This window comes from Enterococcus infantis, from assembly GCF_049166715.1.
GTDB classification, from domain to species: Bacteria; Bacillota; Bacilli; order Lactobacillales; family Enterococcaceae; genus Enterococcus_C; species Enterococcus_C leclercqii.
Genome location: NZ_JBMHFB010000002.1, coordinates 57,672 through 115,342 on the forward strand (window position 1 = coordinate 57,672; position 57,671 = coordinate 115,342).

The window sequence follows — 57,671 nt, forward strand, 5'->3', positions numbered from 1 at the left end:
AAAGAAGGTTTATCTTACCACAATATCAGCTCAACGGTTGCCTTTATTGGGGAGATGGATTGGCAATCAGGCAAGCTGATGGTGGCCAATTACCACGAGCTGGACTTTGGTTTGGACTTTTATGCGCCGCAAACAATGGAAGATGAACAAGGACGGCGGCTGATGGTAGCTTGGATGCAGATGTGGCATCGGACATTACCGACACACGATTTGGGCCATCATTGGGCAGGTTCCATGACGCTGCCACGAGAATTGCGAGTGAAAAAAGACCGCTTGATTCAAAAACCAGTCTCCACAGTTTACAGCAAGCTGGTTTACCAACAGGGATCGGAAAATATTCGCGTGACAGAGAGTCCTGTCGTTTTTCGCAATGTGATGGAAGACACCTGCTACTTGCATTTGGTAGCCGATCTTTCCCAAGCTGAGGCGTTCACCATCCAGCTGATGCGCAGCCAAAAAGAAGCGTTGCTGCTGAATTATGATGTATTTGCACAGACCTTTTGTCTAGATCGTCGTGGTTTTGGCCGCCCGTTGACTGGCAGTGAAGCGGAACCACTGAATGCCAGGAAAGTTCATGTGCCGTTGGTGAATGGACAGCTGGTTTTGGAAGTCTTCCGAGACACGAGTTCAGTAGAAATCTTCATCAATGGCTCTCAGGTGATGACCGCTACTTTTTATGAACTAGAAAAAGGCCGAGATATCCTCTTTAATTCCGTGGGAGAAACGATCGTGAATGCCTTTGAGACAGCTAAAGTCAGCAGCTAATCGGACTTTTGGATAAAAGAACAGCAATCCGCAAATTAAAGAAGTGAGCATTGGCGATTACAAAGAGGAGCGCCAATCACCAGATTTCTCAAAAGAGCAGTCAAAACAGATTTCGATGAGTTTCAGTTTTGACGTTATCAATTAGACACCAGGCTTCACCCTGTCGCCTTTGCCGGTGAAAACACGGTAGTATTTTTCGCAAAAGTTCAATATACTGGACGAAGAGCAGAAAGGTGAGGAATCAGGATGAAAGCAACTATGAAGGATGTCGCCAAACTGGCTGGTGTCGGCGTTGGGACTGTTTCCCGCGTCTTGAACAATGGATCAGTAAAAGCCGCCACTCGGCAGAAGGTAGAGGCCGCCATGCGAGAGCTGGCCTATCAGCCGGATTTTTATGCCCGGGGCTTGAAAATGAACCGCACCAATACCGTGGCATTGATTTTACCGAGTGTATGGCATCCCTATTTTGGCGAATTTGCCTTTCACGTAGAAACCGCTTTGGAGCGGCAACACTATAAATTGTATCTTTGTAATTCCAATGGTAACAGTGAAAAGGAACAGGAATATATCCAAATGGTGACCCAAAATAAAGTAGACGGCATTATCGGCATCACTTATTCGGATATTGATGAATACATTTCCAGCAATTTGCCTTTTGTCAGCATCGATCGTTATTTTACAGAAGAAGTTATTTACGTCACTGCTGACAATTCTGCCGGCGGGCGACTGGCGGCCAACGAGCTTTTTCGCCGTGGCTGTCGCAAAGTCGCTTATATCGGTGGCTATCAGGAAACCCCTAACGAAACCAAAAGTCGGCGCAAGTATTTCGAAATCGAATGTCGGGAACTGGGGTTACCCTGTGTAGTGCTGGATATGCTGGAGCCGTTGGAAAATGTGCCGGAACGAGTCGCTGAGTTTTTGCAGACTCATCCAGATATTGACGGAATCTTTACCATCAATGATTCCATGGCACTTGATGTTGTAGCGGTTGTTCAAAAATTAGGACGACAGGTGCCTGATGAAATCCAAGTGATTGGCTTTGATGGCCAACAGCTGCGAGAAGGCGGCGGTTACTTGGTTTCTACTATCGTTCAGCCGCTGCAATTGATGGCAGAAGAAGCGGTGGCTAAATTATTGGCGGTAATCAATGGTCAGCAGGTAGAAAAACGTACGGTTTTACCGGTTCATTTTGGTGCTGGCGGCACGACTAAACCTGTTTGAGAACTTGTGGGAGACCGAAGTGGCAGTTGCCGCGCAGGTTTCCCTTTTTTTGAAAGAAGCCACGGCTTCAAAAGAACCGCTATCTCTTAATTCAAAAGCAAGCACTAGGGAGATCTTGAATTTGGAAAGAAATGTAGGAGGAAAAGCAAGATGAGAAAGACCTGGTTTTGGGCACTACCGCTGGTTGCGGGGAGTCTTTTGGCCGGTGGGCTTTGGCTGAAAGAGGCGAGTACCGGTGAAAGGATCGTCAGTCGCTTTCCTCGCAATAGCGAAACATTTGTAGGAGATCCGATGCCCTATTTTGACGGTAAAAAAATGGCGATTTACTATTTGGAGGATCATCGAGATGCAGCGATAGGCTTTCATCCTTTCAGCCTGTTAACCACTGAAAATTTTCGTGAATACAATCATTTCAGCGAGGTGCTGCCTTATGTAAATGAGGTTCGTGATCCTGAGCGGGCACTGGGAACCGGGACAGTGATGCAAGACCAAGCGGGGGGCTACCATTGTTTCTATACTGCTCATAACGGGGAGTTGTCTCCAAAAGAGCGAATCATGCATGCAGTCAGCCGTGATGGCAAAACGTGGCAGAAGTTGCCAGAAGATACGTTTTTTGCCAGTGGGGACTATGAGGGCGATGATTTCAGAGACCCATTTGTAATGCAGGCACCGGATAGTGATGAGTATTGGATGTTGCTCACGACGCGCCAAAAGGGCACCGGCGTGATTGCTAAATATGTTTCCCGTGATCTGAAGAACTGGGAAGATCAGGGAGTCTTTTTTGTGAACGATTTTGGAAACGACTCCAATCTTGAGTGCCCGTCGTTGGTAAACTTTGAAGATCGGTGGTATCTGGCTTTTTCAGATCAATGGGACAAGCGAGTTGTCCACTATCGGGTGGCAAAAAAGGCAACTGGTCCATTTGAGCCCTTGGCTGAAGAGGTGGACCATGTGGATGGCGCCGGCTTTTATGCTGGGCGCCTGGTAACTATGAAGGAGCAATTGTATCTTGTGGGTTGGATTCCTACAAAAGAGCGCTCTGATGACAATTTTGCTTACAATTGGGTGGGAAATTTGGCGTGGCATCGCTTGAAAGTCAATGGGGCGGCAAACTTAGTAGCTTGCCCGGATTTAGATTCAACGAATGAAGTTGAGACACTAAAAGCAGGAGATGCCAGGTTAGTAACCAATGGCGCAGGAATCACGATTCCCGCTGAAAAGTCCGGCTCGTATGAGTTAGATTTAGTTGCTGGTGGAATCGAAAAGCTGATAATCAGCTTTGGCAAAAGTAATCATCTAGTAGTTGATAGCAAGTCCGGCCGGATGGCGTATTACAATACATTTGAAGACCAAATTGCCGATAGTAAAGCGATTACGGAGATGTTTTTGCCGCAAATCATAGAGCAAGAGTCGCCACTGACCATTGTTAAAGAAGGCGAAATCATACAACTATATTACCAGGGACGGGCTTTATCAAATCGGATTTACGCTGCTAAGACACAGCCGCTGGTGATCCGACGCAACAATTAGAAGGGAATGAAGACTATGTATTATGGTGGAATCGAAGCCGGAGGGACGAAATTTGTCTGCGGTGTCAGTGATAATGAGTTGAATTTAGTGGAGCGAATCAGTTTTCCCACCACCACTCCCACAGAGACAATGATACAAGTACTGACTTTTTTCAAAAAGTATCAGGAGGAGTTGGCAGGAATTGGCGTGGGTTCTTTTGGTCCCATTGATATTCAGACGGACTCTTTAACATATGGATATATCACCACCACACCAAAAGTGGCTTGGCAGAACTATGACTTTGTCGGCACTCTGAAAAAGGCGCTGGAAGTTCCTATTGCTTGGACCACAGATGTAAATGCGGCTTGCTTTGGCGAATATGTTGCCGGTCACGGTCAGGGACTTAAAAGTGTTGTCTACTATACGATTGGTACCGGTGTTGGCGGTGGGGCAGTATTAAATGGTCGCTTTGTGGAAGGCTTCAGTCACCCGGAGATGGGACATATGTTATTGCAGCGCCACCAAAAGGATGCGTATCTTGGCAACTGTCCTTTTCATGGCGAGTGTTTGGAAGGGCTGGCTGCTGGACCGGCAATCGAAAAACGGCTGGGAAAAAAGGCACAGAATCTGACTGCCAATGATCCTTTTTGGCAAATTGAAGCAGATTATATCGCCCAGTGTGTCTACAATACGACACTGCTGTATGCGCCGGAGATTATCATTTTAGGTGGAGGTGTTATGAAACAGCCACAATTATTGCCGTTGGTACGACAGGCTTTTGCTGATAAGCTGAAGGGTTATGTGGCAACCCCAGAGTTGTCTGCTTACTTGAAGACGCCGGCATTGGAAGATGATGCGGGTCTTACCGGCTGTCTGGCATTGGCTAAAGAGATTGTTGTTTGCCAAAAGTTGTAATCCTTACAGAAAAAAGTGAGTCTTTGCAGTAAAATTTAGATCCAAATTTAGATAAGAACAGCAAGACATTTAGTAGATAGGTAGTGATAAAAAAAGATCTTACCAATGATTTAAAAGATGAGTAGTACAGTTAGAATCAAAAAAGACCGACAAAAGTCAGCCAAGCCTATGACTTTCGTTGGTCTTTTAGTCATGTTTTAGTTTCCAAAAGGAGTTAGAGGAAAGTGGAAAAGTCCAAATAGTAGCGGTATTTTTTGCCGATATAATAACATTCGGTGTACTCTCGAAAAGATTCATTAGCAGCCGTAAAGCGAACTCGTTTCAAGATAGGCTCATCTTTTGTGATTTTTAAAATTTTCTGCAGCTCCTTTGTGGGCATCATCGCTTCAACGTACTCCTGCTGGTTAGTCATTAAAAGCCCATGGCGCTTTAACTGATTGTAAAAAGAGCCTAGATAGTCATTTGCCGAGAGGGAAAGAAACGGCCGATAAGGAACGAAGGTTTTAAACAGACCCACTAGTCCGTCCTCTGTACCTCGTAGGCGAGTTAATGCTAGGACTAGAGAGCCCAATGGTATCTGTAAATTTGCTGCTATTTGGGCGTTTGCCGGTACTTTTTCAACTGTCGCCCACAGTGTTTGGACGGTTTTTCCTTGTTCAAGAAGTTCCCGAGTGAAGCTTTTGGCCAACGTCGAGTATTCCGTAGTATCAGCAGAGTACTCGTTGACAAAAGTACCTTTTCCTCTGTGGCGCAAAAGTAGACGTTCGCGTACCAATTCATCGATAGCTTTACGGATAGTAATCCGACTGACATGGTAATCTTCACTCAATTTCAATTCAGCGGGAATTCGAGTTCCTTGAGGCCATTTTCCCAAGCGAATATTTTCGCGAAACAACTCAGCAATCTGTATATATAAGGGATGATGACTCATATTCTCAGTCATGCTTTTCTTCCTTCCTTGTGACAAAACAGCTGCAAAGGGCATTTTTTTGTCAGGCATCATTTCTTTTGCCGAATTCATCGATATCAAGTTTGAGTGTTTTTTTGATCGTATTAACAAAAAGAGCTCTCAAAAAGTAGAACAACGTCTAAAAATCCCGTCAGATCAGCTTCGAAAATAGACAGAAACTAGCGAACCATCGTGATATAGTTTGGATATCAATGACAGACGGAGGAACGACTATGGATTATCAATTTGCACCGACAGTTCGACTGCAGGGCAAGTATAATTTTTTTGAAGGCTACAGTGCCATTATAGCGGAGCTTAGCCGAGATGCAAAGTTTGCACCGGGGAAGGTTATCGCTTTTGAAACATATCCTGGCAGCGATGAAAAATTATTGCAGGCAGCATTACTGGATGCGTTCTCAGATGCGCTGGTTTTTTCCAGTGAAACGCTCTTTTTACCTCGATTAGCATACGAAAAAATGGTGGCACGTAATTTGACTGACGACCGGGTGTTTGGTGTCATGAGCAATCATCAGTTGAGAGAATTTATCGATCCGTCAGGTCAGAAGCAGCTTCAGAGGCAGCTTGCTGACGCTAATCAAAAGCTAGTAATTATTTATGGAATGGGAGCTAGCTTGGTGACGACTGCCGATCAGGTGGTCTATGTGGATGTACCTCGCTGGGAAATTCAATTAAAAATGCGCGCTGGGGAGGTAGCAAATTGGCGCTGTGACAATGCTGGAACAGACAGCGAGCAGCTTATCAAGCGTGGTTTTTATCTAGATTGGCCAATCGCAGATCGCTACAAAAAGGAACTGCTGTCCACAGTGGATTATGTTCTTGAGCTACATCGTAAACAGCCAGTTATGATGAGAGGGGAAGAGTACCGCTCTGCTATGAAAGAAGTAGTAAATCAGCCGTTTTCATTGGTGCCTTTCTTTGATCCTGGTGTCTGGGGTGGACATTGGATGCAGCAAACTTTCAATCATCGTCAGGAGGAAATTAATCTTGCATGGAGCTTCAATGGTGTTCCAGAAGAAAACAGTTTACTTTTAGAAGCTCAAAACCATACCTTCGAGACTCCAGGGACGAATCTGCTACTGCTAGCCGGCGAAGAACTTCTTGGTCCGCGAGTGTATGGACGATTCGGAGATTCTTTCCCTATTCGTTTCAACTTTCTTGATACGGTAGCAGGAGAAAATCTAAGCTTACAAGTACATCCAAAACTAAGTTATATCCAGAATGTTTTCGGTCTACCTTATACACAAGATGAAAGCTATTATATCTTGCATGCAGAACCGGAAGCTTCGGTCTATCTCGGGACAAAAAGCGGTGTGACTAAAGAAGAGCTGATGGCAGCGTTAAAAGCAGCTCAAGCCCCTGAGACAGGTTTTGATAGTGAAGCCTACATCTATCGACGACCAGCAGCTGCTCATGACCACTTTTTAATTCCCGCCGGAACGATTCATTCAAGCGGTAAGGGAATGGTGGTGTTGGAAATCAGTGCCACACCAAATCGCTTCACCTTTAAAATGTGGGACTGGGGCCGAGTTGATTTAAACGGACGCCCACGACCAGTCCATTTGGAACACGCTGAAAAAAATATCGACTTGCGATGCAATCAACATTTTGTAGAAAAAGAACTATGTAACCAGTTTGAGGTTTTGGCAACTGGAGACGGCTGGCGAGAAGAACGCACCGGACTTCATGAGCTGGAGTGGATTGAAACACGGCGACATCGCTTTACGGTACCTGTCATCCACGAGAACCCATATGGAGTCAATGTCTTGAATCTTGTGTCCGGTGAAAAAGCTATTATTGATAGTCCCGACGGTGAATTTGAGCCAATGACTATCACCTATGCACAAACGGTCATTATTCCAGCACAGATTATGCGATATCGAATCACGCCAATGGGAGATTGTGAAAGAACGCCGTGCATGACAGTCAAGGCTTTTATTCGCTGAATAAGTTGCGAGGTGAAAAAGATGGATGATTTGCTTTTTGATGTAGGCGGTACCAGAATAAAATGTAATATTTGGCGAAACGGCCAACGACTTTTGACTGAGGATCTGCAGTTTTCTGCTATTTCACAGTCAAATAAAGAAAACTTACTTGCTCACTTTTGTGAAATTGTTCAACAGGTGATGAGTTATTCACAAAAGACGGGTGGAACAGTTCGTGGTGTTGCCTTTGCTTTTCCGGGCCCTTTTAATTATGAGATGGGAATTAGTCAAATGCAGGGATTGGGCAAGTATGATGCCCTCTATGGTGTAGACCTAAAATCTTTTTTTCTGACGTGCCTGTCTAATCATGGAGTTCAAGAAGTGCCGATATTGTTTGAAAATGATGCCAGAGCCTTTGCTCTAGGAGAATACCAAGCCTCTACGCCAGTACAAAGGGGAATCTACCTGACTTTAGGTACTGGCTTAGGTTCGGCTTTTATTCAAGAGGGTGAATTCGTAACAGAACTTTCTGGAATCAATCGAGAAGGTATGATCTATGATATTCCGTTTCGTGGGGATATATTGGATAATTGGCTATCGGCAGCCGGTTTACAAAAACTTGCGGCTGCAGCAGGTTATCCAAAAGTAGAGGCCTTCGTATTGGCAAAAGCTGCTCGAAGCAAAGAGCCACAAGCGCAAGCAATCTTTGGTTCCTTTGGCGAATTATTGGGGGAAGCTTTGAAAGACTATTGTCGTAGTTTTCGACCAGATGAAATGGTCTTTGGGGGCCAAGTTAGTCGTAGTTTTCCACTCTTTGAGGGGCGGCTGCGGGAAGTGCTAGCGGAGGAGTGCCCTGCAACTCTACGGGTCAGCGGAGACTTAACTACTGCGGCATTACGAGGCTTGTATAAGCGATTGGAGGAAAGACGTGGGGTAAATCCGTAAAAACCAAAATAGATCCAATTTGAAATTGCATAAGGAGTTTATTTATCATGACTGTTAGAACTATCTATTTGATCCATCATTCCCATACGGATATTGGTTATACAGATCGCCAGGAAAAGATTAGCCGCTACCATGCAGCGTACATTCGTGACAGCCTTCGCTTCTTGAAAAAGATTGAAACCGGTGAGATGCCTCAGTGGAAAGGTTATCGATATACCTGCGAAAATTTTTGGCAGGTAGAACAATTTTTAAAGAGGGCAACTCCTGATGAGATTCGGACTTTTGAAACGTATGTTGCTGCCGGTACCATTGATCTGTCACTAACTTATTTAAATATGACTGAACTGGTGGATAACGAAATCTTGTTGCGAAAACTTACCGAAGCGAAGAACTACACAGAACGCTTTTCACGAAAGTTTGACTCAGCGATGACAGCAGATATCAACGGATTTTCTTGGGCGTATGCTGAAACGATGTATCAGGCGGGGATTCGGAATTTCTTTTCTTGTTTGCACACACATCATGGAATGTTCCCATTGTTCCATAAGCAGGTACCATTTTGGTGGGAGACAGCTACTGGCAATCGTCTATTGGTTTGGAATGGCGATCATTACCAGCTTGGCAATGATTTTTTGTTCAGCCCGAATACTGACCAAAGTCGTCAGTTTGATGTAGAAGGATTTACTGAGTCTGATTGGCAGGAGCAACTGAAGCTCACGGAGCAGCGAGTCAGCGAGTATTTGACAATACTGGATCAAGAAAGCTATCCCTTTGATTTCATTCCCGCCATGATTTCTGGAATCGTGACAGACAATTCACCAACCTCACCTAGGATGATGGAGGGAATTCGACGATGGAATCAGCGCTATCAGGAACAGGTAGTGGTCAAATTAGTGACGTTAAGTGAATTTTTTGAAGAGCTTCGCAATTCTGATTTGGATTTACCGGTCTATCGAGGCGATTGGCCTGACTGGTGGGGGGATGGTGTGGGTTCGACACCAGCGGCTACCAAGTTGTACCGAGATGCTCAGAGAAAACGACGATTAATTCGTAAACTAGATCCTCATGGAAAACTAGGAGATGCTGAACAGCTGCAAGAAGCAGAAAATCAAATGATGCTTTATGCCGAGCACACTTGGGGCTTTCATTCTTCCGTTGAGGAGCCCTGGGACAGCTTCGTGAATGTTCTAGGAATGCGCAAGATGTCTTATGCTGTCAATGGGCATCAACTAATTTCTGAAGAACTAGACGATGTGTTGGCAGCTTATGGAGAGACCACCAATCATCTGGAGGGGGAAAATGGGTATCGGATTATCAATCCCCATGATTTCCAGATAAAGACAATTGCTGACATCTACTTGCAACATTGGCAGACCGTCAACGGTTCATACTTTCCCTGGACCGGTGAAGCGATTGCTGAAGTTGTATCTCTTAGCGACAATCGGGTATTGCCTTCTCAGACGAGTCACAGTTCACGGGGCAAAAAAATATCATTTATGGTAGATTTGGCTCCTGGGGAAATGTTGGAGGTCGGTTTGCGACGAAAAAAAGTTTCCGCCCCATCTGTAAAGTTTTCCAATCGTGCGCATACTGGGACGGAGTTAGTCGCAGACATCGCGTCTTATGAAGGCTATTCTCATGATGTCTCTGCCTATGGTGTATTGACAAAAGATTTTCAACTGACTTTGGATGGCGAGGTTGGAATTCGCTCCTTACGGCATTTGCCAAGTGGTCGTGAACTGATACATCCGCAAGCTGAGGAAGCATTGTTTTCTGGAATCTATGAAGTAACACCATCAGATGGAGATCCTTGTGGAGTCAGACGAAAAATGGGACGTAATCGTAAATCGCCAGCTACCAGACGTAGTTTTTCTAGCTTAAAAGACTTGCGCTTATTGGAAAATGGCCCCGTATATGCCAAATTATTGTTATCTTACACACTGGTGGGCACCAAGATGTACGATGTAGAGCTGACTGTTTACAAAGAAATCCCCCGCATTGATAGTAAGATTAGGCTGCAAAAAGAGATTGAGTGGGCCCCAGAAAATCTGTATGTTGCATTGCCGTTGACTTTAGGAACACCGATTGAAACCACCTGCTATCTTGAAAAATCTGGAGGGATAATGCGGCCTGGAATCGATCAGCTACCAGGCACAAATACCAGCTTTTATTTAGTCGACAGCGGCGTTTATTACACCAACCAAGACCAACAGCTGTTTGTTGCAGTCAAAGATACGCCGTTAGTGACATTTGGTCCAATGACAAGTCAGCTAGTAGCTCTTTGCACACCAGAAAGCCACCTTCTCAACAGGAATGTGATGTATTCTTGGGTCATGAATAATTTTTGGGAAACCAACTTTAATGTAGATTTAGCAGGATTTTATGAGTTTGAATATGTGCTCTATCTGCCAGATGTCCAAAGTGAGGTTGCACCAGCTACTGCGATTGCCAAAGCTCAGGTTGAGGGGGTTCCAGTGATTGCTTTCAAACAAGATACAGAAAAGAAGGAGAATTGATGTGAAGAAAAAACTACACGTGGTTTTCAAAACTCATTTGGATATCGGCTTCACCGATTTGGCAGAAAATGTGATTAATCAGTATTTGGAGGATTTCATCCCGAGGGCCTTGGAGCTGGGAGAAGCACTTCCCGACAAGTTTATTTGGACAACAGGCTCGTGGCTGATAGATTTCTATCTGAAACATCCTTCTGTTTCGGCGACCGACAAAGAGAGAATGTGTCGCGGGATTGAAAAAGGAACAATCCGTTGGCACGGACTCCCCTTTACAATTCATACGGAATTGATGGATCGTGAACTGGCGGAATATGCCCTTTCAGTTTCTCAGCGGTTGGATCAAGCTTTTGGTCAGACGACTATTGCTGCTAAAATGACGGATATTCCTGGACATACGATTGCACTAGTTCCGCTACTAGAAAAAGCTGGAATACGCTATCTGCATATTGGGGTTAATGCCAGTTCAGCATTGCCGCAAGTACCAGAGCTATTCGTCTGGGAAGCACCGGATGGCTCTCGAGTGCTTTGCCATTATGCAAAAGACTACGGAGCGGTATTTGATCGTTCTGATTGGCCGGATGCTTTATATTTTGCTCATAGCCATGATAATGCCGGGCCGCCGAAGGATCAAGCGGAGATCCTTAATCTCTACGAAAAGCTTCATGAGGATTATCCTGACTATGAAATCGTTCCGTCGACATTAGATGAATTTGCTAAGGCAATCTTGCCTTATCAAGAAACTTTGCCAGTAATCAAAGAAGAAATTGGGGATACTTGGATCCATGGTGCGATGTCTGATCCAAAAAAAATGGGAACTTACCGTCATCTGCTGAATTTGCGGGAGCAGTGGTTAGCGAAGGGTAAACTGATAAAGGATTCCCCTGTATATCGCCGTTTTTCTTCCTGGTTGCTGATGGTGGCCGAACATACTTGGGGGGTGAACTGGAATGTTTATCTACCAGACTATAAAAATTTTTTGCCACAAGAGCTGCAAGTTGCTCGTCAAAAAGATCTGATTACTTTCAATCATAATCGCCAGACGATGGATTACGGAGATTTGATGGCTGTAGTCAGTACTGATATCGATTGGGAAGAAAAGAGTAATCAACGTCGATATAGTCTAGGCGAACAATCATGGCAAGAACAACGAGGATACCTAGAAAAAGCGGTTGCTGAATTGCCAGAAGCGCTACAAAAAGAGGTCGCTGAGTATCTTGAAAAGAAAGGTCAACTACCTTTGACTACCGGCGAAACGCCACTAACTCCTGGTGAAACCTATATTTTGGGTGATTGTCGGATTCGTTTTACTGTGAGCGGGGGTATTGATGATTTTCGGGTAAACGAGCACCAGCTAATCGGTGCAAATGGTCGCTTTGGAGAGCTTTCCTATCAGCGTTTCGATGCAGTTGATTATCAGAATTTTTTTAAAAGTTACAGTCGGTTGAATCACTGGACGGCTGGCTGGGCAATGGGGGACTTCGGTCGTCGCGGCATTGAAGCGATACCGCAAATCACAAGCGGGTTATTGAAACCAGTTATTCAGGAGGCTACTTTTACCAAAATGGGTGAACAAATAGTTTTTTTGCTCTCAGTAGCCTATCCAAAAGAACAACAACAAATGTGGGGACTGCCAACAAGCCAAAAATTAGTTTATACGCTAGATTTGTCAGCGCGACGGTTGGAGTTACACTGTCAGTTAACGGGTAAAGTTGCTAATCGAGCACCCGAGAGTTATTGGTTAGAGACCAGTTTGTTGACAGAAAATGCTTCTCGTTGGCAGATGAACAAGTTGGGGTGCTGGATTGACCCATTGAATGTAGTAAAAAAAGGCAATCGTAATTTACATTTTTTGTCCAGTAAGGGTATGACTTACCAAGGAAGTGAGGGAAAATTACGTCTCATGAGTCAAGAAGCACCGTTACTCTCATTAGGTGGACGCAAACTGCTTCAATTTGACAATGAGCTACCAAATTTAAACGAGGGGTTCTACATGAATCTCTTCAATAATGTTTGGGGAACCAACTTCCCAGCATGGTACGAAGGCGATTTTAATTGTCATTTGGCATTGGAATGGGAACTATGGGAAACTATCTGATCAGATAGTAACCTTTGGAAATACTTTGCCAGAAACCTGATAAAGCTGCAAAAATCGGAGCGATTCTGGAATTGCCACTTTTGACTTTCAAAAAAAATGCCCCGCAAACATCGTGTTTGCGGGCTGTTTTTGTCCTTAAATGAATGGTTAAACTGGGTTGCCAGTTTGTCGTTCCAAGATTTCTTTTTGTAAGCGCAGAGCTGTTGGCGTGACGGCTAGGCCTCCTTCTGCTGTTTCTTTGAAAATACTAGGCATTTGGCGACCGACTTGGTACATGGCAGCGACGACTTCATCCGGCGGAATCACACTTTCGATCCCTGCCAAGGCCATGTCCGCTGAAACAATGGCTTGGGAAGAACCTAGCGCGTTACGTTTGACACAAGGAACCTCCACTAAACCAGCGACGGGATCACAGATGAGCCCCATCATATTTTTGAGGGTAATAGCGACGGCCTGTGCAGCTTGGTGAGGCGTGCCACCTTTGGCACAAACCAAGGCTGCGGCTGCCATGGCGCTGGCCGAGCCCACTTCTGCCTGACAACCCCCTTCTGCACCAGAGATAGAAGCATTATTGGCGATTACCAGTCCAAAAGCGCCGGCAGTAAATAGAAAATTCAACTGTTGCCGGCGATTCATATGCAGACGATCCCGGACAGCAGTCAGAACGCCAGCCACCACGCCGGCACTACCGGCAGTCGGTGTAGCACAAATCAGGCCCATCTTGGCATTGACTTCGTTCACGGCAATGGCATTGCGAACGGCGGTCAGTAACGTGTCGCCACTTAAAAAATCGCCCGCTGCCAGGTAGTCATTTAGTTTGGTAGCATCTCCGCCAGTCAGACCCGTGACTGAACGAACGCCGGCAACTCCTTCGGCAATTGAGTTTTCCATGACGGTTAAATTACGTTCCATCAACTCCAGAATTTGTTCTTCGCTGCGGCCGGTCATTTCCATTTCAGTGGCAATCATCAGTTGAGCCACGCTGTCGTAGTCGCGGGCTTGAGTCACCAATTCAGCTATTGATAAAAACATCGTTGTTTTCCTCTTCTCTTGTGATAGGCAGTAGACAGGTTAGGGTAATCAAATCAGTCGAAGTAAGTGACACTATCGATGTGTTCTAACTGCTTCAACTGTTCTTTAATATCTGGTCTGGGTTCGTCTACTTCAATGATCATGATGGCTTTTTCGCCTTTTGATTCCCGTGTGACGGTCATCGTCCCGATATTTACTGCAGCATTGGAGAAAATATTGGTGACTTTGGCAATCATTCCCGGAACGTCTTGATGAACCGTGATGAAAGTCGGAGTTCCCATCGTCAATGAAATTTTGAAGCCATTAAGCTCACTAATCTGGATATTCCCCCCACCGATAGAGATACCAGTGACGGTCATTTTACGCTTGCCTTTGGTCAGTAACATTTTAACGGAGTTGGGATGTTCTGCTTTTTCCTTACGGGGAACGAATAAGACCTCCATGCCAGATTCATAGGCAATCTTCAGCGAGTCTGCCAAGCGCGCGTCGTCAGGGGCCATTCCCAAAAGACCACCCACCAGCGCTACATCGGTACCATGGCCGCGATAAGTTTTCGCAAATGATTCATACAAATAGATATCCACGGAATCCGGCTGTTCGCCGAAGATGGAGCGGACGACTTTCCCGATGCGGGCAGCACCGGCTGTATGGGAGCTGGAAGGACCCACCATGATGGGTCCGATAATGTCAAAAACACTGCGGTATTTCAATTGATCCATTTTTGCACCTCATTGTCCGGCTGTGGCCGGTGCTATCATTCAAATCAGATCCTCTAAAAAAGGGACTATTCCAGAGGTAGTGTACCACAAATTTGCGGGAATAAAAGAGCCGCTTTCTTGGCGTTTGATTTTTTTTAAGAATTGGCTGGAGTCTAGTAAAATATGTTTTTAAATGAATAAGAATCGATCTGCGACTATCCCGCTGTTTTTATGGAAATAACTTGGCTTTTACTTAGGGCTCATAGTTGGTAGTGTTCGCTTCGAAGGCCGGTGATCAGACGATTGGCTCAGTTCTGACGGTGGTAATTTTTAGCGGCGTTTGCTCGAAAAAAATGACGTCTGTTTGGCTTGTCTGATGAAAAGGAAATGTTATACTTTTTATGTAAGCGCTTTTTAAATAGGAGGAGTAGGAAGGTGAATCTATGAAGATTATCATTGAAAAAGACTATGAAGCCATGAGCCGAACCGCGGCAAATCTGTTATTGGGAAAAATGTATAAACATCATCGAGTCAATCTGGCCATCACTGCCGGGGCAACACCAGTGGGCATGTATCAGATGCTGGTGCCGGAAGTTAAAGGACGCAGCTATTTGGAAAATGTCCACTTCTACAATTTTGACGAGATTCCTATCGTGGGAGAAAAACAAGGGGTGACAACACGTAATTTGACGACCCTCTTTTTTGAGCCAGCGCAGATTGCTGAAAAGAACATCCATGAGCTCAACGAAACCAATTGGGAAAGCCAAGATCAGCGGCTGCAGGCGGCAGGAGGACTGGATTTAATCTTGATGGGAATCGGCAGTGACGGTCATTTTTGTGGCAACCTGCCAGGAACTACTAAATTCGGAGACCTCACCAGTAAAGTTGCCATTGGTTCGAAGTTAAAAGAAGGATTGGCTCATGAAGTCGGTGGGGACAGTAGTAAGGTGCCGGATTTTTATGTAACGATGGGTCCTAAAAGTGTCATGCAAACGCGGCAGCTGGTCATGATTGCCAACGGACAAAAGAAAGCTGCCATTATTAAAGAGGCTTTCTTCGGACCTGTGACAGAAACAATTCCTTCTTCTGTTTTGCAGTTGCACCCAGATTTGACGCTGATTTTAGATGAAGAAGCAGCAGCTGAGATCAAAGACCTGCTTTAAAAATAGCCTCGAACAAATTGTTTCACATAAGATACCAATTATCTGAGAACAAAAGGTGGGAAAACCGAAAGCAAGGTTTCCTACCTTTTTGTGTACCGGGGAACGAAAACATTAGTAATTCGCAAAGCTGCTAACGGCGAAACACCAATAAAAATTTCTTGCATTTCTCATAGAGGATGCTATAATATTCAGGTGTGTGTCAACACGTCTGTTTGTGTTGCCATGGCGCACGCACGTATGAGCACCAAGTTTTCACAACGTGGGAGGAGAAATCTTCATCTCCAATTAACCACATCACGGACTCAAGGAGGTATGTCTCGTGGCAAAAAAAGTAGAAAAACTCGTTAAATTGCAAATTCCTGCAGGGAAAGCAACACCAGCTCCCCCAGTAGGTCCTGCATTGGGTCAAGCAGGGATTAACATCATGGGCTTTACAAAAGAATTTAATGCCCGTACCGCTGACCAAGCAGGTTTGATCATTCCAGTAGTGATCTCTGTATACGAAGACCGTTCATTCACCTTCGTAACAAAAACTCCGCCAGCAGCAGTATTGCTGAAAAAAGCGGCTAAAGTTGAAAAAGGTTCAGGCGAACCAAACAAAACCAAAGTTGCTAAAGTTACTCGCGATCAAGTAAAAGAAATCGCTGAGTTGAAAATGGAAGACCTAAACGCAGCTGACGTTGAAGCAGCAATGCGCATGGTCGAAGGAACTGCACGAAGCATGGGGATTACTGTAGAATAATCTACAATACCCCGATTACGTAGCTTCTCAGTTGGTTCTGTATTGAAAGATATGGAAAGACGTGGGAGGTTCTACCGTTATAACCACATCAAGGAGGAAACAAAATGGCTAAAAAGAGCAAAAAAATGCAAGATGCATTGAAAAAAGTTGACAATACAAAAGCTTACGCTGTAGAAGAAGCTGTTGCATTGGCTAAAGACACAAACATCGCAAAATTCGACGCAACGGTTGAAGTTGCTTACCGTCTGAACGTAGACCCTAAAAAAGCGGACCAACAAATCCGTGGCGCGGTAGTTCTGCCAAACGGTACTGGTAAAACACAAAAAGTTTTGGTTTTCGCAAAAGGCGAAAAAGCAAAAGAAGCTGAAGCTGCAGGCGCAGATTTCGTAGGCGAAGCTGACATGGTTCAAAAGATCCAAGGCGGCTGGTTCGATTTCGACGTAGTTGTTGCAACACCTGACATGATGGCTGAAGTTGGTAAATTGGGTCGTGTCTTGGGTCCTAAAGGCTTGATGCCTAACCCTAAGACCGGTACAGTTACAATGGACGTTACAAAAGCAATCAACGAAGTAAAAGCTGGTAAAGTAACTTACCGCGTTGACAAAGCTGGTAACATTCACGTGCCAATCGGTAAAGTATCATTTGAAAATGATAAATTGGTAGAAAACTTCAAAACAATCCACGACACCCTGGTGAAAGCAAAACCTTCAGCAGCTAAAGGTGTTTACATGCAAAACATTTCTATTACAACTACTTTCGGACCTGGTATCCACGTAGACGCTGCTTCTTTCTAAGCCGCGACTGCCAATACCTAACGAAAAAATGAAAAACTAAACTTGACTTGACTGCCTTGTCTATGATAAGGTGGTCAAGGTTAAAGTTTAACTGTACCGAAGACAGCAGGTGGCCTAGCCTTAATTTCCTGCCGAGGACAACGTTGAGAACAGTCAATGGTCCCTCTATGTCTACGGTGGCATAGGGTTTTTTTGTATGTTTGCGACTGGTAGCCGATTTTTCGGAACTTCATAGCAGCAAACACACTGAGACGAAAAGGGCGTGCCCTTTGCAGTCGAGTAGGCATTTAGTCTGCGACGACCGTATCAGCCGATGTACAAACGACTCTAACCCATCAAATCTTGGAGGTGAAATACAAATGAGTGAAGCAGCTATCGCTAAAAAAGCGCAATTAGTTGACGAAGTCGCTGCAAAACTGCAAGCAGCCGCATCCGTAGTCGTAGTTGACTACCGTGGTTTGACTGTAGACGAAGTGACTCGTTTGCGTAAACAATTGCGTGACAACGGCGTGGAAATGAAAGTTATCAAAAACTCTATCCTTTCCCGCGCTGCCAAACAAGTAGGTCTTGAAGGATTGGATGAAGTATTCACAGGTCCGACTGCCGTTGCTATCAGCAATGAAGATGTCGTGGCACCTGCGAAAATCGTCAACGATTTTGCACAAGACGCGAAAGCTTTGGAAATCAAAGGTGGTATCATCGAAGGTAAAGTTTCGACAGTCGACGAAATGGTCGCACTGGCAAAACTGCCAAACCGCGAAGGTCTCCTTTCTATGTTGCTGTCTGTATTGCAAGCGCCAGTCCGCAATGTTGCATACGCAGTCAACGCAGTTATCGAATCAAAAGAAGGCGACGCAGCTTAATCGCAGCGTAGCTTGATCTGCAACACAACCTAAAACTTACCTAAAATGGAGGAAATCAATCATGGCATTGAACATTGAAAACATTGTCGAAGAGCTGAAAGGCGCGACAATCCTTGAATTGAACGACTTAGTTAAAGCTATCGAAGAAGAATTTGGCGTATCTGCTGCAGCTCCTGTAGCTGTTGCTGCTGGCCCTGCGGCTGCTGCTGAAGAACAAACTGAATTTACAGTTGAATTGACTGCAGCTGGCGACCAAAAAGTTAAAGTTATCAAAGCAGTTCGTGAAGCAACTGGCTTGGGCTTGAAAGAAGCTAAAGCAGTAGTTGATGGCGCTCCTTCAGCTGTTAAAGAAGGCATCTCTAAAGACGAAGCAGAAGCTTTGAAAGCTGCTTTGGAAGAAGTAGGCGCATCTGTAACAGTTAAATAATCACTCGCTGATTAAAAAGACCGGAAACCTTGTTAAATCAAGGCTTCCGGTCTTTTTTGCTTTAACTCAAAAATGAAGAGAGTTAAGGCGTAACTCTGCCTTCTCAGTTTCAGAAAAGTCAGTTTCAGCAAGAGTAGTGCGATATGTCAATCTGGATTCGGTAATGGGTAGGCAAAATTATTTCAGAAATTTTTTAAACCGCAGTTTTTTAGACTTCGACAACGGGGCGTGTTAGACTGGAGGGAATCATGGCAATGGGGGGAATTCTGATGAAAGAAAATAAAAACTGGAAGCAAAATCTGTTGGCAGGTCTCTTGCTGGCATTGAAAATCTGGCTACCTATCGCAGTGCTCTTGCTTTTGGTCAGTTGGCTGTTTCATCCGGAATTTTTGCGCACCTCTGGGGTATATGTCCAATCATTTGCAGTCGTCTGGATAATGGCTGAAACAGCTGTAGTTATCAGACGACGCTAACTTCTATCTTGATTAGCGTGTCAGATAAATCGCTGCTCCCTCAGTAGGCGGTGCTAGTGGCTTAAAAGCTGCAGGCACCGTTTTTTATTTTCCCGGAGTAGTCTACACAAAAGTGACACTCTTTCGCCTAGTAAAATCCATCTATGTTTTCTAATGTGGCAGGTAGCTATCCGTTTAAAAAAATAGTAAGTCATTTTTTGTGGATATGAGATAATGGAGGAAAGTCAAAAGGTCAGAGGAGAAGATATGGCGGCTATCATTGAAGTGACTCATTTATTGAAAAAGTACGGCAATCGGGTTGCAGTGGATGATATTTCCTTCAGTGTGGAAGAAGGGAGTTTCTTCAGTTTTTTAGGGTCAAATGGGGCTGGTAAATCAACGACAATCAATCTGTTAACTACGTTGATTCAAAAAGATGCTGGCCAGATTATCATCGATAAGTATTCTACAGGTCGTGATGATGGGCAGATTCGTAATCGAATCGGCTGTGTCTTTCAGCAAGGGTTGCTGGATAAAAAGTTGACGGTCAGAGAAAATTTGCAGATAAGGGGTAGCTTTTATTCCCTATCGAAAAAAGCACTGGCTCAAAAAATTGCGGAACTAAGTGAGTTAATCCAAATCACGGAAATTTTAGAACGACCTTATGGTAAGTTATCTGGTGGTCAAAAGCGTCGAGCAGATATCGTACGAGCGTTGCTGAATGAGCCTAAAATTTTGTTTTTAGATGAGCCGACTGCTGGGTTAGATCCTCTTTCTCGAAAGATATTGTGGGAAACAATTCGAAATTTGCGTAAGGAATTGGGAATGACAGTTTTTTTGACGACTCACTATATGGAGGAGGCCGATCACTCAGACAAGATTGTTGTTCTGCATCAAGGACGGATCATGGCTGAGGGAACACCAGCGGAACTGAAATCCCGTTACAGTCAGACAGTGATTACGTTGCATCAGACTTCTCTGCCAATTAGAGAAAAGCTTCCCGCGGGGTGTCGTAGTGAGAGCGAAGGGGAAAGGCTGACAATCTACTGTCCACCAGCCTTTGATGCATTGGGGTTTTTAACAGATAATCGACAATTTTATGAAAGCTTCGAAGTAAGACAGGGAAAAATTGACGATGTATTTTTGACACTGACGGCACAAAGGGGAGTCCGATCATGAGTCTACCGCTGTATTTTCGCTTTATTAAACTCTATTTCCGAGACAAGATGGGGGTTTTTTATTCTCTCATGGGGGCAATAGTTGTTATTTTTTTATATTTCATGTTTCTAGCAAACAACCAAATTGCGATTGTAAAAGAACAGGCTCCACAGGTAGGAGGGAAGGAGGCCAGCTATTTAGTCCATAGTTTGATTTTGGCAGGCCTGCTTTCGGTAACCACTGTGACCAGTGTTTTAGGAGCTTATAGTACGATGATTTCTGATTGGGAGGAGCACCTCATGATGGATTTTAGGAGTTCACCTCTGAGTCGAAGAGCATATCCTGCGGCTAGTGCATTGTCAGCGCTGACGATTGGCGTATTGGTCAGCTTACTATCTTTTATTGTTTACCAAATTGGTATTTATATAGGTACTGGCTACCTGATTCCGTGGGATAAGGGTGTTTTGACACTGGTGCTAGTTCTCGGAACATCTTTGTTCAGCGCTTTGCTTTTTGGGGCAGTTTGTAGCGTAATCCGGTCGATGCGAACGTATTCTGGGATTAGTTTATTGATTGGTAGTTTGATTGGTTTTGTAAATGGACTATATGTCCCCGTTACAACACTAGCTGAGCCAGTTCAAATAGGAATTTTGTTTTTACCATTTATTCACCTGTCTTCTCTGTATCGGAGTGTCCTGTGTGAGGACCCGCAAAAAATTGTTTTCACTGGCGCACCACCTGCTCTTATTGATGAGTATCGACGGATGATTGGGTTAGATCTAACGTTTAACGGAAGAGAAATCACAACGCTGACTTCAATCTGTTATTTGCTGATTTGGGCTATCATTGGTGGTGCGCTGTTCTTAGCCAGTTGGGGTAGGAAAGAAAAAGAAATATAAGAGTCATTTTAAAAAAAATAATAGGGAAGGAAATGCAGTCGTTTCTCGAGGATAGATTTCCTATTGTCTTGAACTAAAAGTACTTTCCAACAAGGAGGAAAAAAGATGTCACAGCCTCACTACAAAATCGCTTTTTTCGATATTGACGGTACGCTGGCGGACAATGAGTTGCCGCAAGTTATGGGGATTTATGCACGGATTCCTGAATCTGCGCGCCAAGCACTGAGAAAGCTAAAAGAAAACGGCATTGAGCCGGTGATCGCGACTGGCCGCAATTATCAAGCAATCCATCAATTGGCAGAAAAATTGGGAGTTGAAAGTGTGATCTCATCGAACGGCGCCCATGTGGTGTATCAAGGAAAAACACTGGTGACCCATCGGCTGGGAGCGGAGATTTTGACTAGCATTCAACAAGAATTGACGGCCCAGGGATTGCCTTATCTGGTGGAAACCCCTCATCAGCTGTATTCTTCTGATTTGGCTAGTTTAGACAATGATGGTGGTGTGACGGATATTGCTTCTTTAGCTGAACTCGGAGAATTCTCCCAAGATGTCATCCAAGTAATCTGCCACAGTGAAAATTCTTCTCAGATTACATTGTCGTTACCAGAAGTAAAGGTGGAAAAAGTGGCGCCAACAGTTGTAGATATTCATTTGGCTGAGGTCTCTAAGGCAACGGGAATTCACGAGATTTTGGCGCAGTTGGCGATTCCTGCTGCAGCAGCGCTAGCCTTTGGAGACGAAGAAAATGATTTTGCCATGTTTGAAACGGTGGGGATGCCGGTTGCGATGGGCAATGCTGCGTCAGCGTTGAAGGAAAAAGCAGGGCATATCACAAGCAAAGTTAGTGAGCATGGCATTTGGGAAGCCTGCCTGGCATTGCAACTGTTTGAAGGTGAAAAGTGGCCTAGTAAGTAGTCCTGGTAACTGAGAACCTTTTTCGATTAGTTTGTGATAAAAAATACAATTAGAGCACAGTCAGAGCTTTTTTATCAAAGCGGATGGCTGTGCTATTTGTTTTACCGGTAATTTGAGAACGATTCTCTAAAATGCGATTTGTGAAGTATTCCTCTGCGTTATTGTTGGATAACGAATGATTATTTCTTATTTTTAAAGGATTCCCTTATGATCGGTCATGTAGAAGACGGTTGAATGCAAATAAATATGTTCATATTATCACAATGAAATCGCAAAGGAGTCACTACTATGACGAAGAGCTATGCACTGACAGTTGCTGAGATGGACACTCTCTTTGAAGCCTTGTCGGAAAAATATGCCATTTACGCCCCAACTCGGCTGCACAATGGCGGTCGCTACGCACTAGACGATACGATTCTTTACAAAGAAGTCACTAAGTATGAGGAGATCGAATGGCAGCAGCGCTCGATTTTTTCTATGAAGGAAGTCCTGACGCCGTTGAGTCAGACGTTGTTTTACTTTACCGAAGAGGATTTTAAAGAAGCCAAGTTGAAAGATGAACGGGAACTGTTAATTTTCGGTCGCGCGTGTGATTTGAATTCGGTGAAGATTCAAGACCAAATCTTTCTGGAAAATGGCGGGGAACAAGATTATTTTTACAAGCGGCTGCGAGAAAAAGCTCACTTTGCAGTGATGCAATGTGATGACCAATATGACGGTTGCTTTTGCTGTAGTCTAGGAACCAATGTCACGGATATTCATGATTTTGGGGTAGCATTTTCAGAAGTCGGTGCCAAAATTCAGCTGAATTCCGAATTGTTTGAGGGGTATTTTAGTGATGCCCAGGAGACGTTGTTTGAAGTCAGCTTCCCACAAGAAAATCAGTTGAAGGTCGCTTTTCCTCAGATTGAATCTCAAGAAGAATACCAGCGTCTGCGGGTGCATCCCATGTGGGAAGAATACGACAAACGCTGCATCGCCTGTGGGAAATGCACTATCGCCTGCAACACATGCACCTGTTTCACCACGACTGATATTTTTTATAGTGACAACCAGAATGTCGGTGAGCGCCGTCGCGGTTGTGCCTCTTGTATGATTGCAGGATTTGATACGATGGCCGGGGACCATTGCTTCCGTAAAACTGTCAAAGATCGCTATCGCTTCAAGATTCTTCATAAAGTCTATGGACACGATGCCCGCTTCCATACTGGGGCGATGTGCACTGGCTGTGGTCGTTGCGATGCGGATTGCCCCGAGTTGATCAGTTATTCCCAGACATTAGCCAATATCAACGCAGCTCTGATCGAAATCCGCCAAGAAATCAAGGAAGGAGTGCCATTCCATGTCTGAAATGCACCATAAGCTTCACTCTGCCGAAAGTGTGGCGACCATGATTCCTCCCCATAATCCAGTGTTGCCCACACCTCACAAAATCATAGAAATCATCAAGGAAACAGACACTGAATGGACGTTTCGAATGGAAAATCAGCTGCCAATTCAAGATGGTCAATTTATGCAGCTGTCTATCCCTCGAGTAGGAGAAGCGCCGATTTCGGTTTCCGGTTATGGTCCAGGTTGGTGTGATTTTACCATCCGGAGTGTCGGTCGGGTCACCAATGCGCTTTTCGGATTGCGTAAAGGAGAGACGATCTTTCTGCGTGGGGCATATGGTCACGGCTGGCCATTGGAAAAATTTGCCAAGAAGAACGTGTTGGTGATTGCCGGTGGTACCGGTGTGGCGCCAATCAAGACATTAGTAGAAAAATTCTTCGCTAATCCAGCGCAATACGGGGAAATTTATCTGATTTTTGGCTTTAAAGATGCCCAATCGATTCTGTTTCGAGAAACGCTGGAAAGATGGAGAAAAGCACCAAATTTCCATGCAATTTATACATTGGACAAAGACGTTTATCAAGATTGGGAAACCGGTCTGGTGACGAAGTTTGTCGCTGAGGTACCCTTTGCAGACTTTGGCGAAAATTATGAATGTGTCGTCGTGGGACCGCCTGTCATGATGAAATTTGCGACACTGAGCTTGGCGGAAGCCGGGATTCCTGATGAAAAAATCTGGGTTTCTTATGAACGGAACATGTCCTGCGGAATCGGAAAATGCGGCCATTGTCGAATGGATGCAACGTATGTGTGTGTCGATGGACCGGTCTTCAATTATGCCTATGCTAAAAATCTAATCGACTAGAGAGGGAACCAAAATGGAAGATATCAAAATCAAAGAACTTCGACAAATGTGTTACCGCCAGTCGAAAATTCCCGGGGAGTTCATGCTGCAACTCCGCTGTGCTGGTAATTATATGGATGCCAAATGGTTAGCGATGGTCCAACACGTCTGTCAAACTTGGGGCAATGGGGATTTTCACATTGGCACTCGAATGACTTTTGACATTCCCGGCATCAAAGCCAAATCGGTGCCAGCTATCAACAAATATATCGAACCTTTCATCATCGAGATGGAAGAGAAGATGTGCGGCGTAAAAATGGATACTCGTGACGGCTATCCTTATATCGGTCCCCGCAATGTCGTAGCTTGTGTCGGTGGCATCCACTGTATCAAGGCCAACATCAATACGCAGGACATGGCTCATAAAATCGAAAAACTAATCTACCCTAACCCCTACCATGTGAAAATTGCTGTTGGGGGCTGTCCCAATGATTGTGCCAAAGCGCAATTTCAAGATATCGGGATCGTGGGAGTAACCATGCCAGTATATGATGCTGACCGCTGTATTTCCTGCGGTGCTTGTGTAAGAAAATGTCAAAAAGTAGCCACAGGAGTTCTCGAACCCGATGGCCACGGCCGAGTTGCCAAAGATATTTGTTGCTGTGTTGGCTGTGGAGAATGTGTTACGGCGTGTCCAACTGGTGCTTGGTCCCGGCAGGAGCAAGTCTTTTATAAGATTTATATCGGTGGTCGCTCTGGAAAGCAATACCCGCGGATGGGCAAGATGTTTGCCAATTGGCTCAGTGAGGAAGCCGTGCTGGCGATTATTAAGAACTGGCCAAAATTCTCCGAAATGGCATTGGAAGGCAAGGTGGAATACCTTCACGGCGGGCATTTGATTGATCGTGCAGGTTACCACAACTTCAAGACCTTTATGCTAGCTGGAGTGAAATTGAATCCAGAAGCATTAATTGCAGATAACGTTTATTGGGCTGAACAAGAGTACCGTAGCAATATCCACTTGAAACCTCTAAGTCGTCACTTAAACGTTACGCCTTGATTTGAAGTGATTGAATGGATGAAGGACCTGTCGCTGTTTTTGCCATCCTAACCAACCGTGGCTGACTATTTCACGATATAAGTCAAGTAAGACGGCGGCAGGTAATGATAGAGGACACCTTTCTTTGGGGAAGGTGTCTTTTTTATTGAAAGGAAGAGCTGAGAAGTACATAGACGGATACTGCTTTTGGAGCGTAATTTTTTGGCTGGTAAGGAAGTTGAGAGGGTTAATGATTTTGGAGAATCTATGCCTTTACACGAAAAGAAAGCTGCCCAATTTTCTTGTACGGAAAAAATCGCTGCAATGAAAAATGACAATCGAGTTCAGAAATTGCTGGTTTGCACTTTACTTTTGGAAAAAAGCGGTGTAGTATTGCACCATAAATAATTCGAAAAAGAAGCTTAACACCAAAAAGAGAAGCGAGGAAGTAAAATGAACGTATTGGATCAAATCTATGGTGGAGTCATTGTTTCTTGTCAGGCACTAGAAGACGAACCGCTCCACAGCTCTTTTATCATGGGACGTATGGCATTGGCTGCTAAAGAAGGCGGTGCAGTGGGGATACGGGGAAATTCCGTCGTGGATATTGATGAAATCAAAAAGCAGGTGTCCTTACCAGTGATTGGTATTATCAAACGCGATTATTCAGACTCAGATGTTTACATTACCGCGACTGCTAAAGAAGTTGCAGAATTATTGACCACGAAGGCAGAAATCATTGCTTTGGATGGTACCAAACAAAAACGGCCTCATGACGAACAGACTGCTAATTTAGTGGCCCAGATCCATGCTGCTGGTAGATTAGCGATGGCGGATTGTTCGACATTGGCAGAAGCGATTGCCTGCGAAAAGATCGGTTTTGATATCGTTTCAACGACATTGGCTGGCTACACCCCTTATTCTAAAAAAACGGACACGCCAGATTTTGAATTATTGGCAGCTATGATTGAAGCTGTCTCCGTACCTGTCATCATGGAAGGTCATACGGATGCTCCTGTACAGGTCACGAAAGCCTTGGAACTTGGTGCCCATGCGGTTGTCGTCGGCTCCATCATTACCCGACCACAGCTGATTACCAGAAGATACACCGCCGCTGCTGGTGAGGCAAAGATAAAAAAAGAGAAATGAGAGACATAGATGAAAGATAAATTACTGGTTTGCGATTTAGATGGTACCTTGTTGGATGAAAAAGGTCAGATTGACCAAGAAAGCTTGCGATGGATTAAGCAGTTTTGCCAAGATGGCGGTCACTTTGTAATCTGTACCGGACGCATGGACACGGATATTAAGTATGTAGAAAAACAGCTGGGCTTTGAAAGTGATTACCGTATTAGTCAAAATGGCGCGGTAGTTTATGATCGAAAGAATCAGCTCGTTGCATGTGAAACAATTCCTTCAAGTTATATTCCTAAGCTGAACGAGGCAATCTTTGGAATGGGGTTGCGTACAGAAGTGTCCAACGCTAAAAACCGCCTGTTTCCTAGCCCAAGAGACCCAGAGAATGTGGCGGAGTTCGTGGATTCCTCTATTATTATTGAGGATTTGCCAACCTTTGTGGGAGAAACAGAAAAAAATCCCACCATCTACCTGACTTTCGGAGATAAAGAAACCTTTGACGTAATCCGTCAACAGATTGAGGCGCGGCTAGGAATTGGCAAAGTCAATATCGTTATGACCAGTCCCTCGTCATTGGAAGTCTTCTCAAACAAAGTGTCTAAAGGGGCCGCATTGAAAGATGTGATGGTCAGATTGGCAGTAGCTCCCGAAAATACTTACGTTGCCGGTGATGCAGAGAGCGACGTCACGATGTTTACCGTAGCAGACCACTCTTATGCAGTTCAAAAAGCACCGGCGGAAATCCGAGCACAAGCTAAAGATTATGCCAAGAATGTCGGTGAAATCGTCGAAAAGCTGTATCACGAATCAAGCGGCCAACCAGCATAATGATGACTGACGTGAGCAACAAATACCCAGTCCCTTTGAAACTTATAAACAGGAGGTTCCTATGAAAATCGTATATATCCCCTTGGACGAACGCCCCTGCAATACCGATTACCCAATCCGCACAATCACGGCTAAAGGTGATGTTGATTGTATGTCGCTACCAAAATCTTTGATGGGGTACAAAAAAATAGCTGGTAACCGAGAGGAAATTTGGCAGTTTTTAGAGCAGGCTGTAGCAGATGCTGATTATGCGGTTATATCAGCAGAAATGCTGTTATACGGTGGTTTACTGGCATCGCGACTGCATCATTTACCGATGTCTGAGCTACATTCTTATGAAGAAAAAATTCGGCAGTTAAAGATGGAAAATCCTAAGCTCAAGCTGTATTTTTCCAATTTGATTATGCGCACGCCAAAATATGATAGCGCTGACGAAGAGCCGGACTACTACGAAGCATACGGTGCCAAAATTTTTCGCCATGGCTGGCTGCAGGACAAACAACAACGAGAAGGCTTATCAGAAAAAGAAGCTGCTGAGTTAGTACAGTTGCAAAATACGATTCCGACTAGCTTCATCGAAGACTACGAAGGGCGGCGAGAGTTCAATGTGGCAGCTGATTTATTACATGTTCGTCTAGTTGAAGCAGGAATAATTGATTTTCTTGCCATTCCACAAGATGATTCTGCGCCTTATGGATATACGGCTATCGATCAGAAAAAAGTTTATGGTGCGATTAGCGAAAAAAATCTCAAGGATCAAATTATGGTCTACCCAGGGGCGGATGAAGTGGGCTTTACCTTGCTAGCCCGAGGATACAATGATTATCAACAAAAAGCACCTAAGCTCTTTGTTCACTTTTCGTCAACATTGGGGCCAACGTTAGTTCCGTTATACGAAGATCGCATCATTAATGAAAGCCTCAAAGCGCACGTGATGGCTGCGGGGATGAGACTGACTACCAACCGAGAAGAAGCCGATGTAATCTTGGCCTACAACACACCGGGAAAAGTGATGCAAGAGTCTTGGGATCAAGTAACCCAAAAGGATGTGACCTATGACTCTTATCGTCATCTGCTAACCTTCTTGCAAGAAATCAAAGATGATCTGTCTTTGAAAAAGCCAGTGGGTATTTGCGACAGTGCCTATGCCAATGGCGGGGATTTAGAATTGGTGAGACTGTTAGATAAGTGGGGACTGCTGGAGCACTTGGCTTGTTATAAAGCCTGGAATACCAATTGCAATTCACTGGGTAGCGCTTTGTGTGGACTGACTTTTGCTACAAATCAGGAGTCTTTGAATCGTCATCAGTTGGATAATTTAGTGAGCAGCTTATACGAAGATGTGTTTTACCAGGCATTGGTGCGGCGACAGACGACTGAGAAGCTGCTGCCTGGTCTTGGAAAAAATTATTTCGATATTGCCGGTAACGAGGAGCAAGTGACAGCATACGTCAAAGCCGAATTGCTGAAATGCGGGGAGCGTTGGCTGAAAAACAGCTTCAAGGACAAAGCGCTGGTATTCAAAGAATTGTCGTTTCCTTGGAAGCGAATGTTTGAGTGCAACTGTCAGCTGACACTAGCAGAGAAATAAGTATTTACAGAATCCTTTCCCACCTGAAGGTTAGGGTGGGAAAGGGGGGCAATGGGTTTTACGAAGCGGTTGCTATTGTCAGCTGCTTTGGCAATTAGATAGTTTCTAAAACAGGCAACGATGGAGGAAAGAAAATGGAAAACAACAGTATCGTGAACAAAATGTTGGTTTTTGCCAACAAGTTTTCAAGTCAGCGGCATATTGCTGCCATTCGTGATGGCTTTGTGGCTTTGATTCCACTGACAATCATCGCATCTTTTTGGGTGTTGGTGAACAATTTACTTTTGAGCCCTACAAATGGTCTTTTGAAGAATGTGACTGCAGCGGCAAAATGGATGGATTTGGGCAATCAAGTTTACAATGCTTCATTGGGAATTTTGGCTATCTTAATCGCAGCTACGATTGGCTATAAGCTCGCAGCGAGCTACAATCATGATGGATTGTTCGGAGCTGTCATGGGGATTGTATCATTTGTGCTCGTATTGCCGGCGCAAGTTGCGCTGACGGATGTAAATGGGGAAAGTTTCACTGCCGGGTCCGTCTTAACCCAGGCCCAGACAAGCGCTACAGGGATGTTTTTGGCGATTATTGCTACTTTGCTTTCAGTGACATTACTCGTGAAATTTTCTAATATGGACAAGTTGAAGATTCGGATGCATGAAAGTGTGCCACCTTCAATTGCAAAATCTTTCAATGTTTTAATTCCGGCATTTCTCGTGACCACGATCATCGGATTGTTAGAAGTAGTGATTGTGTGGACTGTGAAATCGGATATTCCAACACTGATTGCGAAGTTTTTCCAAGCCCCACTGATGGCTTCATTTCAATCGTTGGGAGGCATCCTAGTATATGTTTTTTTGTGTAACCTGTTGTGGGCATTCGGACTGCACGGTACATTCATTCTGGGTTCAATCGGTGAACCTGTTATGCTGACAGCCATTCAAGAAAATATGGATGCACTGAAAAATAATGCTGAGCTACCAAATATCGTAACCAAACCTTTCTTAGATTCATTTGCCTGGATGGGGGGCGGCGGGATGCTCTTCTGCTTAGTCATCGCTATCTTCATCGGTTCTAAACGAGAAGACTACCGCTCCATCACCAAAGTCGGCTTGATTCCTTCGTTGTTTAATGTTAGTGAACCATTGATGTTTGGGTTGCCAGTAGTATTCAATCCACTGTTGGGAATCCCGCTGATCTTAGTTCCAACGGTGACCACAACAATTGCTTACTTTGCCACCAGCATGGGAATTATTGCTAAAACCTCAGCGCTGATTCCTTGGACCACACCACCTGTGATCTCTGGCTATCTGGCAACAAACGGAGATTGGAAAGCGGCGCTGCTGCAAGTGATCTTACTAGCAATCGGCGTAGTGATTTACTTGCCCTTTGTCCGGATGACAAATAAAGAAAAATTCTAGTAAAAGTGAAAAATCCTCCCTTGTACCAAGTGTGCGATGGAGGTTTTTTTGTTAGTAAATTATATATCGCCTTATTAAGCATAGAGCAAAGGGTTAAAGTCGGGTTGCGGGATTTTTTACGCAAGTTTTCTTTGCGGAAAAAGCTTTTTTAAGGGGAAAATTTTAGGTGGGAAATGACAGAAGCTGATGGTGTTCTGAAATCATTTATGGGGAGATGGTGGTGTCATCTTTCTTTTTATGGTCGAAAAATCTATAATATAAGCAGCAGTTGATGTTTGAGTCAGCTAAGACAGGAGGAGTGACATGGAACTGTTGCCGATGATTAGCAGCTACTTTCCGTCTTTGAGCAAGTCGGAAAAAAAGGTTGCACAAAGTATTTTAGCCAACCCCGATGAGGTGCAGAAGATGTCTCTCAATGAGTTTTCCATGATGGCTGGTGTTGGGGAGAGCACAATCGTTCGTTTTGCCCGCAAAGTCGGCTTTGGTGGCTATCAGGATTTGAAATTCGAGTTGGCTAAAAGTCTGGCCACTGCCGAAAAAGATCAGAATTTGGTGGAAGACAACGATTTTGACAAAGTCTTCAATCAATACCAGCAGTCTTTACTGGATACTAGAAATCTGATAGAAGCTGAGAGTGTGGGCAAGGCGGCAGAGCTGATCCATGGTGCCAGCCGTGTGGTACTATTTGCGGTGGGAAATTCAGGTATTATTGCTGAACAGTTGGCTAATCGCCTGAAGCGGTTGGGAAAATTTGTGGAATTTGTACAAGACGGTCACTTACAAAGTATCAATTCTGCGTTTATGACAGCTGCAGATGTCGCTTTGGCTGTCAGTACCTCTGGCAATACAACAGAGGTCATCACCAATATAGAACTAGCCCAAAAACACGGCAGCAAAGTGGTCGCTATCACCAACTTTCTGGGCTCCAAGGTGGCAACCCTCAGCGATGTTGCCTTGATTGCTTCTTCTAAAGAATACCAGTCGGATGCGGGTTCCTTTGCTGCAGCTGTCAATCAGCTGTACCTCATTGATATTTTGATGCGTGCCGTCGTTGAGCTGGATCCAGAATACTACCATCAGTATCGGCTGATGACTAACGAAGTATTGATGAAACGTATCCAAGAAATGTAAACAGATGCCTAAGTGAACAAGCTAAGAGAAAAACGGACCTGTTGCATTGCTCATAAGGGCGGCTGAGGGGATTTTTATTGAAAAGAGGGCAAATTGTTATGACCAAAGTGTATCTTGTGGGAGCCGGTAGCGGTGATCCAGCATTGTTAACCATTAAAGGACGACGGGCATTGGAAAAGGCCGATATCGTCTTTTATGACCGATTGATGAACCCTTTGCTGCTTTATTTGGCACCAAAAAGCGCAGAACTGGTATTTGTCGGCAAAGAACCGGCGCATCATGCCATGAAACAAGAGGAAATCGAAGCGGCAATGATTAAAGCAGCACAGGCCGGCAAAGAGGTGGTGCGTTTAAAAGGCGGCGATCCCGGCTTTTTTGGCCGAGTAGGAGAAGAAATGGCGGCACTGACCCAAGCTGGTGTATCCTATGAGGTTTATCCAGGAGTCACCAGTGCCAGCGGGGCCTCTTTGTATGCCGGCTTTGCAGTGACCCATCGCCATTTGGCAGAAAAGTGTTTAATCGCCACACCGACTGCACAGTTGCAGGAGTTTGCAGCAGAACCATTGGCGCAGATTGCCGCCGGCGGAACGGTGGTTGTCTATATGGGAATGGAACAATTGGCAGAGCTGATTGCAATTTTATTGCAACAAGAAGTGGCTCCCAGTATACCAGTGGCTGTTCTTCAGTGGGGAACGTGGGGTCGTCAAAAAAAAGCAGTGGGAACGTTGGCGGATATTGTCGAAAAAGTGGCTGATGCACATTTAAGCAACCCAGCATTGATTATTGTCGGTCCTACTGCAGCACAGGCGGCAGAACCTTCCTGGTTTGAAGAGCTGCCTCGCTTTGGGCAGCGCCTGGTCTTAGTGACAGATACGCCCCTGAGTTTCGATCAGCTGTTGGATTTCACAGATGCCGGTGCAGACCTTTACCCAGTGATGGTGGGAGCGGCAGCAGATTCGCGGTTTGACACACTTCATCGGCGGCTTTTGCCGGAGTATCTGGCAGATTCACAAGTCCAGATGGAATATGCCAGCCAAACTGCGGCAGCGGCTTATCAGGCGTTTTTGACAGAAGTATTGGAGGACAAGCATGAAAACTGATTACCGGATTGGCACCCGAAAAAGTAAGTTGGCACAAATTCAAGCAGATTATGTCATTGCTCGACTGCAAGAGGCATACCCTGACAAGCATTTTGAAAAAGTGCTGCTGGAAACCCGAGGAGATCTGGACCGTAAGACGGATTTGGTGAAAATGGGTGGTCAGGGAGTCTTTGTCAAAGCCATCCAAGAAGCACTGTTGACCGGAGAAATCGATATGGCTGTTCATAGCGCCAAAGACTTACCCTCGGTGGAACCGCTGGGGCTGACACTAGGTGCTTTTCCACAGCGAATGCCAGTAGGAGACAGCCTGATATTGCGGGGACCTTACGACAGCTTGGCAGACTTACCGACAGGTGCAGTAGTGGGGACGAGCAGTCGTCGCCGTCGATTCCAATTAGGAGCACAGCGACCGGATCTAAAGCTGGTCCCATTGCGGGGCAATATCGATACGCGACTTGATAAGCTGGCTTCTGGCGAGTACGACGGAATTATTATGGCCCAAGCTGGGCTTAGGCGGTATGGGCTGCCTGTAAAAGAACGGGGACTGACAGAATTTCCCTTGCCAAAGACTACATTTTTGCCGGCAGTGGGACAAGGTGCCATCGCAGTGGAATGCAGAGAAAACGCAGTGGAAGCGGAGCTGCTACAGAAGATTGATGATTTGCCAGTGCGACAAGCAGTAACCTGCGAACGCGCTTTTTTGGCGGTATTTGGTTTGGGGTGTAATGTCCCATTGGCCGGGTATGCCCGGTATGATAAGGCTGAAGCACGAGAAAAGCTGCTCTTCACCGGTCAGCTGGGAGATGAAGCAACCGGCAAAGTCATTGAAATTCAGTCAGAAGTTTACCGGCACGAAATTGATGAGCATCAGATAATACCAGAGATGCTTGGAAAAACAGTGGCCGAAAAAATCCGTAAGCAGGCTGATTTTTTGCCCAAATAAGCCTGACTAATCTATTTCTTCACTTGACAAGGTGCTTGAAACGGCGGGAGTTTCGGCTTTATTTATACGCATTACAGCTGGTGTATCTGCTTAAAAGGAACCGACAGGAGTGTGAGAGCATGCTGGATTATCATTATCTGACTTTTTTGGTAGTGTGCGAAACATTAAATTATACAGAGGCAGCCCGCCGCTTGAATTTGACGCAACCGGCTGTCTCCAAACACATCGCTCAGCTGCAAGATGGACTGGGTGTGACACTGTTTGAGTATAAGCAAAAGCACCTGTATTTGACAGAAGCCGGGCATTATTTGTATCAGTTGGTCGCTCATATGAAAAAGGAAGGGGAGCTGGGGCTACAGTCTCTTTTTGATGATGATCTGCCTTTGAATATTGATCTGGCTTGTACCTTTACCATTGGCAATTTTCTGATTGCCCAACCATTGATGAAGTTGTTGCAGCGTTTTCCTAAAACGCAGCTGAATCTGGTTGTGGAAAATACCCGAACATTACTGCGAGATCTCAATTTGGATCAAGTCGATTGTGCCTTTGTGGAAGGGCAATTTGATCACAAAGAATTTCAGCACCGCCTGTTTCGTTGTGAACCATTAGTAGCCGTTGCTGCACCGACTCATCCTTTGGCACAACAAACCATCGTCAGGTGGGAGGCGCTACGGGAGTATCCCTTGATTACTCGGGAAGTCGGTTCGGGCTTAGGTCGTCTAGTTGAAAAATTGCTATTGGCCCACGATTTGCCATTAACGGAGCTGACTTGTAGTCATCTGGGCAACTATCAGGTAATCAAAGACTTTGTTGCTAATGGATTGGGCATTAGTTTTTTGTATCGCTCCTCCGTAGAAAAGGAGCTGGTTACTGGGGGATTGACGGAGTTGACCTTTGAAACACCACTGCCGGCACCGGAGATGTATTTCATCTATAAGCGCTCCAATGCCGCAGTTGAACGGATTTTAGCCAACTATGACCTGTTTGCAACAGAATAATTCAGCACGTTTACTACGAAAACGGTGACTAATCAAAAGATATAGGAAAAGAGACAGTTTGGTAGGATTCAAGAAATCTCCGACAGTGGACGTTCCGTAGATTTTGGTGCAAACTGGATGTAAAGAAATTTTGTGGTAACTCATGGGTTTGCCGGAAATATTGGGGGAAAAAAGATGACAAAAATTGGATTTATTGGTATTGGCAATATGGGACGAGCTATGGTGCGGGGCTTAGCCGGCGCGGAGTTGTACGCTAAAAAAGACATTTTGATCTACAATCGTACGACCAAAGTGGCCACAGACTTAGCTGACGAGCTGGGAATTACTGCCGTCAAAAGTTTAGCAGAACTTGCCACATGCCAGCTGCTGGTTTTGGGTGTGAAGCCGCATATCCTACCCAAAGTAGCAGAAGAACTTTCGCCATTACTAAATCAAGAAACCGTAATCATCTCTGTAGCTGCAGGGGGTTCATTGGCTGATATCCAGAATTTTTTAGGTAACGTTCCTCGCAAAGTGGTACGAGTGATGCCGAATACGCCTGCCTTGGTGGGGGCTGGGATGTCGTCTGTTACACCAAATGACGCAGTCAATGAAATAGAGCTGACACAAGTTTTAGCTGTTTTTCGTAGCTTTGGCAAAGCTGAGGTGGTGCCAGAAGCGCAAATTGATGCTGTGGTGGGGGTTTCTGGTTCCGCACCGGCTTACGTGTATTTGTTCATTGAAGCTTTAGCCGATGGGGCGGTCTTAGAAGGCATGTCACGCCCGCAAGCCTATGAGTTTGCAGCCCAGACTGTTTTAGGCGCAGCCCAGATGGTATTGGAGACCAAACAGCACCCCGGAGCTTTAAAAGACATGGTCACTTCACCAGGTGGCACCACGATTGCTGCGGTCAAAGTGCTAGAAGATAACGGCTTTCGATCCGCTGTCATCAATGCGGTTGCTGCTGCCGCCAAAAAGAATCACGAGCTGGGTGAAAAATAATAAAAATATGACGAATCCGTCGCCTTACTTCACACGAGGCGACGGATTTTTTTGTGTTATCAAAAAAAGATTAAGCTTGCATTAATAATTTTCAGTGTGCTCGCAAAAAACTGAACAAGCTTTAGTAGCACCTCGCTATGAGTTGTCACAAGAAAACGGAGAATGATGACTGCTAGTGATCTAGTGAATCGCTTGCTACAGCGCCAATCAAGAAAGATTTTAATGAAAAGCGCTTACTCTTGCAAGTGTTAGGGAGTGTACCATTGTATTTAAGTAAGGTGGCTTTTATTCACAAGCAGAAAACTTCTCTCCTCAGCGGCATTAAAGGATAATAATAAAAATCACGACTCGTTGCTTATCATTCTCAATTAGCGTAAAATGAATGAGAATGAAAGAGTCATCCACCGCAACCAGACCATCAGTCTCAGCGGTAAGCTAGACTCATAATGGAGGGAAAATCATGTCAACGTTAGAAATCAAAAACCTGCACGTGTCCATCGAAGACAAAGAGATTTTAAAAGGAGTAGACTTGACTCTTAATACTGGCGAAATTCACGCTATCATGGGACCAAATGGCACCGGTAAATCCACTTTATCGGCAGCTATCATGGGCAATCCCAACTATGAAGTAACCGAGGGCGAAATTTTGCTGGATGGCGAAAATGTTTTGGAGATGGAAGTCGACGAACGGGCTCGCTTAGGTCTGTTTTTAGCGATGCAATACCCATCTGAAATCCCTGGCATCACCAACGCTGAATTCATGAGAGCAGCGATCAATGCCAAGCGAGAAGAAGATGACAAACTGAGTGTTATGCAATTTTTGAAGAAATTAGATAAAAAGATGGACCTGTTGAACATGCCTGAAGAAATGGCAGAACGTTATTTGAATGAAGGCTTTTCCGGTGGTGAAAAGAAGCGCAATGAAATCCTGCAACTGTTGATGCTGGAACCAAAATTCGCTATTTTGGACGAAATCGACTCCGGCTTGGACATTGATGCTTTGAAAGTTGTTGCTAAAGGGGTCAATGAAATGCGTGGTGCTGACTTTGGCGCCTTGATCATCACCCATTACCAACGATTGTTGAATTACATCACACCAGATGTGGTGCATATTATGATGGACGGCCGTGTCGTATTGACCGGTGATGCTGATTTAGCTCGGCGTCTAGAAGCTGAAGGCTATGCAGGCATCAGTGAAGAATTAGGTATCGAATACAAAGAAGAAGTGTAAGGGGGCATTTGACATGACACAATTGAAAGACCATCTTTCCGCCGTGAAAATGTTCTCTGCCACTCAGGAAGAACCAGCTTGGATGTTGGCGCTGCGAGAAGCGGCACTGGCACAAGTGGATGAACTGCGGTTGCCGCGGATTGATCAGGTGAAATACAACGATTGGCCGCTTTTGGCTATAGACGGCGACACCATGGAAAACGACAGCCTACCTGATACAGTAGGTGTCATCGGCTTTGACGAAATGCACGACCACCCGTTGCTGGTACAATACGGGAGTCTCACGGTAGCCCAACAATTGCCGCAAGAATTATTGGATCAAGGTGTAATCTTCACAGACCTGTTTTCAGCTATGAAAGAGCATAGCGAGTTGGTACAAGAATACTTCATGACCAAAGCAGTAAAACCTGATGAAGACAAGCTGACTGCCGCTCACTTGGCCTTTTTGAACAGCGGTGCTTTCTTATATGTGCCGAAAAATGTCGTAGTGGAACAGCCTATTGAAGCATTGTTTAACCAAAACGGCAACAGCCATTTCTTCCATCATGTCCTGATTGTGGCAGAAACCAACAGTCAGTTTACTTATTTAGAAAGATTCTCATCTGATCCAGGAAATAACCAACCGGTTGCTGCCAATATCGTAGTGGAAGTCATTGCCAAAAATGGCGCACAGGTGAAATATTCTGCGATTGATCGTTTAGGAAAAAATTTAACGACCTATTTGAACCGTCGTGGCCACATCATGCGAGATGCAATGGTGGATTGGGCCGTGGGAGTCATGAACGATGGCGATGTTATCGCTGACTTTGACACAGATTTGGTAGGAGACGGCGCGCATTCGGAAATCAAAGTAGTCGCAATTTCCGGTGGTGAACAACGACAAGCAATCGATACTCGAGTCACCAACTTCGGTAAGAACTCAATTGGCCACATCCTGCAGCACGGCGTTATTCGTGACCATGGAACGCTGGTTTTCAACGGCATCGGCCATATCATTAAGGGTGCCAAAGGAGCAGACGCTCAACAAGAAAGCCGGGTTTTGATGCTTTCTGATGGTGCCCGCGGTGATGCTAATCCAATCTTGTTGATCGACGAAAATGAGGTTACTGCCGGTCACGCTGCTTCTGTTGGTCGAGTAGACTCGGATGAAATGTATTACCTTATGAGCCGCGGTCTTCACAAAGAAGAAGCCGAACGTCTCGTAATTCGTGGCTTCTTGGGCTCGGTGATTACCGCAATTCCAATGAAAGAAGCGCAAAAGGAATTTATCGATGTGATTGAAGGGAAGTTGGAAGCATGACACTAGATGCTGCAAAACTGCGCCGGGAATTTCCCATCTTAGACCAATTGGTGAACGATGAACCACTGGTCTATCTGGATAATGCTGCTACAACCCAAAAACCGCAGGCCGTCCTCGATGCTCTGACGGCTTATTACCAACACGACAATGCCAACGTTCACCGTGGGGTGCATACGTTGGCCGAACGAGCAACCCACGCTTATGAAGGCGCGCGGGAAAAAGTTCGCCGTTTCATCAATGCCAAAGAAAGTGCCGAAGTGTTGTTCACTCGCGGCACTACCACTAGCCTAAACTGGATTGCCAAAAGCTTTGGGGATGCCTTTGTGGAAGCGGGAGACGAGATTGTTATTTCTTATATGGAGCATCACTCCAATATCATCCCCTGGCAACAGCTCGCAGCTAGAAAACAAGCCAAGCTGGTCTATATAGACGTGACGGCCGACGGGTTTTTAGATTTAGAAGATGCGCGCCGCAAGATTGGCCCTAAAACCAAAATTGTCGCCATTGCCCACGTTTCAAACGTATTAGGCGTAATCAATCCTGTCGCTGAGTTGACACAGTTGGCTCACGAAAATGGTGGGATTATGGTGATTGACGGGGCCCAATCCACGCCCCACATGCCAGTGGATGTCCAAGCATTAGACTGTGATTTTTATGCCTTTTCCGGTCATAAGATGTGCGGGCCTACCGGAATCGGCGTCCTTTATGGCAAACGGGCATGGTTGGACCGGATGGAGCCGGTGGAATTTGGCGGCGAAATGATTGATTTCGTCAATCTCTATGACAGCACTTGGAAAGAGCTGCCTTGGAAATTTGAAGCTGGAACGCCCAACATTGCCGGTGGCATCGTATTAGGTGCAGCCATTGACTACCTGACGGCTATCGGGATGCAAACTATTCATGAGTACGAACAAAGTCTGGTAGACTACGCATTGCCAAAACTGTTGGCTATTGACGGACTGACAGTTTACGGTCCCCAAGATCCGGCCCACCATACCGGCGTAATTGCCTTTAATCTGGAAGGTCTGCATCCCCATGATGTGGCCACTGCTCTGGATATGGAAGGCGTCGCTGTGCGGGCAGGTCACCATTGCGCGCAACCGCTGCTGAACTATCTGAAAGTACCGGCAACAGCCCGCGCCAGTTTTTATTTTTACAATACCAAAGAGGACGCCGACCGCTTAGTCGACGCCATCCTTGCGACAAAGGAGTTTTTCCAACATGGCCCTATCTAAACTCGACAATCTCTACCGCCAAGTGATTCTGGATCACTCCAGTCATCCTCATCATCACGGCAGTCTCGGCAAATCCACCTTGACTGTAGAAATGAACAATCCCACCTGTGGCGACGTGATCCATCTGGAAGTGGAAGTCAAAGATGGCGTTATCCAAGACATCGCCTTCGACGGCTCCGGCTGCTCTATCTCCACTGCCAGTGCCTCTATGATGACAGACGCGGTCATCGGCAAAAAAGTGGAGGAAATCAGCGACCTGACCCTATTGTTTTCTGACCTCGTCCAAGGCAAAGACGTTCCAGACGCTGAACGCCTTGGAGAAGCGGAAGTGTTAGCCGGAGTGGCCAAATTTCCCACCCGTATCAAATGTGCTACCTTGGCCTGGAAAGCCTTGAACAAAGCGGTCAATGAAACAGACGGTGTTGCCGACAGCGGCCATATCCACCGCCACGACGAAGAGTAAGGAGTGAAACAGCACAATGGCTGATATGATTTTACCTGATTCAGAAGAATACAAATACGGCTTTCATGATGACATCAAACCGGTTTTTACCACAGGTGACGGTCTCTCAGAAGAAGTTATCCGCCAGATTTCCGCTGCCAAAGATGAACCGGAATGGATGTTGGACTTCCGTCTGCAATCATTGAAAACCTTCAATGAGATGGAAATGCCCAAATACGGTCCTGACCTCAGCGAACTGGATTTTGACAAGATTAATTACTTTATCCGGTCTTCCGATCGCAAGGCCCGCAGCTGGGATGACGTACCAGAAGACATCAAAAACACCTTTGAACGTCTGGGAATTCCAGAAGCGGAACGTGCGTATCTGGCCGGCGCTTCTGCTCAATATGAATCAGAAGTGGTCTACCATAACATGAAAGAAGAATTTGAACAGTTGGGCATCATCTTCACCGATACAGATTCGGCGTTGAAGGAATACCCAGAACTATTCAAAGAATACTTTGGGACTCTTGTGCCACCAAAAGACAATAAACTAGCGGCCCTAAACTCGGCAGCTTGGTCTGGCGGTACCTTTATCTACGTACCAAAAGGTGTTCGCACCGATATTCCAATCCAGTCCTACTTCCGAATTAACGCCGAAAATACCGGCCAGTTTGAACGGACACTGATCATTGTAGACGAAGGCGCCAGCATCAATTACGTGGAAGGTTGTACCGCACCGACCTATTCTAGCGACTCACTACACGCAGCAGTGGTAGAAGTTTTTGTTAAAAAAGATGGCTACATGCGCTATACTACCATCCAAAACTGGTCCAATAACGTTTATTCCCTTGAAACCAAGCGCGGTGTTGCATACGAAAACGCCACGATGGAATGGGTGGACGGCAACCTGGGCTCCAAAGTTACAATGAAATACCCAAGTGTCTATATGAACGGTCGCGGTGCTCGTGGCACAATGCTGAGTATCGCAGTTGCCGGAAAAGGCATCGTCTTAGATAATGGTGCCCGCATGATTCACAATGCGGAAGACACCTCGTCAACAATCATCTCCAAATCAATTTCCAAAGATGGTGGGGAAGTCGATTATCGTGGGGAAGTCCGCTTCGGTGAAAACTCCGCTGGTTCCAAGTCCCACATCGAATGTGACACCATCATCATGGATGACCTGTCGAAATCTGACACGATTCCTTACAACAAAATCTTAAATCACGACGTCACTCTCGAACACGAAGCCAAGGTCTCCAAGATCTCCGAAGACCAACTCTTCTACCTAATGAGCCGTGGCCTCAGTGAACAAGAGGCTACAGAAATGATCGTCATGGGCTTTGTCGAACCATTCACCAAAGAACTTCCAATGGAATACGCAGTCGAAATGAACCGACTGATTAGTATGGAAATGGAAGGGTCTGTGGGTTAATCACAAAAAATTCCAACATTAAAGCTGCCATTCACTACTATTTTTTAAAATCAAGGAGTGCTGCCTTTTGGTAGTGCTCCTTTTTTTGGCGAATGATAAATCGTGGGGACACTCTAAACGTGGTTTGTCAGTTTCCCAAGATATGTTTGTCTTTCGTGGGTAGAATACTAAGCGGCGTCTCACTTCTTAAAAAAATTCTCGATTTTGTATATTCATACAGGAAAAATGAATGTATAATAACAAGGACAAACTTTTGGCCGTCTGCTAGGCGGTTGTCTAAAAATGGTCGGAAGGCTGCTAGGCACTGGATGACTGAAGATGAGAAAGGAAAAGAAGATGACGACAAAAAAACGCGACCTCACGAAAATGAAGACACCCCATACCTACGTAATCATTTTTGCGGTAGTGGTGCTGGCTTGGATACTGACTTTTTTGGTACCAGCAGGTAAGTTTTCCACAGAAGATGTGGAATATCAAGATGCCAATGGAGATACCAAGACGCGGACAGTATTGAAGCAGGAGACTTTCCGCTATGATTACAATCTGGACAAGGACTTCGTTTATCAGCAACTGGAAGAGCTGGCACAAGAGCCGGCAGAACTAGAAAAGCTGGATGTGGATCAAGAACAACTGGAAGCCGTTTTGGCAGAAGGGGAAGACAAGCTGGACCAGGGACAACTGGACGGCGTCAATCTGACCGATGATACCTTATACGAGTTGTATGGGGACAAAATTTACGACAAATCTGAGAAACTGCATAAGACTGCAAAAATCTGGGGAACCGATGATTTCGGTGGCTTCGGCTTTTTGAACTTCATCTTTGAAGGGCTGGTATCCGGTGATAAATATGGTTCGGCAGTCGGAATCGCAGCACTGATTTTGGTGGTCGGCGGGGCCTTTGGAATCATCATGCGCACTGGAGCCATTGATGCTGGGATTTACGCATTTATTTCTAAAACCAAGGGATTGGAACGCTTAGCAATCCCGTTATTGTTCTTCGCCTTTTCTTTTGGTGGGGCGACTTTTGGGATGGCCGAAGAAGTGATTCCCTTCTCGATGGTAATGGTACCTTTTGTGATTGCGCTGGGGTATGACTCCATCGTGGCGGTGACAGTGACCTACGTGGCTTCGCAGGTGGGGAATGCCGCCAGTTGGATGAGCCCGTTCTCCGTAGCGGTAGCCCAAGGGATTGCCGGCGTACCGGTACTTTCAGGTGCTAGCTTCCGTTTAGTTATGTGGTTTGTAATCACGGCACTGTCCGCGACTTATCTGAGTATTTATGCGGAGCGGATCCGGAAAAATCCGTTGCGATCAGAAGTGTATGAATCCGATGACTACTTCCGCAACCATATCCAAAAAACGGCAGAAGAAAATAAGCCATTTCTTTTAGGACACAAACTGATCTTGTTGGAAATGCTGGCGGTTTTGATTTGGATTGTCTGGGGTGTAACCCAAAAAGGTTATTACATTCCGGAAATTGCCTCTCAGTTTTTCGTGATGGGACTGGCAGCCGGTATTCTGGCAGTCATTTTCAAATTGGATGACATGGGTATTAACGATATTGCCAAAGCTTTCCAATCCGGTGCGGCAGATTTGGCCGGAACTGCTATCGTGGTAGGGATGGCTAAGGGGATTCTTCTGGTATTGGGCGGCTCTGAGCCAAATATGCCTTCTGCACTGAACACGATTCTCCACAGTATCGGCGGTCTATTGAATGGTGTACCAGCAATGATTGGTGCTTGGGTAATGTATATCTTCCAAAGCCTCTTCAATCTCGTAGTCACTTCAAACTCTGGTCAAGCGGCTTTGACGATGCCGATTATGGCACCTTTGGCAGATTTGGTGGGTGTTTCACGGCAGATCGCCGTCCTGGCTTATCAGCTGGGTGCCGGTTTCGTGGATGCCTTCACGCCAGTTTCCGCCAGCCTGATTGGTGTGCTGGGGGTTGCTCGAATCGAATGGGCAAAATGGGCAAAATTCCAGATTAAGATGCAAGGTTTCTTCTTTATTTTGGGCTCTATCTTTATCTTTATTGCCATTGCTATCGGCCTTCAATAACATAAATGAACTTGCTGCAGACAGCTCCTTTAGTTGTCTGCGGCTTTTTTGATTTGACAAAGATATTAGCAGATACTTTATACATATCTTCTGACAAGTAATCAAATGCTTGTTGTTGTTCTGAATTTTTTTACGATGAGGCGTCTTTCTCTCTGTGTTTGTATAATTAAAATTATGTTCTGGTATTTTTTCTTCATTCAAGTCGATAGTAGATGATTTTGGCAGACTTGTTGTCATATCTTTTTTCAAAACGGCACAATCAAGCTATACTCGAAGTACTAGCCCCTGGAAATGGCGGCAGATGCTAAAAGGAGGAGATAGGATGCAAGCAGAACAGGAATTTCGCGTAGACGGCAGCCAAAAGATCAAGCTCAAGGACTTGGCTACTGCTCCTGACAAAGAGGTGGATAAAGAAAAGGTTAAAGCCGAGATCCAAAAAGACATCAAAAAGCTAAAAGAAAATCAGGAAATGCTGTACGCTCAGGACCGTCGCGGAGTGTTGATTGTTTTTCAGGCAATGGATGCAGCAGGTAAAGATTCAATGATCGAGCATGTCATGAGTGGTGTCAATCCTCAGGGCACCAGTGTCACTAGTTTCAAGGCGCCTTCTACACTGGAGTTGGATCATGATTACCTGTGGCGAATTCACACGCAAATCCCCCAACGTGGTGATATCAAGATTTTCAACCGTTCGCATTATGAAGATGTCTTGATTGCCCGTGTCCATCCCGAGATTCTGGTAGGTAATCATCTACCAGGAATCAAAAGCGTCGAAGATATCAAAGAAAGTCTTTACGAAAAACGGTATCAGCATATCCGCCATTTCGAAGACTATCTAGCCGATGAGGGTTTTGTGATCTTGAAGTTTTTCCTCCACCTCTCTAAAAAAGAACAGAAGAACCGTTTTGTCCGTCGCATCGAGATTCCAGAAAAAAATTGGAAGTTTTCCGAAGCCGATGTTACAGAACGCCAATACTGGGACGACTATCAGAAAGCTTATGAAAAAGCGATCAATGCCACAGCAACGAAGGAAAATCCCTGGTATGTGATTCCCGCTGACGACAAGTGGTATTCCCGCTACCTAGTGTCGGAGATTTTGAATGAACGGATCAAAGAGATGAAACTGAGCTATCCCGAAGTCACTGATGCCAGAAGAGCTGAACTGCAGACAATCTTGGCAAAGCTGGAAGATGGTGAAGATTGAAAAAAGTTGGCGTTAATCAGTCAACAATAAAAATAGTCAAGATTTGAAGACCTGCCCTTGAAAACAGCCGTATCTCCGCCAATGTCGCGGAATGAGTTTTCTGGGTAGGCTTTTTGGTTTGGCTAATTGGTTAAAAAGGACCACAGAACAGTACAGCGAAACATAGAGCCAAGACAGTGCCACCGGAGCAAGTGGTTTAATTTCAATCTGACGGAGTTATCTTTTTTCTTTCAAAAATGGCTGGCGTATAATGAATGTAGTAAGTAAAGCGACCTGAGACAGTTTTTTAATCGCGGAGCTCCGTGCTTTCTAAAAACGTCTTTTGCAGATAGACGGGGAGGAAACCTTATGGCAACACTCAAACACGTAGCCGTGATCGACATCGGCTCCAATACTGTCCGGCTGGTAATCTATCAGCTAACCGAGCTTTATGATTTTCATGAGTTGCAAAACGTCAAGCTACCGGTGCGGTTGTATCAATATTTAGATCAGGATAAAAATCTGGCGAAAAAAGGGATTGATAAGCTAGTGGAGGTGATTCGACTCTTTCAAAAAGTCATGGGTCATTATCAACTAGATGATGTAATCGCTACTGCCACCGCGGTGATTCGTCAAGCTAATAATCAGGAAGAAGTGTTAGCGTCTGTCGCGCAGGAGACTGGGCTGAGCTTGCGCTTATTGTCCGATGAAGAAGAAGCCTCTTATGGGCAGTACGCTATCACACGTTCGACCCAATTCAATGAAGGTTACACGGTGGATATGGGTGGCGGCAGTACCGAGGTCACCTATTTCAAAAATGGTGTAATCAAACATTACCATAGCTTTCCTTTTGGGGTAGTGACTTTACAGGAACTTTTTTATGCCACTGCAGATAAGAAAGCTGACGAAAAGGCCGCAGCTTACATCAAGGAACAAATCAGTCAATTTAGCTGGATCAAACCCCGTAAATTACCAATCATCGCTATCGGAGGGAGTTCGCGAAACATAGCCAGCGTCCATCAGCGAATGATAGATTACCCAATGTCCGGAATTCATGAATACGAAATGTCTCGGGAGGACCTGCAACAAACTTATGAACTTTTTGACCAGCTGACGGTGGCACAAAAACAAAATCTGGATGGACTCAGCCGTGATCGGGCAGACATCATCACCCCCGCCAACCTGTTGTATCTGTGTCTGTTTGATGCTGTCGCTGCTGAAAAATTTGTTTTCTGCCATCGTGGACTGCGAGAAGGACTTTTGATGGAACGGATCAATCAGGAAGCCGCTTCGGCCTATACTCCCAACAATGTCCGTAAAATGACAGTGCGACGTTTAGCTGACTTATATCTGGCGGATGCTGTCGGGGCTTCGCAGCGACTGACTATTGCGAAGACGCTGTTGGCTGAGTTAGAAGCAGCCGGTCTATTGTATCCTACACAAAAGGTGATGGACTATTTGGAGGCGGGCACTTATCTCTATCATTTGGGAGCCTATGTAGAAGAAGACGATAGCTCCATGCATTCGTTTTATCTGTTGGCCAATTCAAATCTCAGCGGGTTTTCACACAAATCCCGACTATCGCTGGCACTGGTGGCTAGTTATAAGAACAAATCACTCTTTAATCAATTTTTGCGTCAGTACAAAAATTGGCTGGATCCGGAAGCGCTGCAAGTGATTCGAGAAGTTGGCAGTATCATCAAGTTTTGTGATGCGCTGGCTATCACGCGAGTCAATGAGATTCGCAAGCTAAAATTCCGCAAAAAAGATAAAGGCACATATACACTGAAAATTATCTGGAAATACGATCCTTTAGCAGAGTACTACCGGGCGACCCGTCAAAAGAAAAATTTAGAGTATGTCTTGGGTAAGACCATCGAATTGGACTTCCAAAAAGAGGAGGGATCGTGATGGGAGAACAAGAAGCAAGGCCGCTGTTTTTCCATCGTGACCTCAGTTGGATTCTCTTTAATCGGCGAGTGATCCTGGAGGCTGAAGATAAGCGCAATCCTTTGTTGGAACAGTTACGTTTTTTGGCAATTGCCGCAAATAACCTGGACGAGTTTTTCATGGTCCGGGTACCGCGTTTGCAGTCTTTGGCGCGTTTGCCAGAGCGGCAGGTGGATAAGTTGACGGGCAAGACACAAGAAGAGCTGTTGTATGAGCTCGCTCGATTAAACCGAGAAAATCTGCAGCTGCAATATGGTCGTTTGCAAGAGCTGGAAAAAGCATTGGCAAAAAAGCATTACTTCGTCAAACGCTATCAGCAATTGACAGTTCGAGAACTTAGTCAGGTAAAACGACTGTTTGAAGAAACGATCTTCCCTACTTTGGCCCCTGTCGGTGTGGATGTCTACCATGCATTTCCTCGCTTGCTGGAAAAAGCATTGCATCTTTGGGTAGAGCTGAAAGATCAAGTTACCGGTGAAAAACGGGAGGCAATCCTACCGATTTCTCCGCGGTTGCCACGGCTGTTCAAATTGTCGGCACGACGATTCATTCTGATTGAGGAGATTATTGCTCAGTTTTTGCCGACTGTTTTTGTGGGCAACGAGGTGGAAAGTGCCTATGTATTTCGGATTACCTATGACCACGACTTGACGTTTCAAGAAGATGCCGATGAGGATTTGTCCATGCAGATGTCAGAATACTTGGAAGAGCGCAAGAAGGGACTGCCTTCTCGCTTGGAAGTGGGTAGCTGTTGTCGTACTACAAGCTGGGATACCAGTCAGCTGTTGACCGAACTGGGGTTGTTAAAACGAGACCTGTACCGGATTGAGGCTCCACTGGATTTGACGTTTTTATTTCAAATAGTGGAAGAGTTGACTGACAAAAACAAGGAGCTGTTGTTTCCACCGTTGAAGCCGTTATTCGAGACCCGTTGGAATGCCGGACATCTGCTGAAAACACTGGATCACGAAGATCTGTTATTGCAACATCCTTATGATTCTTTCAAAGCGGTCTTGGCAATGCTGAAGGCTGCTATCGATGACCCGGATACGATTGCTATCAAGCAGACCTTGTACCGAATGGCCAGCCATTCAGAAGTCATCAAGCTGTTAAAAAAAGGCGCACAAAGAGGAATTCAAGTAACGGTTTTAGTGGAAATCAAAGCGCGATTCGATGAAGAAAATAATCTTCATTGGGTAGCTGAGTTGGAAGCTGCCGGTTGTTTTGTCAGTTATGGTTTTCCTAATATGAAAACCCACAGTAAAGCGCTGCTGGTCGTGCAAAACAAAGGTGGTGAAATCAAGCGCTACGGTCAATTTGGTACTGGTAATTATAATGAGAAAAACAGCCAGCTATATACAGATCTCAGCTTCTTTACTTCACGAGAAGAGTATGTCAGCGATCTGACGGATTTCTTCAATTATTTGACGGGTTACCGCAATCATCCTGATTATCAGAAAATCGTGACTTCACCGGATGATATCCGTGAACTGGTGATTGAAAAAATCAAACAGGTGATTGCTTATCACAAACAGTCGGGCAAGGGCGCTATTTTTGCCAAGATGAATGCACTGACAGATGAACCAATCATTCGACAGCTGTATCAAGCAAGCAATGCAGGAGTTAAGATTCATTTGCAGATTCGCGGAGCATGTTGTTTGGTAGCGGGCGTCAAAGATCAAAGTGAAAATATCCGCGTATCCAGCATCGTGGGGCGTTTTTTGGAACATGCTAGGATTTATGCCTTTACGACGGCAAAAGGACCGGAGTGGTGGCTATCTTCTGCTGACTGGATGACTCGTAATATGACAGGCCGGGTGGAAATCGCCACGCCGCTCCAAGGAACTGACTGTGAAAAAATGATTCAACATCTGGTGGATGTCTATGACTGCGACGAAGCAAAAGCGTATTTTATGGATGCTGAGGGAAACTACCGGCGATTGGTGGAAAATAACGGTTTGTCGGCACAGGAACTTTTTGTCAAAGAGACATTGCGAAAGACGACAAATCTGATGGCTCGTCAGCAATTGTTGATGGATCAGTTGCGAAGAATCCCTAAATGACTCTTGAAGCATGGGCAACCTTTTTGATCTCGACAAGTGTCAAAATTAGATGGAGAATGGGAAATTTGGTAAGAAGACAGGCCCTTTGTCTGTAGAGCTTTGTTGAGAAGCTACCAGAAATTTAGACAAAAAGAAGAACCGTCACAAAAGCAAGGATGCAACAGGCAGCTGGCTTAAGAGACGGTTCTTTTTTTGTCTTGGTAACGGCGGCGAAACAAGGAGATATCCACCACTTTATCAGTTGGCTCAACGGCAGGTTCGGTAGGGTCCGGAGTGATTGCTGGTTGCGCAGGAGCTGTTTTAGGTTGCGGAGCTGAAGGATCGGTTGACGGTTCCCCTGACTTTTCTTGGGTTTCGGCGGGCTGATTCTTCGAGCTCTTTTCTTCTTCAATCAAGGCTTTGAAGTCGAAAGGATTTTCCGCTTTTCTAAATGGCTCGGTCTTGTGAGAGAGGTGATAATAAACAATCTCTGGTGGTACACCGAAACGCAGCGGCAGGCCAGTTGTTCCGATGCCGGTATTCACTGATAATAGGGTATTTTCAGAAGGCAAGTACAGACTTTCAGTGTAAGTTTTTGCTCCAGCTGTTTTCGGATAGAAGGAGGCAAAGCGAATCTGTCCGCCGTGGCTGTGACCGGAAAGAACTAAATCATACATATCAAGATTTTGGATACGATTGATGTAATCTGGCTGATGCAGCAAAAGAATCTGCCACTCTGCCAATGTCGGTTCAAAATAAAACTGAGATTTTTCAGTTGTTGGATCGGCTATGCCTGCCACATTTAGCGAGATTTTTTCATCAGAACCAAAGACATCTTCGTTGATTAGGACGGTGAAGCCGGCCTTCTGGAGAATCTCTTTGACGAAATAAGAACCGTCACTTTTATAATCATGATTGCCCAAGACGGCAATTTTACCCATCGGTGCTTGCAGTCTTTTTAATTTGTCCACCAAGGCGGGTGTTTGCTTGACCGGCCACTTTTTGTAGTCATCAATCAGATCGCCGGTAAAGACGATCAAATCTGGTCGAGTTTCCCGTAGTGAATTGATCACTTTGTTGAGACGACGGGGTTTGAACCAGCGGGAAAAATGCAAATCGCTGATATGAGCGACTGCAATGTCCCCTTCATTTTGAAACATATCATAAGCATCGGAAATATCCAATACGCGGGACTTGTCTTTACGGATGAGAAAATGCTTTTCCGACAGCCTTCGTGGTTCAATGAACATGGCATAAAAGCCGATTGCAAAAAGCATCACAATGATTGCGACTAGAATTTTGGCAGCCAAAAAAAACGTCCCCTCCTTTAAATCAACTATTGAATAGCATATAAGATACGCCTGGAAAATGCAATGTAACTGTGAAGAAATAATGATTAAATTTGCAGTGGTATTATTGCGAATATATTTCAAAGTTTGCGGTAAATATTACCAACAAAACGATTTTTTCTGGAAACCGAACACACGTTCTTTCTTTTGAACTGATTATAGCGGATAAATTCAAAAAAGGCGAGCTCTTTTTTTTAAAAGAACGCGCCTCGATAGTTGCCTTGATTTTCTTTATTATCATAGAGTTGGCTAGTTTCTCAAAAGTGTGAAGAAAAGAACAGGGGCTCAGGGGACAGGGCTGTTCAAAAATATCAGTAAAAAGTTATTTTTTTGTTTTGAAAAAAACACGGGGCGTATTTTTTCTGTAGCTGGTAGTAAAGGTGTTTTTTGAATAGCGATCCACGGCTGTACGGCGGGCTGATGTAAAATCGGGTGCGATTTTGCTTTTAACGCGGCGAGGCAAAAACAGTAGCAGAAAGTCAAAAGGTGCTTGGAAAAGCGCCCAAGCCAGGCTGCGACTGTCCAAGCCACGGTGATACAAGGCTGTCAAACTCAAGTGACCCCAAAGTAGTGCCAAGCCCACCGTAACGGCTATTGTCAGGTGGTCCGAGCCTAAAACTCCAAACGCTTCCAGCGCAGATACTCCTAACGGCCAACTGTAGAATAGGCCTGCAAATAAATAGAAACGCCAGCTTTTTTGCAGCTGCCATAAGGAAAGTAAAAAGAATACGGCAGTCAGCACTAGTCCTAAGGGTGGAAAAAAGCCGATTACGGCGGCGTAGCATGCAGCCGCCAGTAGCATACCAGGGCCGCGAAATAGCGCAGTCAATGCAACTATCAGAACTAGACCTAACAGTTGCCAACGAAAATCAGCTGCTGTCAAGGCAGCTAATGTACCTAACATCAGCCAATGACTGATTCCCTGTTCTTGACGATCAGGATGGGCTGCCTTTTTTTGACGCAGCCAAGCGGCAACCGTAGGATAACGTTGTTCGAATCGATCCATCAACAATAACCTCCTTTAATGAATCATGTCATGATTTCCGCTACCTATTATAGAAGAAACAGGATTGGAAAAAATCCGGCTGCCGACGGATTTTACAGATTGAGGGTTCTGGTCTCTGCCAGCTAGCTGAAGAAAGGGGCAAAAACAAGAGCTCGTCAGCTTCAGAAAATGGGCAGGAGGTGGCTCCGACAGCAATAACTGTCGTTTTCCGGCATTCGTGGGAAGGCGGGGTTTTGTGGGGATTTTTCCAAGAGGGGCGCTGTCCGTTTTTCTTTCCAGTCATTTGTGCTAAAGTAGGAAGGAAAAGAGCGGCAGTGCCGTCAAAGAACAGGAGCATGACCTATGATTTTTGATTCACATACGCATTTGAATGCTGAACAGTTTCGTGGCGAAGAAGCAGCGGTTGTTACCCGCGCCCAGGAGTTGGGGGTAAGTAAGATGGCAGTCGTGGGTTTTGACGGTCCCACCATCGAAAAATCGTTGGAACTCAATCAGCAATTTCCTGGAGTCTACAGCATTATCGGCTGGCATCCGACTGAAGCCGGTAGTTATACCGCAACGGTAGAAAAACAGTTGGAAAAACAGTTGGAGCTTCCAAAAGTAGTTGCTTACGGAGAGATTGGCCTTGATTATCATTGGATGGAAGATCCTAAAGAGGTGCAAGAACGGGTTTTTCGCCGACAGATTGCAGTTGCTAAAGAACACGGCTTACCTATCAGCATTCACATGAGAGAGGCAACAGAAGATACCTATCGCATCTTGAAGGACGAAGATGTGCGGGATATCGGCGGCATTATGCACAGCTACAGTGGCGATCTGGAATGGGCGCAGCGCTTTTTAGACTTGGGTATGCATATTTCCTTTTCCGGAGTGGTGACTTTTAAGAAAGCACTTGATGTACAAGAAGCGGCTGCGGGAGTGCCTTTGGAGCGGCTGCTGGTAGAGACGGATGCACCGTATTTGGCACCAATGCCCTATCGAGGAAAGCGCAATGAGCCGGGGTATACGTTTTACGTTGCCGAGAAAATCGCACAGCTGCGGGGAATGGCAACCGAAGAAGTCGCCAAAATCACTTGGGAGAATGCTCACCGACTGTTCAAAATTCCCATGACTGATAAATAAGAAGGGAGAATGTGTAGATGACAGAAACCAATCAGCGGCAAATGCGACAGAACAAACAACGACAGCAAAGTCTGGCAGGCGAACTGAGCCAACCAGTAGAACGCCTAAAAATCGAAGAAATCATCGTGGTTGAAGGCAAAGATGATACTCGACGATTGCAAGAAGTGGTGACTGCCGATACGATTGAAACGATTGGATCAGCAATCAATGAGGAAATCTTGGCTCAAATCGAGCATGCGCAAGAAACCAGAGGGGTGATCGTCTTCACTGATCCTGATTTTTCCGGTGAGAAGATTCGCAAGACAATCATGGAGGCGGTACCGGATGCCAAGCATGCTTTTTTGTCTCGAGGGCAAGCAGCACCTAGCAACAATCGCGGCAGTCTCGGTGTCGAACACGCTTCAGATCATGCCATTGTAGAAGCTCTGCGAAAAGTTGTGACTCCATTGACAGCGGAAGAGGTAGCTGCAGAACCGAGAATACCTAGACAAGTCTTGATGGAATATGGTTTAATAGCCGGAGCTGGAGCAAAGACCCGTCGTGAAAAGCTGGGAGACCAATTGCGAATCGGCTACACGAACTCCAAACAATTAGAAAAACGGCTCGCTATGTTTCGAATAACAGAAGAAGAACTGGCTGCAGCAATGACAACCGTTGAAGCACAACTGGTCGACGAAAATTGATTAGAGCTACCGCTAGTCGTATAAGTATAAGAAAACGAGGACGAATATGAAAGATAACCGTGATATCGCCACCCCTTCCAAAACCAGAGAAATTCTGAAAAGGCATGGCTTCACTTTTAAAAAGAGTTTAGGACAAAATTTTTTAACAGAGCCAAATATTTTGCGTAAAATCGTGGAAACCGGCGACATTGACGAAAACACCAATGTCATCGAAGTTGGTCCGGGGATTGGTGCTTTGACGGAGCATCTCGCCCGTAGCGCGCATCAGGTACTGGCCTTTGAGATTGATGATCGTTTGATTCCCGTCTTGCAGGATACGCTGCGGGAGTACCCCAATGTGACAGTGCGCCATCAAGATGTACTGGCGGCGGATCTGCCCCAAGTAGCCAAAGAAGTCTTTACAAAAGAATTGCCGATTAAAGTGGTAGCCAACTTGCCTTATTACATCACTACGCCAATCATGATGCATTTTTTGGAATCAGATTTGGCGGTGGCGGAAATGGTCGTTATGATGCAAAAAGAAGTAGCAGATCGGATTTCGGCTGCTCCTGGAACTAAGGCTTACGGCTCTTTGACCATTGCTGTCCAGTATTATATGGAAGCTAAATTGGCTTTCATCGTGCCAAAGACCGTCTTCGTACCACAGCCCAATGTGGATTCTGCTATCTTGAAATTGACCAGACGCCCACAACCGGCGGTAACAGTCACTAGTGAAAAAGAGTTCTTCAAATTGACCAAAGCCGCCTTCCAACTGCGACGCAAGACACTGTGGAACAACCTGTTGCACAGCTATGGCAAAGACGATGCTGCGAAAGTGTGGTTGACCGCCAGCTTGGAGCAAGCTGAGATCGATCCCAAACGCCGGGGGGAAACCTTGTCGCTAGAAGAATTTGCACGCCTCAGCAATGCTATGGAAGCACTGAAAACTGGCAATTGATCGTTAGCCACAGTATCAGGTAGCGACAAATCAACGGAAAATTGCGCTAGATTACTGATAGTCAACTGCATTTGTGATCCTCTGAAAAATTAAAAGAAGTCTCAAACTACTGATGTTTTGATAGTTTGAGGCTTTTTTGTGCGTTCTAGGATGATTTTTTCGGAAATCTGTTGAGAGGAGAGAGGGGCGTTTGCGTCAGAATCGAACCCCAGGACCAACAGCAGCCTACTGTATTGAATATCCACATTAGCGGAAATATAGTCGGCATGTGAAAATTTACATAAAAATTGCATCCATTTCACAATCTGTCTTGACAGGTTGGCGGTGTCCGTTTAAAATAAAGCCAATCCAAACTGTCATGACAGTGATTAGCAGGAAAGATGACGTGTTATGAAATAGTATTTGGTCGTTGGTTGAAGAAAAAGATTTCGTTGTAAATAAATGGAGGAATGTCAAAATGAAAAAAATGTCAGTGCGTGAAATTACTATTGGGGCGCTGTTGATCGCCTTAGCAATCTTGATTCCTAACGTGATGCCCAAAGTTGTTATCGGACCGGCTTCCTTTACGCTGGGTAGCCATGTGCCATTATTTATTGCAATGTTCTTCTCGCCACTTTTGGCGGTGATGGTGGCTATTGGCACCACCATCGGCTTCTTTATGAGTAGCTTGCCTATCATCATCACGTTGCGGGCAGCAAGCCATCTGGTATTTGCTGTTTTGGGGGCGTGGTATTTGCAGAAACATCCGGAAACGGTGCTAACAAAGGGCAAATTTCAATTGGTTAATCCTCGCTTTCAACTGTATAATTTGGTGATTGGCTTGATCCATAGTGCAGTGGAAGTATTGGTAGTTCTAGCTTTCAATTTAGTGGATAGCGGCAGCATCGGCAGCTATCAAGGCGGCGCTTTTTACTTCTTCTTTGTGCTGATGGGCATAGGCGGCCTGATCCATTCTTTGGTGGATTACAACATCGCTTATTTTGTGACAGCGGCGGTTAGCAAGCAATTCACAATTCCAGTCTTTACCGCAGCCAAGGCGTTGTTCCGTCAAAAATCAGCTGCCTAAGAAAATACTGACAGCAAAAGATTAATCCAATCCAAGCTTTCCTTGCCAAAATATTGGCTAGTTCAGATCTTAAAAAAATACCGATCCAAGCAGACAGTGAGGTTGCTTGAATCGGTATTTTTTGTACAGGGAGATAACTTCTTACTAAAAATGAAAGAGGGCAGCTGCGTTGGTGAAACGACAATATTCACCTTGGATGGTGCTGCTGAGTCGTCATAGACTTGGAAAAATACTATTTTAATCTCAATTTCCGAAAGTTACAGGAAAAAGTAGGAAATGAATGGCTCAAAGAATTGTCCTTGTTTGTGAAGCGTGTTATATTTGCCTTGGACAGGCATCATCGGCCTGAACAAATTCCAGAGTAGGAAATGAAGCGTTAAGTGCTTAGAGGATGGGATGTTGCCTCTTTGACGAAGAAGGAGAAGTCTGGCCGGCTTGTCTTTCGCGGTTTTGTTTCCGCATTCGCTGCAGAGAACTGCGGCAGCTCTTACCAAAGGAGATGCTGACGATGAAACAAAAAATGGATGCCCACAAGATTGCGCTGATGGGACTTTTGATTGCGATGGTGATCGTGTTGACACGAATCTTTGTGTTCGATACGACCTTTTTGCGAATCAGTTTTCAATTTGTCCCAGAGATGCTGATGGGGATGCTCTTTGGACCATTTTGGTCTGGTGTGGGGGCGGGCTTGGCGGATGTCATAGGCATGGGCTTTTTTGCCAAAGCGCCGTATTTTCCCGGTTTTACACTGAATGCTGTGATTGGAGGCCTGCTGTATGGTTGGTTCTTCTATCGCAAGGAAGTCACCGTAAAGAGTGCTTTTTTGGTGACACTGATCAATACTCTATTGATCACTTTGATTTTGACGCCGTTGTGGTTGCACATGATGTATCAAGTACCGTTGAATTGGGCATTTTGGAGTGTCCGTCTGGCGAAAGCTGCAGTGATGCTGCCGGTCCAAACAACGATGCTGTATTATGTCGGCCGCGCGATCCCTTACAAACGTTTGGCCAAACGTTTCGCATAAAGGGCGCAAATTTCGGCGTTACCATCCCAAACGCTGACAGCCGTGATCCGTATTTCGGATTGCGGTTTTCTATTTGAACCGAAAACTGCTGAGATGCTTCGGACGCAAGGTTTAACAGACAGCTAGCTTCAAAGGAATAGCAAAAGTTTGTTGTATAATTAGACTGTAAGCGAACAGAAAAAGGAGGCGTTCAAGATGCAGGAGTTTTCAGGGATATTCCGTAAAATGAGACTTGTCAGTGTTGTTTTGGCAGGAGGATTAGTATTGCTTTATGGGGTGATTTATTTGCGATTGCCTACCAGGGTGCCCGTACATATGACAGGATTAGGCAAAATCGACGGCTATGGTCCCAAGCAAATAATTTTTTTGTTGCCGGTGACTAATTTGATATTCGCCTTGTCGTGGCCAGTGCAGCTACAGAAGCTTCAAGCCTATTCTTTTCCTGGTTTGCGACGAGTTTTGATTTGGCTTTCGGGGTTGTTGTTTTTAGTTTTATGTTTGGGGACAGTCTATTTTTCAGTTATTTATCTTTTGCTTGCCAGCAGATGACCGAGTAGTTTTGACGGATGAAAAATCACAGTACCCCACAGTCTTTGGGAGTATGCTATCATAAAAGTAGTTGAAATTTTGGAGGATGAAAATGAGAGCATTTAAATCAATTCTGCTGGTGTTAGGGCTGGCTGCTTTAATCGTAGTTCCGATTGCTGCCGGTATTTACTTTTTTACCGGGATCGGGAAAAACAGCGAAAGTGGCGCATCGGATAGCACCGCTGCTGTTAACGCATCCTCAGATCAGGGGAAAAGTGAGCAATCGGCAAGTGGAACAGCTGACAATAAAAGCTCAGCTGCCTCAGAGTCAGACACAGAAGCTGACGATCCGGTGAATCGACTGCTGTCTGAGATGACTGTAGCAGAAAAAGTTGGTCAACTGTTTTTAGCGCGGGTGCCGGAAAGTGGCCAGATTGAAGCGTTGCAGACGTATCACTTGGGAGGCTACCTGTTGTTTGGTCGCGATGTGGAAGGCATTACGGCTGCCGAATTAACGGCGAAGATTCAGGAGTATCGAACAGCCTCCAAGTACCCGTTATTAATCGGAGCTGATGAAGAAGGGGGCACGGTTAGCCGTGTCAGCCGCAATTCTCAGTTGGTGTATCCGCCTTATTCTTCGCCTCAGACGTTGTATGACGAGGGCGGCTGGCAGGCAATCACCGACGATACATTGACCAAAGCCCGTCAATTGAAGGCCTTTGGTATCGACACCGGGTTGTTTCCAGTGGCAGATGTGGCGACTGATCCCAATGCGTTCATCTATGATCGCACCATCGGACAGGATGCTAAAGGAACTGCAACTTATGTAACCACGGTGGTACAAGCGCTGCAAGAAGCCCATTCCGGCTCTACTATGAAGCATTTTCCCGGCTATGGCAATAACGCTGACAGCCATACGTCGATTGTCACTGATGAGCGGCCACTTTCGGAGTTAAAGGCCAATGATTTCGTACCTTTTGTTGCTGGTATTAAAGCTGGAGCAGACAGTGTGCTTGTGTCCCATAATATTGTCAACGCCATTGATGCCACTAAGCCGGCTTCCATCTCTGCAGCTGTCCACAAAGTATTACGCCAGGAACTGGGATTTGAGGGAGTAATCATGACTGATGACATGGATATGGCAGGGCTGGCAGATTTTATTTCTCAAGAAGAAGCGGGTTTGGCTGCGTTGCAAGCGGGAAATGATTTGATCTTGTCCTCGACCTATGCAATCCAGATTCCCCGAATTATCACCGCTGTGGAAAATGGTGAGTACAGTGAAAAACAATTGGATGCCTCTGTACGCCGCATTCTTACGTGGAAAAAACAGTTGGGGCTTTTGGAGAGTATCTAAACGAAGCTCATTTTTTTGATTAGCTGTCTTCTAAACAGCAGAGTTGTGGCAACATGAAAACTGCCTGTTTACCCTGTATTGATGTCCACGAGTCTGCAAAATCTGAGCTTTGCTGACACTATCCTGCCTAACCGTTCTCCTGGTGAGAGCGGTTTTTTGTTTGCTGGCCTTGTGTTATGATGAGTTGACGATTGCAGGGCGGCAACACTCTTTGCTGCTACCTGCTGAAAGGACGAAGACCATGAAAATTTGTCAAAATTGCGGGGCGCAAATCCCCGCCAAAGCTCAATTTTGCCCCGTCTGTGGAGCAGCACAAAAACCCGAAAAAGAAGTAGCTGAAATTACCCCGGAGGCTACGCCAGCGCTAGAAAAAG

52 protein-coding genes, 1 riboswitch and 1 other annotated feature (2 of these 54 cut by a window edge) are annotated in these 57,671 nt (G+C 45.3%); of the genes, 47 read left to right on the forward strand and 5 right to left on the reverse strand.

Annotated features, from left to right (window positions below; genetic code table 11):
* From ACOMA8_RS02870 to ACOMA8_RS02885, 4 genes are all read left to right on the forward strand, one after another.
* Nucleotides 1-765, forward strand: partial view of a glycoside hydrolase family 32 protein gene (locus tag ACOMA8_RS02870; protein ID WP_421368337.1) — the 3' portion only. The gene continues 723 nt to the left of window position 1, outside the view; only the last 765 of its 1,488 coding nucleotides appear in the window; the start codon falls outside the window, past its left edge; its stop codon occupies nt 763-765.
* Between the two features lie 246 nt (nt 766-1,011).
* Complete coding sequence (locus ACOMA8_RS02875) at nt 1,012-1,986, forward strand: LacI family DNA-binding transcriptional regulator (protein ID WP_421368339.1); 975 nt, start codon at nt 1,012-1,014, stop codon at nt 1,984-1,986.
* Between the two features lie 150 nt (nt 1,987-2,136).
* On the forward strand, nt 2,137-3,516 hold the full coding sequence (locus ACOMA8_RS02880; RefSeq protein ID WP_421368342.1) for a family 43 glycosylhydrolase: 1,380 nt from the start codon (nt 2,137-2,139) through the stop codon (nt 3,514-3,516).
* A 15-nt stretch (nt 3,517-3,531) separates the two neighbouring features.
* The gene (locus ACOMA8_RS02885) at nt 3,532-4,410 is read left to right on the forward strand and encodes an ROK family protein (protein WP_421368345.1); all 879 of its coding nucleotides are present in this window, start codon (nt 3,532-3,534) and stop codon (nt 4,408-4,410) included.
* A 214-nt stretch (nt 4,411-4,624) separates the two neighbouring features.
* On the opposite strand, the gene ACOMA8_RS02890 is transcribed toward ACOMA8_RS02885, so the two are convergent.
* Nucleotides 4,625-5,353 carry a GntR family transcriptional regulator gene (locus ACOMA8_RS02890; protein ID WP_161898887.1) on the reverse strand — a complete coding sequence of 243 codons (729 nt, stop codon included), beginning with the start codon at nt 5,351-5,353 and terminating at the stop codon, nt 4,625-4,627.
* 239 nt (nt 5,354-5,592) lie between these two features.
* Between ACOMA8_RS02890 and ACOMA8_RS02895 the strand changes: the two genes are divergently transcribed.
* From ACOMA8_RS02895 to ACOMA8_RS02910, 4 genes are read left to right on the forward strand one after another with little or no spacing between them, the layout of a single operon-like run.
* Complete coding sequence (locus ACOMA8_RS02895; protein ID WP_421368348.1) at nt 5,593-7,323, forward strand: class I mannose-6-phosphate isomerase; 1,731 nt, start codon at nt 5,593-5,595, stop codon at nt 7,321-7,323.
* 21 nt (nt 7,324-7,344) lie between these two features.
* Nucleotides 7,345-8,247, forward strand: coding sequence for an ROK family protein (locus ACOMA8_RS02900; protein WP_421368351.1), 903 nt, complete (start codon nt 7,345-7,347; stop codon nt 8,245-8,247).
* A gap of 47 nt (nt 8,248-8,294) precedes the next feature.
* Nucleotides 8,295-10,763: a glycoside hydrolase family 38 N-terminal domain-containing protein gene (locus tag ACOMA8_RS02905; RefSeq protein ID WP_421368353.1), complete on the forward strand. Its 2,469-nt coding sequence runs from the start codon at nt 8,295-8,297 to the stop codon at nt 10,761-10,763.
* Between the two features lies 1 nt (nt 10,764).
* Complete coding sequence (locus ACOMA8_RS02910) at nt 10,765-12,855, forward strand: DUF5054 domain-containing protein (protein WP_421368355.1); 2,091 nt, start codon at nt 10,765-10,767, stop codon at nt 12,853-12,855.
* Between the two features lie 147 nt (nt 12,856-13,002).
* Here ACOMA8_RS02910 and sdaAA read toward each other — a convergent pair whose 3' ends face one another.
* Together sdaAA and sdaAB are read right to left on the reverse strand one after the other, a co-directional pair.
* Nucleotides 13,003-13,887, reverse strand: coding sequence for an L-serine ammonia-lyase, iron-sulfur-dependent, subunit alpha (gene sdaAA, locus ACOMA8_RS02915; RefSeq protein ID WP_161898959.1), 885 nt, complete (start codon nt 13,885-13,887; stop codon nt 13,003-13,005).
* A gap of 53 nt (nt 13,888-13,940) precedes the next feature.
* The gene (sdaAB, locus tag ACOMA8_RS02920) at nt 13,941-14,606 is read right to left on the reverse strand and encodes an L-serine ammonia-lyase, iron-sulfur-dependent subunit beta (protein WP_161898892.1); all 666 of its coding nucleotides are present in this window, start codon (nt 14,604-14,606) and stop codon (nt 13,941-13,943) included.
* Between the two features lie 422 nt (nt 14,607-15,028).
* Here sdaAB and ACOMA8_RS02925 point away from each other — a divergent pair, with 422 nt between their 5' ends.
* The 31 genes from ACOMA8_RS02925 to ppk1 all read left to right on the forward strand — a co-directional run bounded on the left by ACOMA8_RS02925 (nt 15,029) and on the right by ppk1 (nt 48,246).
* Entirely contained in the window at nt 15,029-15,748 is a 720-nt protein-coding gene (locus ACOMA8_RS02925) for a glucosamine-6-phosphate deaminase (protein ID WP_421368357.1), read from the forward strand.
* Nucleotides 15,749-16,067: 319 nt separating this feature from the next.
* Nucleotides 16,068-16,490 (forward strand): 50S ribosomal protein L11, encoded by a 423-nt coding sequence (gene rplK, locus ACOMA8_RS02930; RefSeq protein ID WP_161898894.1) that lies wholly within the window; start codon nt 16,068-16,070, stop codon nt 16,488-16,490.
* Between the two features lie 104 nt (nt 16,491-16,594).
* A complete protein-coding gene (rplA, locus tag ACOMA8_RS02935; protein WP_161898895.1) occupies nt 16,595-17,284 on the forward strand; it encodes a 50S ribosomal protein L1 in 690 nt (229 codons plus the stop codon).
* A 78-nt stretch (nt 17,285-17,362) separates the two neighbouring features.
* Nucleotides 17,363-17,487: a sequence feature (ribosomal protein L10 leader region), on the forward strand.
* 156 nt (nt 17,488-17,643) lie between these two features.
* Complete coding sequence (gene rplJ / locus ACOMA8_RS02940) at nt 17,644-18,147, forward strand: 50S ribosomal protein L10 (protein WP_161898896.1); 504 nt, start codon at nt 17,644-17,646, stop codon at nt 18,145-18,147.
* A 61-nt stretch (nt 18,148-18,208) separates the two neighbouring features.
* Nucleotides 18,209-18,574, forward strand: a complete 366-nt coding sequence (rplL, locus tag ACOMA8_RS02945; protein ID WP_161898897.1) for a 50S ribosomal protein L7/L12 — start codon at nt 18,209-18,211, stop codon at nt 18,572-18,574.
* Between the two features lie 269 nt (nt 18,575-18,843).
* Nucleotides 18,844-19,047 (forward strand): hypothetical protein, encoded by a 204-nt coding sequence (locus ACOMA8_RS02950; RefSeq protein ID WP_421368361.1) that lies wholly within the window; start codon nt 18,844-18,846, stop codon nt 19,045-19,047.
* A gap of 213 nt (nt 19,048-19,260) precedes the next feature.
* Entirely contained in the window at nt 19,261-20,205 is a 945-nt protein-coding gene (locus tag ACOMA8_RS02955) for an ABC transporter ATP-binding protein (protein ID WP_421368364.1), read from the forward strand.
* Nucleotides 20,202-21,083 (forward strand): ABC transporter permease, encoded by an 882-nt coding sequence (locus ACOMA8_RS02960; protein WP_421368366.1) that lies wholly within the window; start codon nt 20,202-20,204, stop codon nt 21,081-21,083. Before ACOMA8_RS02955 ends, ACOMA8_RS02960 begins: the two co-directional genes overlap by 4 nt.
* A gap of 105 nt (nt 21,084-21,188) precedes the next feature.
* Complete coding sequence (locus ACOMA8_RS02965) at nt 21,189-22,001, forward strand: Cof-type HAD-IIB family hydrolase (RefSeq protein ID WP_421368368.1); 813 nt, start codon at nt 21,189-21,191, stop codon at nt 21,999-22,001.
* A gap of 288 nt (nt 22,002-22,289) precedes the next feature.
* On the forward strand, nt 22,290-23,351 hold the full coding sequence (gene asrA, locus ACOMA8_RS02970; protein WP_421368370.1) for an anaerobic sulfite reductase subunit AsrA: 1,062 nt from the start codon (nt 22,290-22,292) through the stop codon (nt 23,349-23,351).
* Complete coding sequence (gene asrB, locus ACOMA8_RS02975) at nt 23,344-24,198, forward strand: anaerobic sulfite reductase subunit AsrB (RefSeq protein WP_421368373.1); 855 nt, start codon at nt 23,344-23,346, stop codon at nt 24,196-24,198. The genes asrA and asrB overlap by 8 nt, the downstream gene beginning before the upstream one ends.
* Before the next feature lie 13 nt (nt 24,199-24,211).
* Nucleotides 24,212-25,237, forward strand: coding sequence for a sulfite reductase subunit C (asrC, locus tag ACOMA8_RS02980; RefSeq protein WP_421368375.1), 1,026 nt, complete (start codon nt 24,212-24,214; stop codon nt 25,235-25,237).
* A 201-nt stretch (nt 25,238-25,438) separates the two neighbouring features.
* A complete protein-coding gene (locus tag ACOMA8_RS02985; protein WP_421368378.1) occupies nt 25,439-25,624 on the forward strand; it encodes a hypothetical protein in 186 nt (61 codons plus the stop codon).
* Between the two features lie 45 nt (nt 25,625-25,669).
* Nucleotides 25,670-26,365: an N-acetylmannosamine-6-phosphate 2-epimerase gene (locus ACOMA8_RS02990; protein ID WP_161898903.1), complete on the forward strand. Its 696-nt coding sequence runs from the start codon at nt 25,670-25,672 to the stop codon at nt 26,363-26,365.
* 9 nt (nt 26,366-26,374) lie between these two features.
* Nucleotides 26,375-27,181, forward strand: coding sequence for a Cof-type HAD-IIB family hydrolase (locus ACOMA8_RS02995; protein ID WP_421368380.1), 807 nt, complete (start codon nt 26,375-26,377; stop codon nt 27,179-27,181).
* Nucleotides 27,182-27,242: 61 nt separating this feature from the next.
* Complete coding sequence (locus ACOMA8_RS03000) at nt 27,243-28,772, forward strand: DUF4127 family protein (RefSeq protein ID WP_421368382.1); 1,530 nt, start codon at nt 27,243-27,245, stop codon at nt 28,770-28,772.
* A gap of 134 nt (nt 28,773-28,906) precedes the next feature.
* The gene (locus tag ACOMA8_RS03005) at nt 28,907-30,193 is read left to right on the forward strand and encodes a PTS sugar transporter subunit IIC (protein ID WP_421368385.1); all 1,287 of its coding nucleotides are present in this window, start codon (nt 28,907-28,909) and stop codon (nt 30,191-30,193) included.
* 303 nt (nt 30,194-30,496) lie between these two features.
* Entirely contained in the window at nt 30,497-31,324 is an 828-nt protein-coding gene (locus ACOMA8_RS03010; RefSeq protein ID WP_421368387.1) for a MurR/RpiR family transcriptional regulator, read from the forward strand.
* A 98-nt stretch (nt 31,325-31,422) separates the two neighbouring features.
* Nucleotides 31,423-32,424, forward strand: a complete 1,002-nt coding sequence (gene cobA / locus ACOMA8_RS03015; protein WP_421368390.1) for a uroporphyrinogen-III C-methyltransferase — start codon at nt 31,423-31,425, stop codon at nt 32,422-32,424.
* On the forward strand, nt 32,414-33,367 hold the full coding sequence (gene hemC / locus ACOMA8_RS03020) for a hydroxymethylbilane synthase (RefSeq protein ID WP_421368392.1): 954 nt from the start codon (nt 32,414-32,416) through the stop codon (nt 33,365-33,367). Before cobA ends, hemC begins: the two co-directional genes overlap by 11 nt.
* 119 nt (nt 33,368-33,486) lie before the next feature.
* Nucleotides 33,487-34,365, forward strand: a complete 879-nt coding sequence (locus tag ACOMA8_RS03025; RefSeq protein WP_421368394.1) for a LysR family transcriptional regulator — start codon at nt 33,487-33,489, stop codon at nt 34,363-34,365.
* A gap of 174 nt (nt 34,366-34,539) precedes the next feature.
* Entirely contained in the window at nt 34,540-35,346 is an 807-nt protein-coding gene (gene proC / locus ACOMA8_RS03030; RefSeq protein ID WP_421368396.1) for a pyrroline-5-carboxylate reductase, read from the forward strand.
* Between the two features lie 460 nt (nt 35,347-35,806).
* On the forward strand, nt 35,807-36,577 hold the full coding sequence (gene sufC / locus ACOMA8_RS03035) for a Fe-S cluster assembly ATPase SufC (protein ID WP_161898912.1): 771 nt from the start codon (nt 35,807-35,809) through the stop codon (nt 36,575-36,577).
* Nucleotides 36,578-36,590: 13 nt separating this feature from the next.
* Entirely contained in the window at nt 36,591-37,877 is a 1,287-nt protein-coding gene (gene sufD, locus ACOMA8_RS03040) for a Fe-S cluster assembly protein SufD (RefSeq protein WP_421368398.1), read from the forward strand.
* Nucleotides 37,874-39,112 carry a cysteine desulfurase gene (locus ACOMA8_RS03045; protein ID WP_421368401.1) on the forward strand — a complete coding sequence of 413 codons (1,239 nt, stop codon included), beginning with the start codon at nt 37,874-37,876 and terminating at the stop codon, nt 39,110-39,112. Before sufD ends, ACOMA8_RS03045 begins: the two co-directional genes overlap by 4 nt.
* Nucleotides 39,099-39,575: a Fe-S cluster assembly sulfur transfer protein SufU gene (gene sufU / locus ACOMA8_RS03050; RefSeq protein WP_421368403.1), complete on the forward strand. Its 477-nt coding sequence runs from the start codon at nt 39,099-39,101 to the stop codon at nt 39,573-39,575. The genes ACOMA8_RS03045 and sufU overlap by 14 nt, the downstream gene beginning before the upstream one ends.
* 25 nt (nt 39,576-39,600) lie before the next feature.
* Nucleotides 39,601-40,992, forward strand: coding sequence for a Fe-S cluster assembly protein SufB (gene sufB / locus ACOMA8_RS03055; protein WP_161898961.1), 1,392 nt, complete (start codon nt 39,601-39,603; stop codon nt 40,990-40,992).
* Nucleotides 40,993-41,328: 336 nt separating this feature from the next.
* Entirely contained in the window at nt 41,329-43,050 is a 1,722-nt protein-coding gene (gene yfcC / locus ACOMA8_RS03060) for a putative basic amino acid antiporter YfcC (RefSeq protein WP_421368405.1), read from the forward strand.
* A gap of 322 nt (nt 43,051-43,372) precedes the next feature.
* A complete protein-coding gene (locus tag ACOMA8_RS03065; RefSeq protein ID WP_421368408.1) occupies nt 43,373-44,254 on the forward strand; it encodes a polyphosphate kinase 2 family protein in 882 nt (293 codons plus the stop codon).
* Between the two features lie 348 nt (nt 44,255-44,602).
* Entirely contained in the window at nt 44,603-46,144 is a 1,542-nt protein-coding gene (locus tag ACOMA8_RS03070) for a Ppx/GppA phosphatase family protein (protein WP_421368410.1), read from the forward strand.
* Nucleotides 46,144-48,246 carry a polyphosphate kinase 1 gene (ppk1, locus tag ACOMA8_RS03075; protein ID WP_421368412.1) on the forward strand — a complete coding sequence of 701 codons (2,103 nt, stop codon included), beginning with the start codon at nt 46,144-46,146 and terminating at the stop codon, nt 48,244-48,246. Before ACOMA8_RS03070 ends, ppk1 begins: the two co-directional genes overlap by 1 nt.
* A gap of 173 nt (nt 48,247-48,419) precedes the next feature.
* Here ppk1 and ACOMA8_RS03080 read toward each other — a convergent pair whose 3' ends face one another.
* The gene (locus ACOMA8_RS03080; RefSeq protein WP_421368414.1) at nt 48,420-49,535 is read right to left on the reverse strand and encodes a metallophosphoesterase; all 1,116 of its coding nucleotides are present in this window, start codon (nt 49,533-49,535) and stop codon (nt 48,420-48,422) included.
* 361 nt (nt 49,536-49,896) lie between these two features.
* A complete protein-coding gene (locus ACOMA8_RS03085; RefSeq protein WP_421368416.1) occupies nt 49,897-50,580 on the reverse strand; it encodes a hypothetical protein in 684 nt (227 codons plus the stop codon).
* Between the two features lie 342 nt (nt 50,581-50,922).
* Between ACOMA8_RS03085 and ACOMA8_RS03090 the strand changes: the two genes are divergently transcribed.
* From ACOMA8_RS03090 to ACOMA8_RS03125, 8 genes are all read left to right on the forward strand, one after another.
* Nucleotides 50,923-51,702, forward strand: a complete 780-nt coding sequence (locus ACOMA8_RS03090; RefSeq protein WP_421368418.1) for a TatD family hydrolase — start codon at nt 50,923-50,925, stop codon at nt 51,700-51,702.
* Between the two features lie 41 nt (nt 51,703-51,743).
* Entirely contained in the window at nt 51,744-52,385 is a 642-nt protein-coding gene (gene rnmV / locus ACOMA8_RS03095) for a ribonuclease M5 (RefSeq protein ID WP_421368741.1), read from the forward strand.
* A gap of 46 nt (nt 52,386-52,431) precedes the next feature.
* Nucleotides 52,432-53,322 (forward strand): 16S rRNA (adenine(1518)-N(6)/adenine(1519)-N(6))-dimethyltransferase RsmA, encoded by an 891-nt coding sequence (rsmA, locus tag ACOMA8_RS03100; protein ID WP_421368421.1) that lies wholly within the window; start codon nt 52,432-52,434, stop codon nt 53,320-53,322.
* Nucleotides 53,323-53,779: 457 nt separating this feature from the next.
* Nucleotides 53,780-54,388 carry a hypothetical protein gene (locus tag ACOMA8_RS03105; protein WP_421368423.1) on the forward strand — a complete coding sequence of 203 codons (609 nt, stop codon included), beginning with the start codon at nt 53,780-53,782 and terminating at the stop codon, nt 54,386-54,388.
* Nucleotides 54,389-54,743: 355 nt separating this feature from the next.
* A riboswitch (THF riboswitch) is annotated at nt 54,744-54,858 on the forward strand.
* Nucleotides 54,859-54,887: 29 nt separating this feature from the next.
* Complete coding sequence (locus ACOMA8_RS03110; protein WP_202622164.1) at nt 54,888-55,415, forward strand: folate family ECF transporter S component; 528 nt, start codon at nt 54,888-54,890, stop codon at nt 55,413-55,415.
* 195 nt (nt 55,416-55,610) lie between these two features.
* Entirely contained in the window at nt 55,611-55,964 is a 354-nt protein-coding gene (locus ACOMA8_RS03115; RefSeq protein ID WP_421368426.1) for a DUF1648 domain-containing protein, read from the forward strand.
* 91 nt (nt 55,965-56,055) lie between these two features.
* Nucleotides 56,056-57,297 (forward strand): glycoside hydrolase family 3 protein, encoded by a 1,242-nt coding sequence (locus ACOMA8_RS03120; protein ID WP_421368428.1) that lies wholly within the window; start codon nt 56,056-56,058, stop codon nt 57,295-57,297.
* 241 nt (nt 57,298-57,538) lie between these two features.
* Nucleotides 57,539-57,671 carry the 5' portion of a zinc-ribbon domain-containing protein gene (locus tag ACOMA8_RS03125; RefSeq protein WP_421368430.1) on the forward strand. The gene runs 1,217 nt beyond the window's last position, so only the first 133 of its 1,350 coding nucleotides appear in the window; the start codon lies at nt 57,539-57,541; its stop codon lies beyond the right edge, outside the window.

Excerpts from the sequence above, each read along its gene's own strand:
- ACOMA8_RS02875 (WP_421368339.1), top strand. The coding sequence starts at position 1,012 with ATGAAAGCAACTATGAAGGATGTCGCCAAACTGGCTGGTGTCGGCGTT.
- ACOMA8_RS02880 (WP_421368342.1), top strand. The coding sequence starts at position 2,137 with ATGAGAAAGACCTGGTTTTGGGCACTACCGCTGGTTGCGGGGAGTCTT.
- ACOMA8_RS02885 (WP_421368345.1), top strand. The coding sequence starts at position 3,532 with ATGTATTATGGTGGAATCGAAGCCGGAGGGACGAAATTTGTCTGCGGT.
- ACOMA8_RS02890 (WP_161898887.1), bottom strand. The coding sequence starts at position 5,353 with ATGACTGAGAATATGAGTCATCATCCCTTATATATACAGATTGCTGAG.
- ACOMA8_RS02895 (WP_421368348.1), top strand. The coding sequence starts at position 5,593 with ATGGATTATCAATTTGCACCGACAGTTCGACTGCAGGGCAAGTATAAT.
- ACOMA8_RS02900 (WP_421368351.1), top strand. The coding sequence starts at position 7,345 with ATGGATGATTTGCTTTTTGATGTAGGCGGTACCAGAATAAAATGTAAT.
- ACOMA8_RS02905 (WP_421368353.1), top strand. The coding sequence starts at position 8,295 with ATGACTGTTAGAACTATCTATTTGATCCATCATTCCCATACGGATATT.
- sdaAA (WP_161898959.1), bottom strand. The coding sequence starts at position 13,887 with ATGTTTTTATCAATAGCTGAATTGGTGACTCAAGCCCGCGACTACGAC.
- sdaAB (WP_161898892.1), bottom strand. The coding sequence starts at position 14,606 with ATGGATCAATTGAAATACCGCAGTGTTTTTGACATTATCGGACCCATC.
- ACOMA8_RS02925 (WP_421368357.1), top strand. The coding sequence starts at position 15,029 with ATGAAGATTATCATTGAAAAAGACTATGAAGCCATGAGCCGAACCGCG.
- rplA (WP_161898895.1), top strand. The coding sequence starts at position 16,595 with ATGGCTAAAAAGAGCAAAAAAATGCAAGATGCATTGAAAAAAGTTGAC.
- rplJ (WP_161898896.1), top strand. The coding sequence starts at position 17,644 with ATGAGTGAAGCAGCTATCGCTAAAAAAGCGCAATTAGTTGACGAAGTC.
- rplL (WP_161898897.1), top strand. The coding sequence starts at position 18,209 with ATGGCATTGAACATTGAAAACATTGTCGAAGAGCTGAAAGGCGCGACA.
- ACOMA8_RS02950 (WP_421368361.1), top strand. The coding sequence starts at position 18,844 with ATGAAAGAAAATAAAAACTGGAAGCAAAATCTGTTGGCAGGTCTCTTG.
- ACOMA8_RS02955 (WP_421368364.1), top strand. The coding sequence starts at position 19,261 with ATGGAGGAAAGTCAAAAGGTCAGAGGAGAAGATATGGCGGCTATCATT.
- ACOMA8_RS02960 (WP_421368366.1), top strand. The coding sequence starts at position 20,202 with ATGAGTCTACCGCTGTATTTTCGCTTTATTAAACTCTATTTCCGAGAC.
- ACOMA8_RS02965 (WP_421368368.1), top strand. The coding sequence starts at position 21,189 with ATGTCACAGCCTCACTACAAAATCGCTTTTTTCGATATTGACGGTACG.
- asrA (WP_421368370.1), top strand. The coding sequence starts at position 22,290 with ATGACGAAGAGCTATGCACTGACAGTTGCTGAGATGGACACTCTCTTT.
- asrB (WP_421368373.1), top strand. The coding sequence starts at position 23,344 with ATGTCTGAAATGCACCATAAGCTTCACTCTGCCGAAAGTGTGGCGACC.
- asrC (WP_421368375.1), top strand. The coding sequence starts at position 24,212 with ATGGAAGATATCAAAATCAAAGAACTTCGACAAATGTGTTACCGCCAG.
- ACOMA8_RS02990 (WP_161898903.1), top strand. The coding sequence starts at position 25,670 with ATGAACGTATTGGATCAAATCTATGGTGGAGTCATTGTTTCTTGTCAG.
- ACOMA8_RS02995 (WP_421368380.1), top strand. The coding sequence starts at position 26,375 with ATGAAAGATAAATTACTGGTTTGCGATTTAGATGGTACCTTGTTGGAT.
- ACOMA8_RS03000 (WP_421368382.1), top strand. The coding sequence starts at position 27,243 with ATGAAAATCGTATATATCCCCTTGGACGAACGCCCCTGCAATACCGAT.
- ACOMA8_RS03005 (WP_421368385.1), top strand. The coding sequence starts at position 28,907 with ATGGAAAACAACAGTATCGTGAACAAAATGTTGGTTTTTGCCAACAAG.
- ACOMA8_RS03010 (WP_421368387.1), top strand. The coding sequence starts at position 30,497 with ATGGAACTGTTGCCGATGATTAGCAGCTACTTTCCGTCTTTGAGCAAG.
- cobA (WP_421368390.1), top strand. The coding sequence starts at position 31,423 with ATGACCAAAGTGTATCTTGTGGGAGCCGGTAGCGGTGATCCAGCATTG.
- hemC (WP_421368392.1), top strand. The coding sequence starts at position 32,414 with ATGAAAACTGATTACCGGATTGGCACCCGAAAAAGTAAGTTGGCACAA.
- ACOMA8_RS03025 (WP_421368394.1), top strand. The coding sequence starts at position 33,487 with ATGCTGGATTATCATTATCTGACTTTTTTGGTAGTGTGCGAAACATTA.
- proC (WP_421368396.1), top strand. The coding sequence starts at position 34,540 with ATGACAAAAATTGGATTTATTGGTATTGGCAATATGGGACGAGCTATG.
- sufC (WP_161898912.1), top strand. The coding sequence starts at position 35,807 with ATGTCAACGTTAGAAATCAAAAACCTGCACGTGTCCATCGAAGACAAA.
- sufD (WP_421368398.1), top strand. The coding sequence starts at position 36,591 with ATGACACAATTGAAAGACCATCTTTCCGCCGTGAAAATGTTCTCTGCC.
- ACOMA8_RS03045 (WP_421368401.1), top strand. The coding sequence starts at position 37,874 with ATGACACTAGATGCTGCAAAACTGCGCCGGGAATTTCCCATCTTAGAC.
- sufU (WP_421368403.1), top strand. The coding sequence starts at position 39,099 with ATGGCCCTATCTAAACTCGACAATCTCTACCGCCAAGTGATTCTGGAT.
- sufB (WP_161898961.1), top strand. The coding sequence starts at position 39,601 with ATGATTTTACCTGATTCAGAAGAATACAAATACGGCTTTCATGATGAC.
- yfcC (WP_421368405.1), top strand. The coding sequence starts at position 41,329 with ATGACGACAAAAAAACGCGACCTCACGAAAATGAAGACACCCCATACC.
- ACOMA8_RS03065 (WP_421368408.1), top strand. The coding sequence starts at position 43,373 with ATGCAAGCAGAACAGGAATTTCGCGTAGACGGCAGCCAAAAGATCAAG.
- ACOMA8_RS03070 (WP_421368410.1), top strand. The coding sequence starts at position 44,603 with ATGGCAACACTCAAACACGTAGCCGTGATCGACATCGGCTCCAATACT.
- ppk1 (WP_421368412.1), top strand. The coding sequence starts at position 46,144 with ATGGGAGAACAAGAAGCAAGGCCGCTGTTTTTCCATCGTGACCTCAGT.
- ACOMA8_RS03085 (WP_421368416.1), bottom strand. The coding sequence starts at position 50,580 with ATGGATCGATTCGAACAACGTTATCCTACGGTTGCCGCTTGGCTGCGT.
- ACOMA8_RS03090 (WP_421368418.1), top strand. The coding sequence starts at position 50,923 with ATGATTTTTGATTCACATACGCATTTGAATGCTGAACAGTTTCGTGGC.
- rnmV (WP_421368741.1), top strand. The coding sequence starts at position 51,744 with ATGCGACAGAACAAACAACGACAGCAAAGTCTGGCAGGCGAACTGAGC.
- rsmA (WP_421368421.1), top strand. The coding sequence starts at position 52,432 with ATGAAAGATAACCGTGATATCGCCACCCCTTCCAAAACCAGAGAAATT.
- ACOMA8_RS03105 (WP_421368423.1), top strand. The coding sequence starts at position 53,780 with ATGAAAAAAATGTCAGTGCGTGAAATTACTATTGGGGCGCTGTTGATC.
- ACOMA8_RS03110 (WP_202622164.1), top strand. The coding sequence starts at position 54,888 with ATGCTGACGATGAAACAAAAAATGGATGCCCACAAGATTGCGCTGATG.
- ACOMA8_RS03115 (WP_421368426.1), top strand. The coding sequence starts at position 55,611 with ATGCAGGAGTTTTCAGGGATATTCCGTAAAATGAGACTTGTCAGTGTT.
- ACOMA8_RS03120 (WP_421368428.1), top strand. The coding sequence starts at position 56,056 with ATGAGAGCATTTAAATCAATTCTGCTGGTGTTAGGGCTGGCTGCTTTA.